Annotated in this window: 58 protein-coding genes, 1 tRNA gene, 1 other RNA gene and 2 pseudogenes (2 of these 62 running past the window's edge); 46 read left to right on the top strand and 16 right to left on the bottom strand. The window is 41.0% G+C overall.

Translation table 11 applies throughout. The annotated features are described in order from the left end of the window. The 20 genes and pseudogenes from LIN98_RS09155 to rfbB (LIN98_RS09060) all read left to right on the top strand — a co-directional run. Positions 1-993, top strand: partial view of a lytic murein transglycosylase gene (locus LIN98_RS09155; RefSeq protein WP_005567291.1) — the 3' portion only. It extends 138 nt beyond the left edge of the window; only the last 993 of its 1,131 coding nucleotides appear in the window; its start codon lies beyond the left edge, outside the window; it ends in the stop codon at positions 991-993. Positions 994-1,062: 69 nt separating this feature from the next. Then, the gene (gene rfbB / locus LIN98_RS09150; RefSeq protein WP_005569397.1) at positions 1,063-2,130 is read left to right on the top strand and encodes a dTDP-glucose 4,6-dehydratase; all 1,068 of its coding nucleotides are present in this window, start codon (positions 1,063-1,065) and stop codon (positions 2,128-2,130) included. Positions 2,131-2,207: 77 nt separating this feature from the next. Then, positions 2,208-3,080, top strand: a complete 873-nt coding sequence (gene rfbA / locus LIN98_RS09145; RefSeq protein WP_014167907.1) for a glucose-1-phosphate thymidylyltransferase RfbA — start codon at positions 2,208-2,210, stop codon at positions 3,078-3,080. Then, entirely contained in the window at positions 3,081-3,959 is an 879-nt protein-coding gene (gene rfbD, locus LIN98_RS09140; protein ID WP_005567295.1) for a dTDP-4-dehydrorhamnose reductase, read from the top strand. Between the two features lie 2 nt (positions 3,960-3,961). Next, entirely contained in the window at positions 3,962-4,501 is a 540-nt protein-coding gene (gene rfbC / locus LIN98_RS09135; protein ID WP_005567298.1) for a dTDP-4-dehydrorhamnose 3,5-epimerase, read from the top strand. Between the two features lie 33 nt (positions 4,502-4,534). Further along, positions 4,535-5,326, top strand: coding sequence for an ABC transporter permease (locus LIN98_RS09130; RefSeq protein WP_025298485.1), 792 nt, complete (start codon positions 4,535-4,537; stop codon positions 5,324-5,326). 2 nt (positions 5,327-5,328) lie between these two features. Further along, positions 5,329-6,066, top strand: coding sequence for an ABC transporter ATP-binding protein (locus LIN98_RS09125; protein ID WP_025298484.1), 738 nt, complete (start codon positions 5,329-5,331; stop codon positions 6,064-6,066). After that, positions 6,063-7,034, top strand: a complete 972-nt coding sequence (locus LIN98_RS09120) for a glycosyltransferase family 2 protein (RefSeq protein WP_005567304.1) — start codon at positions 6,063-6,065, stop codon at positions 7,032-7,034. The genes LIN98_RS09125 and LIN98_RS09120 overlap by 4 nt, the downstream gene beginning before the upstream one ends. Beyond that, the gene (locus LIN98_RS09115) at positions 7,034-8,290 is read left to right on the top strand and encodes a rhamnosyltransferase WsaF family glycosyltransferase (RefSeq protein ID WP_005567306.1); all 1,257 of its coding nucleotides are present in this window, start codon (positions 7,034-7,036) and stop codon (positions 8,288-8,290) included. The genes LIN98_RS09120 and LIN98_RS09115 overlap by 1 nt, the downstream gene beginning before the upstream one ends. Beyond that, a complete protein-coding gene (locus LIN98_RS09110; RefSeq protein ID WP_162199511.1) occupies positions 8,280-8,954 on the top strand; it encodes an NAD-dependent epimerase/dehydratase family protein in 675 nt (224 codons plus the stop codon). The genes LIN98_RS09115 and LIN98_RS09110 overlap by 11 nt, the downstream gene beginning before the upstream one ends. After that, positions 8,941-10,281: a DUF2142 domain-containing protein gene (locus tag LIN98_RS09105; RefSeq protein WP_005567308.1), complete on the top strand. Its 1,341-nt coding sequence runs from the start codon at positions 8,941-8,943 to the stop codon at positions 10,279-10,281. Before LIN98_RS09110 ends, LIN98_RS09105 begins: the two co-directional genes overlap by 14 nt. Before the next feature lie 2 nt (positions 10,282-10,283). After that, entirely contained in the window at positions 10,284-10,652 is a 369-nt protein-coding gene (locus tag LIN98_RS09100; RefSeq protein WP_014167903.1) for a GtrA family protein, read from the top strand. Between the two features lie 8 nt (positions 10,653-10,660). Then, entirely contained in the window at positions 10,661-11,365 is a 705-nt protein-coding gene (locus LIN98_RS09095; RefSeq protein ID WP_005567309.1) for a glycosyltransferase family 2 protein, read from the top strand. Continuing rightward, positions 11,365-11,745 (top strand): DUF2304 domain-containing protein, encoded by a 381-nt coding sequence (locus LIN98_RS09090; RefSeq protein WP_005579031.1) that lies wholly within the window; start codon positions 11,365-11,367, stop codon positions 11,743-11,745. Before LIN98_RS09095 ends, LIN98_RS09090 begins: the two co-directional genes overlap by 1 nt. After that, positions 11,738-12,607: a glycosyltransferase family 2 protein gene (locus LIN98_RS09085; RefSeq protein WP_005567311.1), complete on the top strand. Its 870-nt coding sequence runs from the start codon at positions 11,738-11,740 to the stop codon at positions 12,605-12,607. Before LIN98_RS09090 ends, LIN98_RS09085 begins: the two co-directional genes overlap by 8 nt. A 9-nt stretch (positions 12,608-12,616) precedes the next feature. Next, positions 12,617-13,573 carry a glycosyltransferase family 2 protein gene (locus tag LIN98_RS09080; RefSeq protein WP_005567312.1) on the top strand — a complete coding sequence of 319 codons (957 nt, stop codon included), beginning with the start codon at positions 12,617-12,619 and terminating at the stop codon, positions 13,571-13,573. Then, positions 13,536-14,954 carry a sugar transferase gene (locus LIN98_RS09075; protein ID WP_005567315.1) on the top strand — a complete coding sequence of 473 codons (1,419 nt, stop codon included), beginning with the start codon at positions 13,536-13,538 and terminating at the stop codon, positions 14,952-14,954. The genes LIN98_RS09080 and LIN98_RS09075 overlap by 38 nt, the downstream gene beginning before the upstream one ends. A gap of 540 nt (positions 14,955-15,494) precedes the next feature. After that, a complete protein-coding gene (gene xthA, locus LIN98_RS09070; RefSeq protein ID WP_025298481.1) occupies positions 15,495-16,298 on the top strand; it encodes an exodeoxyribonuclease III in 804 nt (267 codons plus the stop codon). Further along, the gene (locus LIN98_RS09065; protein WP_005567320.1) at positions 16,298-17,092 is read left to right on the top strand and encodes a TIGR01619 family protein; all 795 of its coding nucleotides are present in this window, start codon (positions 16,298-16,300) and stop codon (positions 17,090-17,092) included. The genes xthA and LIN98_RS09065 overlap by 1 nt, the downstream gene beginning before the upstream one ends. 24 nt (positions 17,093-17,116) lie before the next feature. Next, positions 17,117-18,123 (top strand): annotated as a pseudogene (rfbB, locus tag LIN98_RS09060) (dTDP-glucose 4,6-dehydratase). 161 nt (positions 18,124-18,284) lie between these two features. Here the strand turns inward: rfbB (LIN98_RS09060) and LIN98_RS09055 are convergent. Beyond that, positions 18,285-19,025, bottom strand: a complete 741-nt coding sequence (locus LIN98_RS09055; protein ID WP_005547821.1) for a hypothetical protein — start codon at positions 19,023-19,025, stop codon at positions 18,285-18,287. A 278-nt stretch (positions 19,026-19,303) separates the two neighbouring features. Further along, positions 19,304-19,957: a GTP cyclohydrolase II gene (gene ribA / locus LIN98_RS09050; protein ID WP_005547819.1), complete on the bottom strand. Its 654-nt coding sequence runs from the start codon at positions 19,955-19,957 to the stop codon at positions 19,304-19,306. A gap of 76 nt (positions 19,958-20,033) precedes the next feature. Here ribA and LIN98_RS09045 point away from each other — a divergent pair, with 76 nt between their 5' ends. Then, on the top strand, positions 20,034-20,774 hold the full coding sequence (locus tag LIN98_RS09045; RefSeq protein ID WP_005547817.1) for a phosphatase PAP2 family protein: 741 nt from the start codon (positions 20,034-20,036) through the stop codon (positions 20,772-20,774). Between the two features lie 50 nt (positions 20,775-20,824). Beyond that, positions 20,825-21,739 (top strand): N-acetylglucosamine kinase, encoded by a 915-nt coding sequence (nagK, locus tag LIN98_RS09040; protein ID WP_005567326.1) that lies wholly within the window; start codon positions 20,825-20,827, stop codon positions 21,737-21,739. A gap of 56 nt (positions 21,740-21,795) precedes the next feature. Here the strand turns inward: nagK and LIN98_RS09035 are convergent, their stop codons facing one another. Next, positions 21,796-22,380 (bottom strand): YceB family lipoprotein, encoded by a 585-nt coding sequence (locus LIN98_RS09035; protein WP_249856111.1) that lies wholly within the window; start codon positions 22,378-22,380, stop codon positions 21,796-21,798. A gap of 87 nt (positions 22,381-22,467) precedes the next feature. Between LIN98_RS09035 and LIN98_RS09030 the strand changes: the two genes are divergently transcribed. From LIN98_RS09030 to LIN98_RS10400, 3 genes are all read left to right on the top strand, one after another. Beyond that, entirely contained in the window at positions 22,468-23,103 is a 636-nt protein-coding gene (locus tag LIN98_RS09030; RefSeq protein ID WP_014167898.1) for a hypothetical protein, read from the top strand. Positions 23,104-23,168: 65 nt separating this feature from the next. Next, positions 23,169-23,909 carry a lipopolysaccharide kinase InaA family protein gene (locus LIN98_RS09025; protein ID WP_005567332.1) on the top strand — a complete coding sequence of 247 codons (741 nt, stop codon included), beginning with the start codon at positions 23,169-23,171 and terminating at the stop codon, positions 23,907-23,909. Beyond that, the gene (locus tag LIN98_RS10400) at positions 23,906-24,034 is read left to right on the top strand and encodes a lipoprotein (RefSeq protein ID WP_005542417.1); all 129 of its coding nucleotides are present in this window, start codon (positions 23,906-23,908) and stop codon (positions 24,032-24,034) included. The genes LIN98_RS09025 and LIN98_RS10400 overlap by 4 nt, the downstream gene beginning before the upstream one ends. Before the next feature lie 163 nt (positions 24,035-24,197). On the opposite strand, the gene tesB is transcribed toward LIN98_RS10400, so the two are convergent. Next, entirely contained in the window at positions 24,198-25,064 is an 867-nt protein-coding gene (tesB, locus tag LIN98_RS09020; protein WP_005567333.1) for an acyl-CoA thioesterase II, read from the bottom strand. Positions 25,065-25,205: 141 nt separating this feature from the next. Here tesB and ffs point away from each other — a divergent pair. Beyond that, an RNA gene (ffs, locus tag LIN98_RS09015) (signal recognition particle sRNA small type) lies at positions 25,206-25,304 on the top strand. Positions 25,305-25,327: 23 nt separating this feature from the next. Here ffs and cydC read toward each other — a convergent pair. The 5 genes from cydC to LIN98_RS08990 all read right to left on the bottom strand — a co-directional run bounded on the left by cydC (position 25,328) and on the right by LIN98_RS08990 (position 32,028). Next, positions 25,328-27,061, bottom strand: a complete 1,734-nt coding sequence (gene cydC, locus LIN98_RS09010) for a heme ABC transporter ATP-binding protein/permease CydC (RefSeq protein ID WP_005570330.1) — start codon at positions 27,059-27,061, stop codon at positions 25,328-25,330. Beyond that, the gene (gene cydD / locus LIN98_RS09005) at positions 27,061-28,824 is read right to left on the bottom strand and encodes a heme ABC transporter permease/ATP-binding protein CydD (RefSeq protein ID WP_005590026.1); all 1,764 of its coding nucleotides are present in this window, start codon (positions 28,822-28,824) and stop codon (positions 27,061-27,063) included. The genes cydC and cydD overlap by 1 nt, the downstream gene beginning before the upstream one ends. Before the next feature lie 105 nt (positions 28,825-28,929). After that, positions 28,930-29,883 carry a thioredoxin-disulfide reductase gene (gene trxB, locus LIN98_RS09000; RefSeq protein WP_005548017.1) on the bottom strand — a complete coding sequence of 318 codons (954 nt, stop codon included), beginning with the start codon at positions 29,881-29,883 and terminating at the stop codon, positions 28,930-28,932. 59 nt (positions 29,884-29,942) lie between these two features. Next, on the bottom strand, positions 29,943-30,800 hold the full coding sequence (locus LIN98_RS08995) for a co-chaperone YbbN (protein WP_005570334.1): 858 nt from the start codon (positions 30,798-30,800) through the stop codon (positions 29,943-29,945). Positions 30,801-31,209: 409 nt separating this feature from the next. Beyond that, positions 31,210-32,028 (bottom strand): D-hexose-6-phosphate mutarotase, encoded by an 819-nt coding sequence (locus LIN98_RS08990; protein ID WP_005567336.1) that lies wholly within the window; start codon positions 32,026-32,028, stop codon positions 31,210-31,212. 75 nt (positions 32,029-32,103) lie between these two features. Here LIN98_RS08990 and LIN98_RS08985 point away from each other — a divergent pair, with 75 nt between their 5' ends. The 5 genes from LIN98_RS08985 to rnd all read left to right on the top strand — a co-directional run bounded on the left by LIN98_RS08985 (position 32,104) and on the right by rnd (position 38,314). Beyond that, complete coding sequence (locus tag LIN98_RS08985) at positions 32,104-34,041, top strand: DNA repair helicase YoaA (RefSeq protein ID WP_012821070.1); 1,938 nt, start codon at positions 32,104-32,106, stop codon at positions 34,039-34,041. A 2-nt stretch (positions 34,042-34,043) separates the two neighbouring features. Beyond that, complete coding sequence (gene tsaB / locus LIN98_RS08980) at positions 34,044-34,766, top strand: tRNA (adenosine(37)-N6)-threonylcarbamoyltransferase complex dimerization subunit type 1 TsaB (RefSeq protein WP_005548005.1); 723 nt, start codon at positions 34,044-34,046, stop codon at positions 34,764-34,766. 31 nt (positions 34,767-34,797) lie between these two features. Continuing rightward, positions 34,798-35,355: a Slp family lipoprotein gene (locus LIN98_RS08975; protein ID WP_005543658.1), complete on the top strand. Its 558-nt coding sequence runs from the start codon at positions 34,798-34,800 to the stop codon at positions 35,353-35,355. A 42-nt stretch (positions 35,356-35,397) separates the two neighbouring features. Further along, entirely contained in the window at positions 35,398-37,074 is a 1,677-nt protein-coding gene (gene fadD, locus LIN98_RS08970) for a long-chain-fatty-acid--CoA ligase FadD (RefSeq protein WP_006710232.1), read from the top strand. Between the two features lie 82 nt (positions 37,075-37,156). Then, positions 37,157-38,314 (top strand): ribonuclease D, encoded by a 1,158-nt coding sequence (gene rnd / locus LIN98_RS08965; RefSeq protein ID WP_005547999.1) that lies wholly within the window; start codon positions 37,157-37,159, stop codon positions 38,312-38,314. Positions 38,315-38,401: 87 nt separating this feature from the next. Here rnd and LIN98_RS08960 read toward each other — a convergent pair whose 3' ends face one another. Next, positions 38,402-39,784 (bottom strand): cytochrome-c peroxidase, encoded by a 1,383-nt coding sequence (locus LIN98_RS08960; RefSeq protein ID WP_005547997.1) that lies wholly within the window; start codon positions 39,782-39,784, stop codon positions 38,402-38,404. A gap of 340 nt (positions 39,785-40,124) precedes the next feature. Here LIN98_RS08960 and LIN98_RS08955 point away from each other — a divergent pair, with 340 nt between their 5' ends. Further along, a complete protein-coding gene (locus LIN98_RS08955) occupies positions 40,125-40,334 on the top strand; it encodes a hypothetical protein (RefSeq protein WP_005556405.1) in 210 nt (69 codons plus the stop codon). Between the two features lie 56 nt (positions 40,335-40,390). Next, positions 40,391-40,813: a DUF417 family protein gene (locus LIN98_RS08950; protein ID WP_005543669.1), complete on the top strand. Its 423-nt coding sequence runs from the start codon at positions 40,391-40,393 to the stop codon at positions 40,811-40,813. Between the two features lie 72 nt (positions 40,814-40,885). Here LIN98_RS08950 and LIN98_RS08945 read toward each other — a convergent pair whose 3' ends face one another. Then, the gene (locus tag LIN98_RS08945) at positions 40,886-41,377 is read right to left on the bottom strand and encodes a DUF302 domain-containing protein (protein ID WP_005568772.1); all 492 of its coding nucleotides are present in this window, start codon (positions 41,375-41,377) and stop codon (positions 40,886-40,888) included. Between the two features lie 208 nt (positions 41,378-41,585). Between LIN98_RS08945 and LIN98_RS08940 the strand changes: the two genes are divergently transcribed. The 5 genes from LIN98_RS08940 to LIN98_RS08920 all read left to right on the top strand — a co-directional run bounded on the left by LIN98_RS08940 (position 41,586) and on the right by LIN98_RS08920 (position 45,508). Continuing rightward, positions 41,586-42,407, top strand: coding sequence for a glycoside hydrolase family 191 protein (locus tag LIN98_RS08940; RefSeq protein ID WP_012821068.1), 822 nt, complete (start codon positions 41,586-41,588; stop codon positions 42,405-42,407). A gap of 521 nt (positions 42,408-42,928) precedes the next feature. Then, the gene (locus LIN98_RS08935; protein WP_005543674.1) at positions 42,929-43,855 is read left to right on the top strand and encodes an SPFH domain-containing protein; all 927 of its coding nucleotides are present in this window, start codon (positions 42,929-42,931) and stop codon (positions 43,853-43,855) included. A gap of 23 nt (positions 43,856-43,878) precedes the next feature. Next, positions 43,879-44,325 (top strand): NfeD family protein, encoded by a 447-nt coding sequence (locus tag LIN98_RS08930; RefSeq protein ID WP_005592759.1) that lies wholly within the window; start codon positions 43,879-43,881, stop codon positions 44,323-44,325. A gap of 8 nt (positions 44,326-44,333) precedes the next feature. After that, positions 44,334-44,945: an NAD(P)H-dependent oxidoreductase gene (locus tag LIN98_RS08925; protein WP_005568765.1), complete on the top strand. Its 612-nt coding sequence runs from the start codon at positions 44,334-44,336 to the stop codon at positions 44,943-44,945. Next, positions 44,945-45,508 carry a TorD/DmsD family molecular chaperone gene (locus LIN98_RS08920; RefSeq protein ID WP_005547988.1) on the top strand — a complete coding sequence of 188 codons (564 nt, stop codon included), beginning with the start codon at positions 44,945-44,947 and terminating at the stop codon, positions 45,506-45,508. The genes LIN98_RS08925 and LIN98_RS08920 overlap by 1 nt, the downstream gene beginning before the upstream one ends. A gap of 57 nt (positions 45,509-45,565) precedes the next feature. Here the strand turns inward: LIN98_RS08920 and LIN98_RS08915 are convergent, their stop codons facing one another. Further along, the gene (locus tag LIN98_RS08915; protein ID WP_005574082.1) at positions 45,566-46,501 is read right to left on the bottom strand and encodes a Kdo(2)-lipid IV(A) acyltransferase; all 936 of its coding nucleotides are present in this window, start codon (positions 46,499-46,501) and stop codon (positions 45,566-45,568) included. A gap of 113 nt (positions 46,502-46,614) precedes the next feature. Here LIN98_RS08915 and hldE point away from each other — a divergent pair, with 113 nt between their 5' ends. Then, on the top strand, positions 46,615-48,045 hold the full coding sequence (gene hldE / locus LIN98_RS08910) for a bifunctional D-glycero-beta-D-manno-heptose-7-phosphate kinase/D-glycero-beta-D-manno-heptose 1-phosphate adenylyltransferase HldE (RefSeq protein ID WP_005568763.1): 1,431 nt from the start codon (positions 46,615-46,617) through the stop codon (positions 48,043-48,045). 43 nt (positions 48,046-48,088) lie between these two features. Here the strand turns inward: hldE and LIN98_RS08905 are convergent, their stop codons facing one another. From LIN98_RS08905 to LIN98_RS08890, 4 genes are all read right to left on the bottom strand, one after another. Further along, positions 48,089-48,469, bottom strand: coding sequence for a SufE family protein (locus LIN98_RS08905; RefSeq protein ID WP_005543509.1), 381 nt, complete (start codon positions 48,467-48,469; stop codon positions 48,089-48,091). Next, complete coding sequence (locus LIN98_RS08900; RefSeq protein ID WP_249856110.1) at positions 48,466-49,662, bottom strand: aminotransferase class V-fold PLP-dependent enzyme; 1,197 nt, start codon at positions 49,660-49,662, stop codon at positions 48,466-48,468. The genes LIN98_RS08905 and LIN98_RS08900 overlap by 4 nt, the downstream gene beginning before the upstream one ends. Positions 49,663-49,667: 5 nt before the next feature. Next, positions 49,668-50,168 carry a thermonuclease family protein gene (locus tag LIN98_RS08895; RefSeq protein WP_005547979.1) on the bottom strand — a complete coding sequence of 167 codons (501 nt, stop codon included), beginning with the start codon at positions 50,166-50,168 and terminating at the stop codon, positions 49,668-49,670. 91 nt (positions 50,169-50,259) lie between these two features. Further along, positions 50,260-50,345, bottom strand: a tRNA-Leu gene (locus LIN98_RS08890). A gap of 241 nt (positions 50,346-50,586) precedes the next feature. On the opposite strand from LIN98_RS08890, the gene LIN98_RS08885 reads away from it, so the two are divergent. The 7 genes and pseudogenes from LIN98_RS08885 to LIN98_RS08855 all read left to right on the top strand — a co-directional run. Beyond that, entirely contained in the window at positions 50,587-50,997 is a 411-nt protein-coding gene (locus LIN98_RS08885) for a CidA/LrgA family protein (protein WP_005574087.1), read from the top strand. Further along, the gene (locus LIN98_RS08880; RefSeq protein ID WP_005568760.1) at positions 50,997-51,689 is read left to right on the top strand and encodes a CidB/LrgB family autolysis modulator; all 693 of its coding nucleotides are present in this window, start codon (positions 50,997-50,999) and stop codon (positions 51,687-51,689) included. The genes LIN98_RS08885 and LIN98_RS08880 overlap by 1 nt, the downstream gene beginning before the upstream one ends. A 1-nt stretch (position 51,690) precedes the next feature. Next, a complete protein-coding gene (locus LIN98_RS08875) occupies positions 51,691-53,043 on the top strand; it encodes an anti-phage deoxyguanosine triphosphatase (protein WP_005572525.1) in 1,353 nt (450 codons plus the stop codon). Positions 53,044-53,084: 41 nt separating this feature from the next. After that, positions 53,085-55,028: an ABC transporter ATP-binding protein gene (locus LIN98_RS08870; protein ID WP_053330417.1), complete on the top strand. Its 1,944-nt coding sequence runs from the start codon at positions 53,085-53,087 to the stop codon at positions 55,026-55,028. Positions 55,029-55,288: 260 nt separating this feature from the next. Further along, the gene (locus LIN98_RS08865) at positions 55,289-56,287 is read left to right on the top strand and encodes a putative phage abortive infection protein (protein ID WP_005547969.1); all 999 of its coding nucleotides are present in this window, start codon (positions 55,289-55,291) and stop codon (positions 56,285-56,287) included. Positions 56,288-56,788: 501 nt separating this feature from the next. Beyond that, complete coding sequence (locus LIN98_RS08860; RefSeq protein ID WP_005547968.1) at positions 56,789-57,058, top strand: PTS sugar transporter subunit IIB; 270 nt, start codon at positions 56,789-56,791, stop codon at positions 57,056-57,058. 16 nt (positions 57,059-57,074) lie between these two features. Beyond that, a pseudogene (locus tag LIN98_RS08855) lies at positions 57,075-57,368 on the top strand (PTS ascorbate transporter subunit IIC); it runs 1,061 nt beyond the window's last position.

Genomic DNA, 57,368 nt, shown 5'->3' with positions numbered 1-57,368 from the left:
GTGTACAGTAAGCCCCGCACTTTGGATAACTTCAACGATTATGTGAATTTCTTAAAAGGTAAAGCAGCGGCAGAAGGCGTTTCTGCCGACGTATTGAATGCACAAAATAATATTAATTATATTCAAAAATCCGTGGATTTGGACGATCAGCAAGCGGGCAGAATTCGCAAGCGTGATCCAAATGCCCCGCCGATCATCAATCCGAACGGCACGACCAATTACTTAAATCGTGTATTAACCAAGAATAAAGTAGACACGGCAGAAGCACGTTATTGGGAACAATTGCCGCAGCTTGAAAATGCTTCAAAGAAATTCAGCGTACCGAAAAATTATCTGTTAGCCTTGTGGGGCATGGAGAGTAGCTTTGGCTATTATCAGGGCAATTACGATGTGTTATCCACCTTAGCCACTCTTGCTTTTGACGGACGCCGTGAAGCCTTATTCAGCAAAGAATTCATCGCCGCCATGAAAATGCTACAGCGCGATCATATTCAACGCTATAAAATGCTGGGTTCATGGGCAGGCGCCATGGGACAGACCCAATTCATGCCAAGCTCTTACCTCAGCTACGCCGCAGATGGCAACAATGATGGCGAGAAAAATATCTGGACCGATCATTATGATGTTTTCGCCTCCATCGCTAATTATTTACACACCGTCGGCTGGAACGAAAACCTGCCATGGGGTGTAGAAGTTGCACTAACCCAACCGTTAGACATGGCGCTTGCTGGCACAGAGGAAAATAAAAAACGTTCTTTAAGCGACTGGCAAAATATGGGTGTCACCCTAAAATACCAAACTCCACAAACACAACAAAAACTGACCGCACTTTCCGGCGCACAAGACTTATGGCTGGTAAGGCCGGATCGTGAATTAGGGCGTGCATTTTTGGTCTCTAATAATTACAGAACCTTGCTACATTGGAATAAATCCAACTATTTTGCTGTGAGTATTGGAATGTTTGCTGATAGGATTGAGCAAAGAGTCAAATAGGCTTAAACATTTAAAATTAGGTCATTTTATAAAGTTGTGAGATAATTTTTTAAACCTAGAGGGATAATTATGTTGAAAACTATTTTAGTTACAGGCGGTGCAGGTTTTATAGGTTCTGCAGTAGTTCGCTATATTATTGAGAATACGCAAGACAGCGTAGTTAACGTTGATAAATTGACCTATGCAGGAAATTTAGAATCTCTTGAAGCAGTGAAAAATAATCCACGTTATATATTTGAACAAGTGGATATTTGCGATGCAAAAGCACTTGCTCGCATATTTGAACAGCACCAGCCTGATGCAGTAATGCACTTAGCCGCAGAAAGCCACGTTGACCGTTCTATTGATGGACCTGCTACTTTTATTGAAACTAATATCGTGGGTACTTACATTTTATTAGAAGCCGCCCGTGCTTATTGGAGTAGTTTAAACGATGAGAAAAAAGCAGGATTCCGTTTCCATCATATTTCGACCGATGAAGTTTATGGCGATTTAGATGGGACGAACAATCTTTTTACTGAAACCACGCCTTATTCCCCAAGTAGTCCTTATTCTGCATCAAAAGCCTCCAGCGATCATCTTGTTCGTGCGTGGTTGCGTACTTACAGCTTGCCAACGATTGTGACCAACTGCTCAAACAACTATGGGCCGTTTCACTTTCCGGAAAAATTGATTCCATTGATAATTTTAAACGCCTTAGATGGCAAACCGCTTCCTGTGTATGGTAACGGCCAGCAAATTCGTGACTGGCTATTTGTAGAGGATCATGCTCGTGCTTTATACAAAGTTGTGACAGAAGGCAAAATTGGAGAAACCTACAATATCGGTGGTCACAATGAAAAAGCGAACATTGATGTAGTTCGCACCATCTGTGCTTTATTAGAAGAACTGGTTCCAGATAAACCTGCTGGCGTTACCAAATACGAAGATTTAATCACTTACGTTAAAGACCGCCCTGGTCATGATGTGCGTTATGCCATTGATGCAACCAAAATCAGTCGTGAATTAGGCTGGAAACCGCAAGAAACCTTTGAATCAGGCATTCGTAAAACGGTGGAGTGGTATCTAAATAACCGAAAATGGTGGAGCCGTGTGTTAGATGGTTCTTACAATCGTGAGCGTTTAGGCAGTCAATAATTTTACAAACGGTTGGATTTTAGCTCTTTTTCGCAAAAACAACACTAAATATGACTGTACTTTTTGAAGGTCTTTTTATGAAGGGTATTATTCTTGCAGGTGGTTCTGGAACTCGCCTTTATCCTATTACTCGTGGTGTATCAAAGCAGCTTTTACCTGTCTATGACAAACCAATGATTTACTACCCCCTTTCTGTGCTGATGTTAGCGGGGGTCCGTGACATTCTTATTATTACTACGCCAGAAGATAACGAAAGTTTCAAACGTTTGTTAGGTGATGGTTCTGAATTTGGTGTGAATTTACAATATGCTATTCAACCTAGCCCGGATGGCTTAGCACAAGCATTTCTCATTGGGGAAGGGTTTATCAATGGCGATAGCTGTTGTTTAGTATTAGGAGATAACATTTTCTATGGTCAGAATTTTACCCAAATGTTGCAGCAAGCTGTTGCTCGACCTTACGGTGCAACAGTGTTTGGATATTTAGTAAAAGATCCTGGGCGTTTCGGTGTGGTGGAATTTGACGAAAATTTCAAAGCTGTTTCTATTGAAGAAAAACCTGTTCAACCTAAATCTAACTATGCTGTAACAGGTTTATATTTCTACGATAATCGTGTGGTCGATTTCGCGAAACAGGTGAAACCATCTGCGCGCGGTGAGCTTGAAATCACCACATTAAATGAAATGTATCTAAAAGATGGTTCATTAAATGTGCAATTACTCGGTCGTGGTTTTGCGTGGTTAGACACAGGAACGCACGAAAGCCTACACGAAGCGGCATCTTTCGTTCGCACTGTTGAAAGCGTACAAGGTTTGCAAGTTGCATGTTTGGAAGAAATTGCCTGGCGTAATGGTTGGCTAACTTCTGAGCAAGTAGAAACATTAGCGAGACCAATGGTAAAAAATGAATACGGTCAATACTTGCTACGTTTAATCAACGAGGAGAAATAAATGGCAAAATTTCTGATTACAGGCGCAAACGGGCAAGTGGGCTACTGTTTAACCCAACAATTGCAAGGCAAACACGAAATTTTAGCCGTCGATCATGATGAGCTTGATATTACAAACCAAAATGCGGTGAAAAAAACGGTCGAAAATTTTCGTCCTGATGTAGTTATCAACGCCGCAGCACACACTGCGGTAGATCGTGCAGAAACTGAAATTGAGCTTTCCGAGGCCATTAATGTAAAAGGTCCGCAATACTTGGCGGAAACCGCGAAAAGTGTTGGTGCAGCAATTTTACATATTTCAACAGACTATGTTTTTGACGGGCGGCGTGCAGGTAAATACAAAGAAACTGATGCAGTCGATCCGCAAGGTATTTACGGCAAAACCAAACTAGCGGGCGAACAAGCCGTTGTAGAAGCAAACGATAAATTTATCGTATTGCGTACCGCTTGGGTATTCTGCGAGCACGGCAGCAATTTCGTTAAAACAATGCTGCGTTTAGCCAAAACTCGTGACACTTTAGGCGTAGTTGCTGATCAGATCGGCGGACCGACCTATGCAGGAGATATTGCCGCTGCGTTAATTCAAATTGCAGAAAAAATCATTGCAGGCGAATCTGTTGAATATGGTATTTATCACTTTACGGGGGAACCTTATGTCAGCTGGTGTGATTTTGCCAGAGCAATTTTTGATGAAGCTGTTTCGCAAAATATGTTAGAAAAAGCACCGCTTGTCAATGCAATTATCACGGCGGATTATCCAACACCAGCCAAACGCCCTGCGAATTCTTGCTTAGATTTGACCAAAATTCAACAAGCATTCGGTATCCAACCAAGTGATTGGCAAAGAGCTTTGAAAAATATTAAAGCGTATGCGGAGTAAAGATGAAAGTTATTGATACTAAAATTCCCGATGTAAAACTATTAGAACCACAAGTGTTCGGTGATGAACGCGGTTTCTTTATGGAAACTTTCCGTGATGAATGGTTTAGAAAAAATGTAGCAGATCGCATATTTGTACAAGAAAATCATTCAAAATCCATCAAAGGCGTGTTACGCGGTTTACATTATCAAACAGAAAATACACAAGGCAAATTAGTTCGTGTTATTTCTGGTGCGGTATTTGATGTGGCTGTGGATATGCGTGGAAACTCGTTAACTTTTGGGCAATGGGTAGGTGAAATCTTATCTGCCGAGAATAAGCACCAACTATGGGTGCCGGAAGGTTTTGCTCACGGTTTTTATGTGTTGACAGATGAAGCTGAATTTACTTATAAATGTACGGATTACTACAATCCAAAGGCCGAACATTCACTGATTTGGAATGATGAAACGATTGGTATTGAATGGCCGCTTTATGGTGAACCGAGTTTATCGGCTAAGGACTTAGCAGGTAAAGTATTGGCAGAAACGGTAAAATTTTAATTAGTAAATTACTCTTAGCATAGATTAATTAGTATGATTAAATTCTTATTAGATAAAACAAATAATTTTTTTTCCTACAGAGAGCTATTTAAACAACTAATTTATAGAGATATTAAATTAAAATATAGACGTAGCTATCTAGGGTATCTATGGAGCATTTTAAATCCATTAATGGTAATGTTTGTTTTATTAATTGTTTTCTCTAATTTATTTAAATTTGATATTCCGAATTTTTCCTTATATCTTTTATCTGGACAAATACTATTTAACTTTATGGTTGAAGCAACCACACTATCTGTAAGTTCCATAACAGGTAACGGTTCATTGCTAAAAAAGATATATGTACCAAAATATATTTTCACCATATCTAAAGTTGGAAGTTCATTAGTAAATCTAATTTTTTCATTTGGCGCATTGCTAATTGTAATGCTGTTTACTGACGCAAATTTCTCAATAAATATTCTTTTTATACCTTTTATTCTATTGCAAATATTTATTTTTAGTTTAGGATTAGGATTATGGTTAGCCTCTATTTCTGTTTTTTTTAGGGATATTCAGTATCTCTGGGGAGTTTTCTTAACAATGTGGATGTATCTTACGCCTATATTTTATCCTGTTTCAATTATATCAGAGAGCTATCAAGCTATTTATAAAAATCTTAACCCTATGTTTTCATACATAGAACAATTTAGACAAATTGTTTTATTTTCAAAATTTCCAGAAACAAATTTTATTTTATTAGGCATATTTTTTTCTTTGATAACATTGTTTTTAGGTACTTGGTATTTTAACAAGAAACAAGATGAATTTATATTGTACATATAGCTATGAATACAGAAATAATTAACGTTGAAAATGCTACTGTTCGCTTTAATAAAGCAATGGAAAATTATAGCGGCTTAAAAGACTACATTATAAAAATGCTAAAAGGAAAGTTAATGTTCCAAGAATTTTTATCATTAAATGATGTTTCTTTTAAAGTTAAAAAGGGTGAATCTTGGGGGTTGATTGGTACTAATGGCTCAGGAAAATCTACACTACTAAAACTTATCTGTGGAATTCTAAAACCATATAAAGGAAAACTTGAAGTTCATGGAAAGATTTCTCCTCTTATAGAGCTAGGAGCTGGATTTGATGGAGAATTAACGGCAAGAGAAAACATATATTTAAATGGGGCATTGTTAGGATATGATAAATCTTTAATGGATACTCATTTTGAAGAAATAATTGAATTTGCTGAATTAAACGAGTTTATTGATGTTCCTATTAAAAACTTTTCTTCGGGAATGTCTGCTAGATTAGGTTTTTCCATTGCTACAATAGTTAAACCTGAAATCCTTATCATTGACGAGGTGCTAGCTGTTGGTGATGCGGCATTTCAGGAAAAATGTAAAAAGAGAATGACCGAAATGTTAGAAAGTGGGACAACTTTATTATTTGTATCTCACTCTGTCGATCAGGTAAAAGAGCTTTGCCAAAAAGCTATATGGTTAGATAAAGGAAATGTCAAAGCTATTGGTGATGTTGAAGAAATTACAAATTTATACATGGGAAAAAATGCATGAAAGCCTCAATAATCATTCCACTCAAAAATGGTGGAGATATTTTTAAGCAAGTTTTATCTAGTGTTTTATTACAAAAATTAGACGCTCCATTTGAGGTTATTGTAATTGATTCTGGTTCTAAAGATGGTTCTGTTGAATATTTAAATAATATTATAAAAAACCATGATAATGTTAGATTATATCAAATTAAACCTTATGAATTTGGGCATGGAAAAACAAGAAATTATGGAGCAAGCTTATCCAAAGGTGAATTTTTAGTTTTCATCACTCAAGATGCCCTTCCTGCAAATGAATTTTGGCTAGAAGAAATGATTAAACCATTTTCCTTAGACGAAAACATTCAAGGAGTATTTGGTAAGCATCTGCCATATGAAGATTGTGATATATTTGAAAAAAACAATCTCTATACGCATTTTAATAATTTTGGTAAAGGAATTGTAGTTTATAAAATAGAAGATAAAGCACGCTATGACTCAGATGAAGGATATAGACATCTGCTTTGTTTCTATTCTGATAATTCTTCGGCAATGAGAAAATGTATTTGGGACAAGTATCCATATGATGATGTCGATTTTGCTGAAGATCAAATCTGGGCTAAACGAATAATCGAATTAGGATATTTTAAAGCATATAATGAAAATGCCATTGTATTTCACTCACATAATTATTCTTTTAAAGAAATGCTGATGAGATCTTTTGACGATCACAAAGGATTGTATAAGATTTATGGATATAAATCTGTTAAAAATATTTTTTATCTACCTATTTATATCATAAAACATACAATTAATGATATGAGATTTCTAAAAACAAAAAAATTATCTAAGAAAGAAAAATTGTATTGGTCATATTTTTCTCTAATAAAAAATACTGTTAAATATACAGGTGCATATTTTGGACCAAAAGGCACAAATAATAAATTAATTACTAAGTTATTCTCTCGTGAATTAATTCTAAGGAATAAATAATGAATAAAATTAAAAAGACATTTTCAGTCTTAAATGAGCATGGACTTTTTAGAGGTTCTTTAATTATCTTAAGAAAAATATTGAAGAAATCCCCAGATAATATTATTTTAGGTAAAACTGATATTTTAAAATTCTACAATTTTATTAATTATTCAGCAAACCCACCTAAATTAAAACAATCAATTAATATAAGCTCTCCTAAAATAATTTGGTTTATTCCTGATTTTGGGATAGGTTCTGGAGGGCACCTTAATATCTTTAGAATGATTTATAATTTAGAAAAATTAGATATTCATTCAGATATTACTGTATGTGGTTCTAGCCAGTGGGGAACAGAGGAAGTGATCAAAGACATACTATCGAAACATTTTTTTCCTTTGAATTCTAGAATTTTTATTCTAGAAGATGACTCTGATTTTGAACAATTAACAAGCTATGATATTGCTATGGCGACTTCTTGGCAAACAGCATATTATGTAAATAAATTTAATAATTGCTATAAGAAAGCATACTTTGTGCAAGATTACGAACCATATTTTACTGCCTTAGGAAGTGTTTATTCTTTTGCTGAAGAAACATATAAATTTGGATTTTTTGGAATTACCGCTGGAAACTGGTTATCTGAGAAACTTGAAAAAAAGTATTCGATGCCTTGTAAGCCATTTTCTTTTTCTTACGATAGAGAATTATACGGAATACATAAAAGAAATGAGCCGAGTAAAAAACATATTTTCTTCTATGCTAGACCACCGACAGAAAGGAGAGCTTTTGAACTAGGTTTGTTAGTTTTAGATAAGGTAACAAAGAAAAGACCTGATATTAGTATTATTTTTGCAGGATGGGATGTTTCTAGTTATGAAATCCCATTTCATCATTTAAATGCAGGTATTGTGAAACTAGATGAGTTATCTAACTTATACTCTCAATGTGACGCAGCTCTTGTTTTATCTTTTACTAATTTATCTTTACTTCCTCTAGAATTACTAGCGAGTGGTTGCCCTGTCGTGATGAACAAAGGGAATAATAATGATTGGATTGATATAGATAAAAAATTATTTATCTATTCTAATAATATAGATGAACTAGCCAATACATTAATTGATGTTGTAGATAAAAAAATAAATGTAGATTTTGATTATGTAAATCAGTTTTTGTCTAGCACATCTTGGGAAAATGAAGCAAGAAAAGTTAAATCAATTATTCATTCTATTCTAAATGAGGAAACTGATGATAATCGGAAATGGAATGCTTGCTAAAGCATTTGAGAGTTTTCATAAGCGTACTTATAATTATATTATTTTTGCCAGTGGTGTATCTAATTCTAATGAAACGTCTTTTGAAAATTTTAATAGAGAAAAAGAACTTTTATTAGAAGTATTGGAGCAGTATAAAGATAAAACAATTGTTTATTTTAGTAGCTGTAGCATTTATGATTCTAGTTTAACTAATTCATTATACGTTTATCATAAAATGTGTATGGAAAGATTGGTTCGAGAAAATTCTAAAAACTATTTAATTGCTAGGCTTCCTCAGGTTATAGGAAAAACTTATTCTCCTACAATAGTCAATTTTTTATTTAATAAAATAAAGAATAGAGAATGTTTTTCTATTTTTGGTAAAGCACATAGAAATTTTATAGATGTAGATGATGTTGTAAAAGTTACTAATTACCTGCTTAAGGAAGGGCTGTTTATTAATTCTATTGTTAATTTAGCATCTACACATCATACGTCAATGTATGAACTTATTCTTTATCTTGAAAAAATTTCTAACCAAAGAGCTTTTTATAATGTGGAAAATAAAGGAAGTAGATATTTTATAGATGTTTCTATATTACAGGATGTTTATCAAAAATTAGGTATCAAATTTGATAAAGACTATGTTGAAAAGGTAATTAATAAATATTATGCTATTAAATAAATTTTATTCTAAATTATTTATTTTATTTTATTTTATTTTGACTTTTATTATTGGCGTTATTATAACGCCTCCATATCAGTCACCAGATGAGTTTTATCACTTTCAGAGAGGTTATGCTATATCAAATGGCCAAATAATACCCTCATCTACAGAAAAATTAGATAAAGCTATGATGAAGATGTTATCGATATATGAGGGAATCCCTTATCGAAGTGAAAATAAAGTAACTCATTTTTTAGAAAATGAAGCACAAAATGTAGCTTGGGAGAAGGAATATATTCTTGATGAATCTGCAAATACCAATGTCTATTTCCCTTTGATTTATTTACCTCAGGCATTGGGGAGTTTTCTAGGAAGCACATTAGATTTATCACTATATAATATGTACTATCTAGCCAAGATTTTTACTTTATTAGTATCGATAGCTATTTTATATTTTGCTAGTGTTCAATATAGATTAAGTATTCCTGTATTATTAATCCTTTCTTTACCCATGACAATGTTTCAGATGGGGTCAACAAATCCAGATAGTATTATATTTTCTCTGTCAGTGTTTATTGGTTCCTTACTAGCCAGAGGATTAGATTCAAACTATAATTTTACTCATAAGGATTTCTGTAAATTACTATTTTCTATATTTTTATGTGTGACAGTTAAATTTAATATGCTCGTATTGTTACTACTACCATTCTTTATTTCAAAAAGAAGAGAAATTAGACATGGTTCTATGTATTCTATTTTTATAATCATTCTATCAATTTTGTGGATAGTTTTGGCTATGAAATTAACTGAGGCTCAATCTCACTTCAAAGAAGGCGCATTACATAATTTCTCTTATTATATTTTTCATATGGATGACTTATTTGAAATTTTTAAAAATACTTTAAATCTTACTTATTTAAAATCTTTGCTGAGAATGTTTTTAGGCGTTCTTGGATGGGTTGATACGAAATTTACTATAAATGAGTATCTATTTTTCGGTTCTACTTCATTATTGGCTTATATTTTTCTATTCATTCACAACTTGTATAAACTAAAATATGTTATAGTAAGTGTTCTTTTAGTAGGAGTTGTATTTTTATTTACCCATTTTATTCTCTTGATTACTTATAATGAAATTGGCACAACACAAATAGTAGGAGTTCAAGGACGCTATTTTATTCCGATCATGCTTATTATTTTTTCTTCTTTTATTTTAAAAAAATCAGAAAAGACCAGTAATAATAAAACTATTTCTAAATATTTTATAATTGTACCTTTCTTGTTCTTATTTATATCTAGTTTTATTACAATTAACACTCTTGTTTCTAGATACTATATGGGATAGTTATGAAAATCTGGCAGCTAGTTAAATTTTTTTCTGTAGGCGGTATATCAGCTTTAGTTGATATAGGATGCTTATATTTATTTAGTAAGATTTTGCTATGGAATAATGAGTTATCTATTTCATTAGCATTTATATTAGGATTGGTATTTAACTATTTTTCACATACATACTTCACTTTCCAAGAAAAAGCAAATGTTGGAAATCTAGTAAAATATCTTATTCTTTTTTTATTAAATTATATTAATACAATCGTATTAATGTATCTTCTAATAGAGCTTTTACATATTGACATCATTGTAGCAAAAGTAATTACACTTCCAATTATTGCAGTTACTACTTTTGTTATTTCTAAAGTCTGGGTTTATAAATAGGCGTTTAAATGAAAATATTGTTGATAATACCTTGTTATAATGAATCTGAGTCTATAATTTCATTATTAGATGAACTAAAAGATTATCCTGAATATGATTATATTGTTATTAATGACTGTTCTAAGGATAATACATCGAAAATTGTAAGAAATTATGGAGCTAACGTTATTGATCTTCCTATAAATTTAGGTTTATCTGGTGGTGTTCAAACTGGAATGATGTACGCAACTAAAAATGATTATGATATTTGTATACAGATTGATGGTGATGGACAACATATGCCATCAGAAATCTATAAACTAGTTGACAAAATTAAAGATGGTGTTGATATTGCAATTAGTTCAAGATTTTTAGAATCTAAAGATAGCTATTCTCAAACGTTTCTAAGAGCCTTAGGTGCAAAACATATTCAATTTTGCATTAAACTTTTCTCAGGGCTTACTCTTACAGATCCAACTAGCGGAATGAGAGCATTTACTAAAAATGTATTTCAACAGATGGCTTATGCAACTAATGAAAGACCTGAACCAGATACAATGCTATATTTTGCTCGATTGGGTTATAGGATAGAAGAAGTTCAAGTAACAATGAGGGAGCGCTTTGCTGGAGAATCTTATTTAACGCCTATTAAAGCAGCTAAGTATATGATTGAAAATACAGTATCATTTTTGTTTGTCGTATTTAAAACTTTAGGAAAAAGAGGTAAAAAGTAATGACTGCTACTTTACAAGTTTTGCTAGTTATATTTAGTGTTTTATTATTGATTTTAATTATTCGTGATGTCAGCCGCTCAAAAATTATTTTCTCAGATTTTAGTTATTGGCTTCTTTTCTCTATATTTCTAATATTAATTGCTATTTTCCCAAAAATAACAGAATGGCTCGCATTGTTAATGGGTATTAAAACCGTTGCATTCTCAGTTTTTTTAATGGTTGTTACTATGTTGATTATGTTAACATTGAGTTTATCTTTTAGAATATCTATTTTGAATCGCCGTTTTATACAATTAACTCAGAACTTAGCATTGTTAGAAAATGAGAATGCTAGACGATTAGATAAATTAGAAAAAAATTTAAAAATCATTAATGCCTAAATTTAGTTATTCTGTCATCGTATGCACCCTCAACGGTGCATCTTTTATATCTGCACAGTTAAAAAGTATTTTGACTCAATCAATTTTGCCACAAAAAATTATTGTGTCTGATGATGGTTCAACTGATGGCACATTGGATGTTGTTCAACAGACTTTTTTAGAAGCAAATTTTACTGATTATGAAATTGTTCAAGGTCCGAAAAAAGGTGTGATTGCTAATTTTTTATCGGCATTGGCTTATAGTTCAGCAGACTTTACTTTTTTAGCCGATCAAGATGATATTTGGCATCATAAAAAAGCTGTAACATTTTCAAAAATGGCACAAACACAATCGCCTGATGTACCAACACTCACTTTCAGCGATGCACGTTTGATTGATGAATATAATCAAGAAATTACATCGAGTTTTTTTGTTTATCAAGCTTTAACAGCAGATTGTTTGGTAGATGACTCTATTTTGTATAAAAATTGTGTGCAAGGCGCAGCTTGTATGATTAATCGTGCATTGCGAAACTTAGCATTGGATTCCTTACCTTATATTAATTTATCTGAACTTTATATGCACGATTGGTGGCTGGCGTTGTTGGCACGTTATTACGGCAACACGCAATTTATTGATTTACCTTTGTTAGATTATCGTCAACATAGCCGCAATCAAGTAGGCGTGTTTAATTATAAATGGCGTTTATTTCGTTTCCATGCTTATTGGAAAAACTTTCAGCAAGCTATTCGGCAAGTAAAAATGTTTGAACAATTTGTCAAACAATATGGAAAGCCACATAACTTGCTAATTCGTTCAAAACGACAATACCTTTCAGTGCCAAAATTAAAGCGAGTTTTATTATTGCTATTCGCAAAATAAGGAAGAAAAATGACCGCTCTTTCATTTGTGTTGTGTGTGCCTACCTACAACGCAGACCAGCAATGGCAAGATTGGATTGCAACCTATCAGCAACAAACCAGAAAAGCCGATGAGGTGATTGTGGTAGATTCTTCTTCCTCCGACCAAACGGTAAAATGGGCGGAGGAGGCGGGTTTTTCTGTACATAGTATTTCGCAAATGGAATTTAATCATGGTGGCACGCGCAATCAAGCTGTTAAATTTGCTAAAAGTTTTGCAGATATTGTTGTGTTTATGACACAAGATGCGATTTTAGCTTCGCCTGATTCATTGGCAAATTTATTAGCGCCTTTTGCGGATCCTGAGGTAACGACGGTGTATGGTAAACAGTTGCCACACGCTAATTCCACGCCTGTTGCCGCTCACGCACGCTATTTTAATTACCCGGCGCAATCGAAATTAAAATCAAAAGCAGATATTCCCTCTTTAGGCATTAAAACGGCTTTTATGTCGAACTCTTTTGCGGCGTATCGTCGCTCGGTGTTTGAAGAACTTGGGGGCTTTCCTGATAATACAATTTTAGCGGAAGATATGTACTTAACCGCCAAAATGGTGTTAGCAGGCTATAAAGTTGCCTATTGTGCGGAAGCAACGGTATTTCATAGCCACAACTATACCTTAAGCCAGGAATTACAACGCTATTTTGACACAGGCGTGTTTCAGCAAGAACAAGGGTGGATTCAGCAAACCTTTGGAAAAATGGCTTCAGAAGGAAAGAAGTTTGTGCTTTCTGAACTCAAATTTCTTGTAAAAAATGCACCGCACTTGTTACCCAAAGCCTTGCTATCAACCTTTGCCAAATGGATTGGCTTTCAACTGGGGTATCATTATCAAAAATTGCCTTATGCGTGGTGTAAGGCATTAAGTATGCACAAAGGATATTGGAAAGATGAGAAAAACAGAAGGCTCCGCGCCCCTCATCAATAAGATCAGTTTGATTTTCACCGATATGATTTCGTATGTTTTTGCGATTGCGGTGGGCTACTGGCTTTCACCTTTAGATGATTTTTCTCGCGATATTTTGGAACTGAAAGGTTCTATCTATCGGGCGGGTTCCTTTTTCTTGGCGATGTTAGCAAGCATTGGGATTTTGTGGGTATTTTATCGTCATTACACTTACCGTAAGCCATTTTGGGACGAATTGAAAGACACCTATTTTTCACTCTTTGTGATTGCCTTTGTTAATTTGGCGCTATTGGTGTTTGCCAAAGTACCCGATCCTATGGAAACGTGGATTTATGTCTATGGCGTGCTTTTTCTCTGTTTTCCTCTTTTTCGGATCATTTGCAAAAAAGTCCTCAAATTTAACTGTTTGTGGGATATGCCAAGCGTGATCATCGGCACGGGGCGCAATGCTTTTCGTGCATACAAGGCGATTCAAGCTGAGTCTAACCTTGGTTATAAAGTGCAAACCTTTGTTTCTCAACAAGAAAGTTGTGTGCTGGCAAAACACCTAGATTTTATATCTGAGCAGGAATTTTTAAAACATTTGCACCGTTATGAAAAAGTATTTATTGCCTTAGAACACGATCAGGCAGATTTATTGGCATATTGGGTGAAAAAACTCTCGGCGCTGAATTTTCGCAATGTATCTATTATTCCGTCGTTGCAAGGCATCCCACTTTATGGGGCGGAAATTTCGCATTTCTTTAGCTCTGAAACCATTGTGCTGCGGATCCCCAATAAGCTCGCTAAGCGCTCAACCCGTTTGATGAAACGTACTTTTGATATTGTGGTTTCCAGCCTATTGTTGATTCTGCTTGCCCCGCTTTTCTTGGTGCTATTTTTGATGATTCGTAAAGATGGTGGAAAAGCAGTGTATAGCCAAGTTCGTGTCGGGCGAAATCGTAAAGTCTTCAAATGCTATAAACTCCGTACGATGGTGGTTAATTCTCAACAAGTGCTGCGTGAATTATTGGCGAAAGATGAGGAAGCCCGCGAGCAGTGGAATAAAGAGTTTAAACTCAAGAATGACCCTAGAATCACGCCAATCGGCAAAATTTTGCGTAAAACCAGCCTTGATGAGCTGCCGCAGTTATGGAACGTCTTTAAAGGTGAAATGAGCCTTGTTGGCCCTCGCCCTGTAACGAGGCAAGAGTTGAAATACTATGGCGATGACTTAATTTACTACGAAATGGTTCGCCCTGGGCTTTCAGGCTTATGGCAAGTGAGCGGGCGTAATGACATTGGCTACGCCACCCGCGTATATTTAGATGCATGGTATGTGAAAAACTGGTCGTTGTGGAATGATATTGTGATCTTGGCAAAAACCGTCAACATTGTGTTGAGAAGAAAAGGGGCATATTAGCCCAAGCAGCTGATTGATTTTCTCTGATAAAATGCAAAACATACTAAGCTCAAACTTAGTGCGTTTTTTTATTTACTCACTGCTACATTCTTAAAGGCGAGTATTTTTCTCACTTTGATATGTTGACGATGTAGCTCATTGGTTCCGTATTTTTCAAGCGTTGCAACCAAACTATAACAGAAGAATGGGCATCGTGTTGTGTGACTTCACGAATGCCTCAATGCTCTTCTAAAATAAGTTTGATGATGTGATGTTTGAATTTGATTGAATAATGTTTACCCATAAAAAGCTGCACCTTAACTGGTTAGGTGTGGTATCCAATTTTTGGGTGGCAGATCATCAATGTCGGTATGTTAAAAATTGGTCTTTGTGGAATGATTTTGCCATTTTATGCTGAACCTTAAAAACTGTATTAGTTCGAAATGGGACTTATTAAAAGCTTGTTCATTGGATAAGCGTATCAAAAAAGCAGAATAAACTTCTGTTTTTTTGTTTGTTGCAAGTATAATGTTGCCCCAACACAAAGCAAAGGAACAAAACATGAAAATCATGTCGTTTAACATAAACGGATTAAGAGCCAGACCACATCAATTAGAAGAAATTATTAATAAATATCAACCGGATGTGCTGGGATTACAGGAAATCAAAGTGTCGGATGAGGTCTTTCCGTATGATTTGGTGGATCATCTTGGCTACCACGTCAATCATTTCGGGCAAAAGGGGCATTACGGCGTTGCGTTATTGAGTAAGCAGGTGCCATTGTCGGTGAGAAAAGGGTTTCCGACAGATGATGAGGAAGCGCAAAAGCGGATCATCATGATTGATTTAGAGACGAAATTCGGTCAACTGACTGTTATTAATGGCTATTTCCCGCAGGGGGAAAGCCGTGAACACCCGACTAAATTCCCGGCGAAACAAAAATTTTATGCAGATTTACAGCGTTATTTGGAGCAAGATCATAACGCGCAAAACCCGGTCATTATCATGGGCGATATGAATATCAGTCCTTCCGATTTAGACATTGGTATCGGCGAGGAAAATCGTAAACGTTGGTTGCGGACCGGCAAATGCTCTTTCCTGCCGGAAGAACGCGAATGGTATCAGCGTTTATATGCGTACGGCTTGGAAGATACCTTCCGCCACATGAATCCGACGGTTAATGATAAATTCTCCTGGTTTGATTATCGTTCCAAAGGGTTTGATGATAATCGCGGTTTGCGTATTGACCACATTTTGGCAAATAAAGCCTTGGTGGCACATTGTGTGGATACCGGTATTGCCTTGGATATTCGCGCCATGAATAAGCCTTCTGATCACGCACCGATTTGGGCGGAGTTTAAATAATGCCGTTGAAAAATCCCGAACAGAATTGGCAAAATTACCGCACATTAATTAACGGTAAAATCGCCAGTTGCACGGTTAATTTGGATATTTTTGAGGCATTTTCTCCACAAAAATACAATAAAGTCGTGCAGGTTTCTCTACCTTATGAGCCTGATGAAAATGCTATGCCGACCTTGGATGAACATCATCGTGTTATCACGGAATTGTTCAAAATTCTGATTCAGGTTTCGGCACTATCCGATGTGCTTTATGCCGGGCATATCATTGGTGACGGGCATTTGCAGTTGCATTTTTATTGCGATAAACCGACCGCACTTTTTGATGTGCTTGACCAATTCAAGGAACATATTGATCATACGGGCGTGCAGGATGATCCGAATTGGGACACTTATTTTGACTTTTTGCTGCCGTCGCCATTGGAAATGAAGCTTAACGTTACGGAAGAAATTCTCGATATGTTATTGCAAAACGGCAGAAATTTGGCGGATAACTATCTCATCGAACATACCTTTCAATTTGCCGATGAACAGCTGATGTATCAATTCATGGAAGAAACCAATCTCAGTGACATTTATTTCAACACCATGAGTTACAGCAATGCACCTATTATCTTTTCTGCTTCTGACGAGGAAGACAAAGAAAGTTTTTATATCGTTAAAATTGAACAGGAAATGTCTTTGGATACGGATGAAATTTTTGCTTATGTTGAACAGTTTGAGCGTTTGGCGGAAAAATTTTCCGGTGAATATGTGGGCTGGGAGAGTGACACGATTAATCAGGTGAAAGCGAATTAATCCTTTTATAACAATAAGTAATCTATGCAATTTCTCATTACCGGCGGTGCCGGTTTTATCGGTTCGGCCTTGATTCGGTGGCTGATTCAACATACTGAGCACGACATCATTAATGTTGACAAGCTTACCTACGCCGGTAATTTATGTGCTTTGTACAGCGTAGAAACCCATCCGCGTTATCATTTTGAACAGACGGATATTTGCGATGGACAAATGATGGCGCATATATTGTCGCAATATCGTCCTGATGCCGTCATCCATTTGGCAGCCGAAAGCCATGTGGATCGGTCGATTGACGCACCTGCCGCGTTTATGCAAACCAATATTATCGGCACTTACACTTTGTTGGAAGCTGCCCGTAATTATTACGAGAAATTGACTGCCGAAAAAAAGCGGAATTTCGTTTTTTACATATTTCTACCGATGAAGTGTATGGCGATGTGGCGGAAAATCACGCCTTATCCAAGGAAGATGCTGCGTATGCGCCAAGTAGTCCGTATTCCGCTTCAAAAGCCTCTGCCGATCATTTGGCTCACGCTTGGCACCGCACTTATGGCTTGCCGATAATAATCACTAATTGCGCCAATAATTACGGCCCTTATCAATATCCTGAAAAGCTGATTCCGTTTATGATCTCCAATGCATTGAATGGCAACGGGCAGCAGATTCGTGATTTGCTTTATGTGGAAGACCATGTTCGCGCCTTGTATTTGGTGCTTATGAAAGGCAATGTAGGCGAAAGCTACAATATCAGCAGCCATTGCGAAAAAACAAATTTGGCTGTGATTTGTGCCATTTGTGAGCTCTTGGAAGAATTGGCGCCCAATAAACCGATGGGCGTAAAATATTATGCTGATTTAATTGTTCATGTCACCGATCGTCCCGGCCACGATCGCCGCTACGCCCTTGATGCCACAAAAATTCAACAAGAATTAAGCTGGCAGCCACAAGAAAATTTCTTCTCCGGAATACGAAAAACCGTGCAATGGTACATAGATAACCGGAATTGCTCAGATAAAGTGCGGTCGTAAAAACGTGTTCTGAAATTAACAAACTAATAACAAAGTGATTTCCCTTATTTTCAGTACTATTTTTGTTCAAACCAACGTCTAAAAAACGTTGGTTTTTTTCACCGCACTTTTTGAGCGGAGCATTAGTTTTTATTCACAAAGTACGCCCAAAAAACAGCTGTTTATTCAGGTTGTTTCGGTATGCTTTCCATGTTGATTACTTGAACGTGACATAAGGAATTAGGATCGATTTTGTATAGATAAAAGTTACCATTAGTCGCGTGAATGCTTTTAGCTAAAATAAAGGTATCGCTATATTTTGCTAAAACGTAATAGGCTCTACCTTCAATTTCCAAGGAATCAAACACTGTTTTGAAGTGGGGGCGGCTGTAGCCGACAATGAAGGCACAGATTACAAAATAGCAATAAGTGGACAACATCACATAGCTTTTATTTCGATACAGAAACGTAATTGTGGTATTGAGCGAGATTGTGTTTATGTGTTTCCGAATGTAATGCTTAAACAGCAGGGTAACAATAAACGTTATGATGATGTAAGTGAGTATAAAAAGATAACTTATTTTCCCAACAGTCAAAATGTAACCAATAACGCCGGGGATAAGGAAAACGGTACATAAAATATAGGTTCTTAGCAGACTAAGGCAAGCATCTGTCATGTAAGGCTGGGTTTTCTTCAGTCCGAATAAACCGATTAAATAGGTGCTGAGAAGAATAATGCTAACCCAGATCACATAGCCGAAACTACGAGCTACATTGCCCGTGCCTACATCTACATACCACCATGGAAAGCCGTAAAAATAAGATTGTCCCCAACCATAGGCATAAGCAGTGGACCAGCCTAAAACAACTAAAAATGCCATAGAAATGGAAGATGAAATAAGTTTACTTAAGGTTTTAAACATAAATATCTTAATTTGTATCTATTGTTGTTAAAATCAAATGAGAAGCATTTTATTTAAAATTCGCTTAAATTCAAGTTTAAAAAGAACTGTTTGTGTAAAAATTACCCTATTGTTAGTGTGGATTTGTTAAGATGAATAGTATAAGTAAAATAAACTTACTATCGTGCCGGCCGGCTGAAAGAGGTTGTATAGCAGTGTAAAATGAAGTCAGAAAGCACAGCCCTTGTTCTGGTTTCGGTACTGTGCCTAAAAGCCTATAAGTGCGGTGAATTTTTGTGTTATTTTTTCGGCACTTCTTCCTGACAATACGGGCATTCCATTAAATGCTGTTCGCCGTTATGCACGATAAAATGCCCCATTTTTTTTGCTTTGGTGTCCAAATAGGCGGTGTTATAGCGATTCTCACCCACATTTAACGGCACCCGCGCAACTACGTTGATTCCTGCCTGTTTCATAGTTTCGATTTTGTCCGGATTATTGGTGAGCAGACGAATTTGTTTTACGCCCAATAAATCAAAAATATCCGCACATACGCCAAAATTGCGTTCATCGGCGGCAAAGCCTAAAGCCAGGTTGGCTTCAATGGTGTCCATGCCCTGATCTTGTAGGGAATACGCGCGGATTTTGTTAATTAAGCCGATGCCTCTGCCTTCTTCGCGGTGGTAAATTAATACGCCGCGCCCTTCCTGTTGAATTTGACGTAACGCCGCCGCCAGTTGGAAACCGCAGTCGCATTTTAGGCTGTGTAATGCGTCGCCGGTTAAGCATTCGGAATGAATACGCGCTAATACCGGTTCGTCCGAATTGCGGATGTCGCCTAAAACCAACGCAACGTGTTCTTTTTTGGTGTCGGGAAATTCAAAGCCCACGATTTTAAACAGACCGAATTCTGTCGGTAAATTCGCTTGGGCAACTAATTCAATTTTTGTCATAACTTGTCCTTAATTAGTCCTTATTCTTTTTCTCTCGTCGAATTCTGATGATAAAATGGCAGTCCGATTCTTATTTATGGTTATGAATATGTTAAAAAGATTGTCATTATATACGCTATTGCTTTGTCTTGTCCCTGTTTTTGTCTGGTTGTCTGCATGGCAGTGGAGCGGAAATCTGGTTTTTGAGGATTACGAACATCCTTTATATTGGCTAACGGAAACCGGCAGTGTGCCTTATGCCATTATCACTTGCGGCGTTTTTGCGCTGCTCTTTTTACCATTATTTTCTAATCGTAAACAATGGATTTTAGCTGTTGCTGTAATGGCTTTTTCGATGGTGGTGACACAGGGATTAAAATCCGGTTTAAAAAATGTATTTGCCGAACCGCGCCCTTTCGTTACTTACATCGCCGAACAAACCGGCACAGGCACCGACGCTTTTTATGCGCAAGATCGTAAAGCGCGGGCGCAAATCGTTGACCGATTCTATCAAACCCAGTCTTCGGTGCCTGAATGGATTAAAGGACATTATGCCGATGAAGTGGGCTATTCTTTTCCTTCCGGACACACCATTTTCGCCGCCAGCTGGCTGATGTTAACCGTGGGCTTTGTGCAATTACTCGGCAACAGAAAAGGGAACGCGAAATTATTACTTGGCTTTATGAGCATTTGGGCGCTATTGATGTTGGTCAGTCGCCTGCGTTTCGGTATGCATTATCCGATAGATTTATTGATTTCCGTTTTAATGGCGTGGCTGGTGCATTGGGTGATGTTCGCATTTTTAGCCAAAAAGCGGTATTTCCAAAAAGCGGAATAAGTTTGCCAAAAGTGCGGTCGTTTTTTTAGGTATTTTAACAGGAGAAACAGATGTTATACGGATTGGATATTGGCGGAACCAAAATTGAGTTGGCGGTGTTTAACTCGCAGTTGGAGAAGCAATATCGCGAACGGGTGGAAACGCCGAAAACCAGCTATGAAGATTGGCTGAATACTATTGCCGATTTGGTGAAAAAAGCCGACGAAAAATTCGGCGGTAAAGGTTCCGTCGGCTTAGGCATTCCGGGCTTTGTGAATCAAACCACCGGCATTGCGGAAATCACTAATATCCGCGTGGCGGATAACAAACCCATTTTGTGCGACTTATCCGCTATTTTAGAACGCGAAGTACGCGCCGAAAACGATGCTAACTGCTTTGCCTTGTCGGAAGCCTGGGATGCGGAAAACGCCGAATATCCTTCCGTATTAGGTCTAATTTTAGGCACCGGATTTGGCGGCGGTTTTGTGTTAAACGGCAAGATTCATTCCGGGCAAACCGGCATGGCGGGCGAATTAGGGCATTTGCAATTGAACTACCATGCGTTGAAATTACTCGGCTGGGACAAGGCACCGATTTACGACTGCGGTTGCGGCAATAAAGCCTGTTTGGACACCTATTTATCCGGTCGCGGTTTTGAAATGTTATACCGCGATTTAAAAGGCGAATCCTTATCGGCCAAAGAAATTATTCAACGTTTCTACGCCAGCGATAAAAGTGCGGTGGATTTTGTCGGCGTTTTTGTGGAGCTTGCCGCGATTTCCATCGGCAATATCATTACCGCCTTTGACCCGCATTTGATCGTACTCGGCGGCGGATTGTCCAATTTCGATTATTTATACGGCGCCTTACCGAAAGCTTTACCGCCGCATTTAATGCGCAGCGCCAAAGTGCCGGTGATTAAAAAAGCCAAATATGGCGACTCCGGCGGCGTGCGTGGCGCCGCGGCGTTGTTTTTATCCCGTTAATGTTTAACGCAATAAAAAAGGCTGAATCCTTGTTCAGCCTTTATTTTTGCCTGAAATTATGGTTTTAGCAAATTATCAAAGGTGTCCACTTCCAATCTGCCTTGTTCTACCCGAATGCCTTTAGCGGCTTGTTTAATCATCATATCCCGTGGATTTTTTTCGTCTAGGGTATAAACCGGCGTGTTGCTCAGATAGGTGGCGATATTGTTGGTGAGTAACGGCACCAGACTTTGAATTTGCCCCATGTATTGTTCAGGCGAGCCGGACCAGCGTAGTACGCGAATATCCTTCAAATAAATCGCACCTTTTGGCGCATCATAATAAGGCACAGTGTCGAAGGTGAGATTCAATTTGGCGGAAAACTGATCGGTAGGCAGTTTGAATAAGCCGTCGATAATGCCGCTCAATTCCAAGCGTTTTCCCGCGGATTGTCCGATTCTGGCACTGAAATCGTGCAGACTGTAATCCACGCTGGCAAGACCGGGGATGCCATAATTATTTTTATAATTATTGTGCCGAGCCAGCAATTGGTTGATTTCATTTTCGCCGATGGCAAGGGCAAATACGGATGTTGATAATGTTGAGGTCAGCAAAAGTGCACAAAGTAATGTCACAAATTTTGGTTTTAACCAAGCAAACATAGGTATTCTCCTAATCGTAAGGTTTAAAAAAAATAAAAAAACGGTTAAACTAGACCGCACTTTTATCAATTCAAGGAGCTTATTTTCATGCAGAAATATATCACCAGGGTGGTCTTATGCTCATCAATTTTACTGTTATCGGCGTGTGGTTCGTTATCTGAAATGAAAACCGCCGGTACGTCGGGTTCCGTCACTGAGGTGATGCAGGCAAATGCCGATGTGAAAGCGTTACTGCAAAAAGCGGAAACCTTGCCGACATTTGAATATGTCGACAACAATACGCAATATACAGCTTACTTAAATGGACAACCGGAATTGATTAAAGTTAGCAACGGTAGTGACAATAAATTATTTTTCTATAAAGGCGGGAAAGTTTCCGTCGTGCAGGAAAATGGCAAAGTTCACAACATTGACGCGGCAAACCAAGCACAAAAAGCCTTAGTCGCCGAAGCCATGAAACTGTACAAAATGTTGGGTTCAAACAATGCGGATAAAGGCGTGGTTAACGTGAAAACCGGTAACGATGCTAAATTAAATTACCTTTGTATTGCAAAAATTCAACAGGTGGCACAAACTTCACGCGTATTTCGTAGTTCTGCTAACCACGCTAACAGCAATTCCCGCTTAACTGCTGATGTGCGTTTAAACGGTAATCGGTTCCATAAAATGGATTGCCGGTTGGCCGGCAACCGGGTTGCAAAATTAAGTTTAATTAAGAAATAACCGGCAGGATTGCACAAAAAGTGCGGTTAATTTTGACCGCACTTTTCTTTTATAGGGATTCTATTATGTCAGACTCAGTGACGTTTTCTTTTGCGCAATATGTTCAGCGGCTCTTAGCAGAACATAAAGGGGAGCGGGTCTATTATTTTACCTACGGGAACAAAAATTATTGGCTGAAACAACCGGAACAATTGAAAGGCGTGTGGCATTTGCTAAAACCGCATCCGCAGCAGGCATTTCAAAACGAGCTCCGGAGTTTGCAGTATCTTGCACAACGAAAAGCACCGGTGCCGAAATTAGTCGCTTTCGGTAAAGATTATCTGGTGCTGGAAGATGGTGGCAAAAGCGTAGCAAATTGGGTTGACGATAATATCCCAACGCAAACCAAACAACAGATTCTGCTGGATTGTGCTAAAGCCTTGGCGCAGTTACATCAACAGGGATTGGTGCATGGGCGCCCGGCGATTCGGGATATTTTATGGCATGACGGCAGGGTGTTATTTATTGACTTTGAAGTGGACGCAACAAAACGGAACTTACCTCGTCAGAAAGTGCGTGATTTGATTTTGTTTATTTATAATTTATGTCGTGAGGAAAATATTTCCGATGAAACTGTCCGCACGGTTATGCGCGGTTATGAACAGGATTGTGAACCTCAAGAGTGGCAGGATATGATGTCTTCCGTATGCCATTATCGTTTTTTGTATTATTTATTATTGCCGTTTAAATATATTGCTAAAAAAGATTTAATCGGGGTGTATCGTTTATTTAGAAATGTGGAAAAAGTGAAAAGAGGCGAAGTATGAAAAAAATTATCCTGGCAGTATTTATTCTATTTAGCCTGGCAGCGTGTTCCGTAGGTGTCGGTGCAAGTGGCGGTTCCAATGGCGTTGGTGTAGGGTTCGGTGTTGGCACCGGTGTACGTTTATAAAAAAATGCCTGATAAATTTCATTATCAGGCATTTTTTCAATCTTAATATAAGGCGTTAACCCGCTGCATAAATCCGGTTTAATTCATGCTGTGTGAGTTGCATCGGAAAGTGCGGTAATTTTTTTCCTCGTTTTTATTGTTCTTCCTTTTATTGTTCTTCCTTTTATTGTTCTTCCGGAAGATAACGAATCAGCCCTTCCTGCTGCGTGGTGGCAATTAGTCTGCTGTCAGCGGAGAAGAACTGACCGCGCGCCAAACCACGGGCGGCGTAGGCGTTGTTGCTTTCAATGGCGTATAGCAGCCAGTCGTTCATATCGAAAGGACGATGGAACCAAATTGAATGGTCGATGGTGGCGACTTTCATGCCTTTTTGTAAAAAGCCTTTTTCGTGCGGATGAAGTGCAGTCAAAATGCAGTGAAAATCCGAAAAATAGGCGAGCAGGTATTGTTGAATGCGATAATCCGTCGGCGCTTTTCCGTTGGTACGCACCCAAGAAAATTGCTGTGGCGGCAGTTTGCGCCCGTGGAACGGGTTATTCAGGTATTTGGTGCGAATATCAAAGGGGCGTTCCGCCGTAAATTTATCGCGCACCGCTTCCGGAATCATTTGCGCCATTTGCTGGATCACCGAGCTTTCCGACATGAGTGCATCGGGGGCCTCCACTTTTGGCATCTCACTTTGATGCTCAAAGCCTTGCTCCAAGGTTTGGAAAGAGGCGGTGATGTGGTAAATCGGTGATTTGTGCTGAATGGCTTTGACGCGCATAGCGGTGAAATTTCTGCCTTCGCGTAGAATTTCCACATCATAAATGATCGGATATTGGCTGTCGCCCGGGGCTAAAAAATACGCATGGCAAGAATGTAAAAAGCGATCTGTCGGCGCCACCTGAATGGCGGCAGAAAGGGCTTGCGCCACGACTTGTCCGCCGAAAACCTGACGGAAGCCTAAATCCTGACTTTCGCCGCGAAAGAGTAAATCGTCGATTTTTTCCAGTTTTAACAGGTCGATAAGTTGATGAAGTGCGGTCATTATTTTCCTCGTTTGTTTAAAGTTCGGGCACTTTCCCTTTCATACGGAGATAACATTTGCAATTCGGCGGGGCTTATTGCATAATGCAAACCCTTAATCGCCAGTGTGAAATGAAATCTTGCGGTTAATTCAATGGAAACCTTTTCGGTCCCTCGCAATGAAGTCTGGTTTACCAGGTCAGGTTCGGAAGAAAGCAGCCAGAGTCAGAATTTTCGTGTGCCGAGATCAAGCCGGGAAGGTTTCCACCTTTCCAGCCTTCCCAATTAAATGCGTTGTGTCAATTGCTTGAAAAAGCCATTTTCTTTACTGATTAAATCCAGATAAGCACCTTGTTCAATTAATTGATTGTTATCAATCATGACCAACTGATCAAATTGTTCAATAGCGGTTAAGCGGTGCGTCACCATAATTAATGTTTTTCCACGGCTGTGTGCCAAAATTGCCCGCAGAATGTGGCGTTCCGTTTCACGATCCAAACCTTCCGTTGGCTCATCTAACAGTAAAATCGGTGCGTCATTTAATAGCACCCGAGCCAAGCCCAAACGGCGTTGTTCACCGCCGGATAACGGACGACCGCCGTCACCGAACCATAAATCCAAGCCTTGTTCCTGATTCACGAGTTTTTCCAAGCCCACTTGTTGTAGCACGGCAAGCATTTTTTCATCGCTCAACGGAGCATGATTGGCAAGTTGCAGGTTATTGCGCAATGTGTCGCTGAACACGTGCACCCGTTGGGTCAAGAAGCAAAATTGTTGGCGCAGGGCAGTTTCGCTATACGTTTGAATCGGTTTGCCTGCCAGCAGAATTTCACCTTGGTTGGCATCATAGTTACGAACTAATAATTGCAACAACGTGGATTTTCCGCTACCGGTTTTGCCTAAAATGGCAACTTTTTCGCCGGCTTGAATGTTGAGGGTTAAATCCACCAGCGCCGGATTAGTGCGTTGCGGGTAAGTAAAATGCAGATTTGTCATTTGCAATAACGGCTGTTGTTCATCGGGTTCCACTTCTTGCGTACCGGAAAAATCCAATAACGGCTGTTGTTCAATAATGTCCGTTACCCGCTCGGCAGAGGTAACCACTTGCCCGATGTGTAAAAATGCTGCGCCGATAGGCATCAGGATTTCAAACGAGGCAAGGGCGGCAAAGGCAAATAAGCCGATAAACGCCATGCGGTATTCATCGTTGCCTAAATCCGCTTGGGCGGCAAACCACAAGGTGACACATAACAGCAAACCGTTGGCGAACAATAAAAGTGCGGTGGAAAATCCCGATAAATTGGCTTCCCGTTGTTGGTAAGCCTGCCATTGTTGTTCCGTTTGGTTCAGTTTTTCTTTGACCTTGTCCTCGCCGTTAAACAGCAATAATTCCGCTTGCGCCTGAATAAATTCGATAAATTGCGTGCGGTAAAGGGCGCGGGATTGGGTAAGTTTGGCGCCGAATTTGTTACCCAAATGGTAAAAAATCGTCGGGATAACCAGCAAGAGCGCCAGTAATGTGAAACCGATAAACAGCGCGAGCGGGGCATTAATAAAACTCAAGCCAAAGGTAATGAACGCAATCACCACTATGGCGCTGATAAAGGGCGCAATGAGGCGAAGATATAGGCTGTCGAGGGTGTCCACATCGGCAACCAAGCGGTTTAATAAATCGCTGTTACGATAACGGTTGAGCAGCGCAGGGCTTAACGGAATGATTTTGTCAAACACCTGCACACGCAGTTTTGCCAATACGCGGAAGGTGGCGTCATGGGTGACCACTTTTTCAAGGTAGCGCGCCACGGTACGCCCGATTGCCAAACCGCGTACGCTGGCGGATGGGTAGAAAAAGTTAAATAGCGAGCCGAAACCGGCGATGGCGGTGGCGGCAAGAAACCAGCCGGAAAGGGTGAGCAACCCGATACTGGACGCCAGCCCTAAAATCATCAGCAAGCCGCCTAAAATTAACGGCAGTTTGGCGAATTTAAATAAACGAAGAAAAGGCAATAATGCGCGCATTAGTGAATATCCTGTTGTCGTTGTGCCAATAATTCGGCGAAGAAACCTTGGTGTTGTAGTTGGTCAAAATGCCCTTGTTGAATAATTTGCCCATGGCGCATGACCAAAATATTTTCGCATTGTTTCAGATCTTCAATACGGTGAGTGATCATTACCGTGGTTTGCTGTTGACTAATTTGTTGCAATGCCTGCAACACCTGATTTTCCGATTGGGCATCCAGGCTGGCGGTAGGTTCGTCCAACAACAGCAAATCACCTTTGTGCAGCAGTGCACGTGCCACTGCCAAACGTTGCGCCTGCCCCACGGAAACACCGATGCCGCCTTCTTTAATTTCTGCTTCCAGACCAAGCCGATCGGTAAACTCTTTTGCTTGTGCCAAGCGCAAGGCATGATCAATTTCCTGTTCGTCGGCTTGAATATCACCCAGCAATAAATTTTCTTTAATGGTGCCTTGTAGCAGCAGCGGGTTTTGCCCTACCCAGGCAATATGTTTACGCCATTGCATTAAATCCAAATCGCGCAATTCTTGTCCGTTAATTTTCAGGCTGCCTTGATACGGCAGAAAACCTAACATGGCGTTGATGAGCGAAGTTTTGCCGGCACCGCTTTGCCCGACGATGGCAATATGGCTGTGTGGTGGAATAGAAAAATTCAGGACTTCCGTCAGCGGTTTACCTTGCGGCGATAAGACCACCAGATTTTCACCTGAAATTTCTACCGCACTTTTTCCTTCAAATGCCGCTTTTTTATCGCCTTGGGCAGTTAAATAATCGGCTTCCAGAAAATCCACAATGGCATCTGCCGCCCCGATACCTGCGGCGCGGTCGTGATAATAGGTGCCGAGATCGCGTAATGGTTGATAAAATTCCGGTGCGAGAATCAAGCAGAAGAAACCGATAAACAGGGTGATTGGCGTGCCGTAAGTACCGAATTCGATTTGCCCTAAATAACTAAAACCGAAATATACCGCCATTAATGCTATAGAGATGGAGGTGAAAAATTCCAGCACGGCAGAGGAGAGGAACGCCATTTTCAGCACGTCCATAGTAGTTTCACGGAAGTCTTCCGTGCTTTCTTCAATGTAGCGGGTTTGTTCCAAAGTGCGGTCAAATAAACGTAAGGTTTCCAAGCCACGCAACCGATCTAAAAATTGCCCGCTTAAACGGGCGAGGGTGTCCATGTTCTTTTGGCTGCTGTCTGCTGCTGCTTTGCCCACTAAAATCATGAAAATCGGGATCAGCGGTGCGGTGCCTATTAAAATCAAACCTGCCGCCCAATTCAGTGGGAAAACCGCAATTAGAATAATGATCGGTACAATGGCGGAAAGCGCTTGTTGCGGCAAATAACGGGCGTAGAAATTGTGCAGGTTTTCTACCTGTTCCAACATGATCGTCGCCCAGCTACCCGCCGGTTTGTTGTTAATGGTGGCAGGACCGACCTGATGAATTTTATCCAGAATTTGCCGGCGAATACTATTTCGTAATAATTGACCGCACTTAAAGCCGATTTTTTCCCGTAACCATAAAATCAGAGCGCGCAATGCAAATCCCACAATCAAGCCGATAAAATAAGGTATAAGACCACTAATTGCTTTATTAACAATAATGATTTTATACAGCAATGACGCCAGTAAATAGGTTTGCGCCACGAGAATGACGGAGGAAAGGGAAGCAAGGAGGATGTTAAGGTTTAAATATTCTTTAATTGGCTTTTGCTGCGTGCGTAACCATTGTTGCAAATACTTTTGACGGGATTTGTCCATAAGTTGCGGTTTTTTACAAAAGATAGAAAAAACATAAGGCGGGCTTTAAAGCCCACCGTGTTGTAACATCATGATTTTATTGACGGAACACAACGCCCGTTTGATTTATTTTTGCGCGTCTAAATAACGCTCGGCATCCAATGCTGCCATACAACCGGTGCCGGCAGAGGTAATTGCCTGGCGATAATTGTGATCCATCACATCACCGGCGGCGAAGACACCCTCCACGGAAGTGGCGGTGGCATTACCTTCTAAGCCTGATTTCACCACGATATAGCCGTTGTTTAATTCAAGCTGACCTTGGAAAATTTCCGTGTTCGGCGCATGACCGATGGCGACGAATACGCCGTCTAACATGACGTCCTCGGTGGCATCGGACTGCACGTCTTTTAATCGTACTCCGGTCACGCCCATGTTATCACCTAATACTTCGTCTAAAGTGCGGTGGGTATGTAGAATGATTTTGCCTTCTTCTACTTTTTTGTATAGGCGATCAATAAGGATTTTTTCCGCGCGGAAGCTGTCGCGACGGTGAATCAAATGCACTTCGCTGGCAATATTGGCTAAATACAAAGCTTCTTCGACCGCCGTATTGCCACCGCCGATCACTGCAACAGGCTTATTGCGATAAAAGAATCCGTCACAGGTGGCACAGGCAGAAACGCCACGACCTTTGTAGCTTTCTTCGGTCGGTAATCCCAAATAGCGGGCGGAGGCACCGGTGGCGATAATTAACGCATCACAGCTAAAGGTTTGAGCATCACCGTATAATTTAAATGGGCGGGAGGAAAGATCAACACGGTTAATATGATCGAAGACAATTTCCGTCTCGAATTTTTCTGCGTGTTGTAGCATTCTTTGCATCAGTTCCGGACCGGTAGTTTCACCGAAATCGCCCGGCCAGTTTTCAATTTCATTGGTGGTAGTTAGTTGACCGCCTTGTTGTAAACCGGTTACTAATAACGGTTTCAAATTAGCGCGTGCCGCATAAATCGCAGCAGTATAGCCGGCAGGGCCGGAGCCTAAAATGAGTAATTGAGCGTGTTTAATTTCAGACATAAATAATCCTTTTTTAAAATAATAGTTGAAAGGGCAGGTACATTATAGAAGATTTCCCGTCAGTACAACAACGAATAGATCAATCGGCGGTATTTATTAGCCACGGGATCATTGTTACCGATAGCGGCTAAAATAGATAAAAATTCCTGTTTGATTTTACCTTCTTCCGCACTTAAATCCTGACGCAAAATCCTAAATAACAGATCCAGTGCTTCTTCATTGCGGTTGGCTTGATGTAATTGCAACGCCAGTTTTAAGGCAAGATCATTTGTCGTCCCTTGGGCAAATTCTTCTTGTAATTGCTGGATTTCCGGCGTGTCGGCGGCTTTAATCAATAATTCAATTTGCGCCTGCAAGCCCTGCCAGCGGCTGTCGCGATCCTGTAGCGGGATCTTATTTAAAATCTGTTGCGCAGGCTCGGTTTTCTTCATAGCGATATAGGTTTCCGCATAGAGCAGCGCAATTTCACTGTTTTTCTGGTCGGACAACTCCCAGGCATCTTTTAACAACGGCAATGCCTGTTCGTAATTTTCGACGGCGAGCAATTCCAACGCTTGATTAAACTTAATTTCTTCCTCTTTCGGTAAAATCGCATTCAAACGCTGTTGCAATGTGGCATTATCCAATGCCCCTTGAAACGCATCCAAGGCTTGCCCGTCTCTGAATAAATAGGTGGTCGGCAACGCCTGAACGTGGAATTGCGCCGCCACCATTTGTTCTTTTTCACAATCCACTTTGGCTAACACAAACTGCCCTTGGTATTGATTGGCGTAGTTTTCCAACGTTTTAACAAACGCCACGGAATCGGTATGGCTGGGTGCATAAAAGATAATGACTAACGGATAATTTTGGGAAAGCTGCAGAGTTTCATTAAGGTTATGTTCGTTGAGGTCACGAATATAGGGAAAGTCGGTCATGGTTGTCTCTTATTTTTTTAGTGAAATTAACGGGGCGCATTATAGCAAAGTGCGGTCGGTTTTTTTAGTGTTTTTCATTTGAACTTTTTTTAACAAAGGATACGCGTCAGGAGACGCGTGTCAGCATAATCATTCATATTTAGTCAAAAGTGCGGGTCATTTTCCCAATCATTTCTCGAGTCCAAAAAACACTTTCAATATCCACCGCACTTTTTTACATATCATACTATTAATAATCACTACGCTAGCACGTTTCCTAACCACAACCGTTCGAAACATGTAATACATTGATATTTCAAAAGTATCTTACCCCCTGTAAACGAGGGGAGCCAAGTTACTAAAGAGCCAAAATATTTCAAACGGCTATGGCTAGGAGATTCGTGTTTTCAGAAGTGACTAAGATAATTCATTATTCCACACGCAATCTCACCGCCACCGTTTCCCCTGCATCAAGATAGCGATTGATTCGTGCCGTTTCCACGCAGACCATAGTTTGATAGCCGTTTTCTGTCATGTTACCGGTAGGTTTGTGCCATGGGTTCCACAGTACCACATCGCCGGCATTGTGATGTTCCACAATGATTGTGCGTTGATTGTCATAGTCGCGAATTTCCGTCGGTTGTTGGGTGGTGTAAACACAATCCACATTTTCCGCAATATGGCGTGGTGACGGCACGCTTTCTTGTTGGCGGGTGAGGGCGTTGAAGCATTCCGTCGGCAGGTTGGCGATGTCGGTATGGGTGATATTACCGATGTTGAAATAACTGTGTAACGCCAGCTGCACTTTTTCCATTCCTGCTTCACCGTAATGGGTAAAGCGCAAGTCACAATGTTTGCCGAAAATCATTTCTACTTTCGCTAAAATCACATTGTGCGCGGAAAACAACGAAAAAACCAACCGCACTTTATCGGCATTAATTGCGTAATCGCTCAACTGCCACAGGCTGATACGGGCGAACCCGTGGGCAGGTGTGCCGGCGTTATTAAACCACGGATAACAAATAGGAATGCCGCCGCGAATTGCCGTGCTGGTTTCAAAGGGTTCGATTTCACTTAGCCACAGCACGTCCTGTTTACTGTGCGCCGGCTGCCAGCTGAATAAATGCGCCCCTTGTAAGGCGATTTTTGCCGTGCCTATGGCGTGTTGTAAATGTAAAACGGGAATTTCGTTATAGGTATATAAGCTCAGTTCGGGCGTGATTTGTTGTTGTCGTTGAATATTGATCATCATCTTGTCCTTGTTGATTCAGAAAGAGGGGAAATCTGCTATACTGTGCCGACTTTTTAACAGATGAAAAAAATAATGGCGTATTCGGAACAAATTAGCAAGGTCTTTTCCCATGATGGCGAGTTAAGTGCGTACATCAAGGGCTTTCGTCCCCGCGCGGAACAGCAGGAAATGGCGATGGCGGTGGGCAAAGCCATTGAACAGCATGGCGCGTTGGTGGTGGAAGCCGGCACCGGCACGGGCAAAACCTTTGCCTATTTGGCGCCGGCATTATTGGCGAAGAAGAAAACCATTATTTCCACCGGTTCCAAAAACTTGCAGGATCAGCTATTTAATCGCGACCTACCCGCCATTCAAAAAGCCCTAGGTTACAGCGGTAAAATCGCGTTATTAAAAGGGCGCGCCAATTATTTATGTCTGGAACGGCTGGAGCAGGTGATTGCGCAGGGCGTGCTGGGCGATCGTAGTGTGTTGCATGATTTGTCCAAAGTGCGTAAATGGCGCAATGCCACGAAAACCGGCGATTTGTCCGAATGTATCGAAATTGCCGAAGACAGCCCGATCCTGACGCAATTAACCAGCACTGCCGAAAGCTGCCTTGGCAGCGATTGCCCGAATTATGCCGATTGTTACGTGGCATTGGCGCGGAAAAAAGCGCTCAATGCGGATTTGGTGGTGGTCAATCATCATTTATTTTTTGCCGACATGGCGGTGAAAGAAAACGGCTTCGGCGAATTGATTCCCAATGCGGAAGTGATCGTGTTTGACGAAGCCCATCAGCTCCCTGATATTGCCAGTCAATATTTCGGACAATCGGTCACCTCGCGCCAGCTGTTTGATTTGTGCAAAGATATTCAAATTACTTATCGCACCGAAGTGAAAGACATGAAACAGCTTGGCGTAGCGGCGGATCAGCTGGTAAAAATTGTGCAGGATTTCCGGTTGATGTTGGGCGAAGGCAATCTGCGTGGCAATTGGCGACAAATATTGCAGCAAAGTGCGGTCAAAAAATCCTTTGGTTTTTTATTGGAAAAACTCAATTTTACGGCGGACGTGGTGAAGCTCGGCTTGGGGCGTTCGCAAACTCTGGATAGCATTTTTGAGCGCATCGCCCAGCTACAAAATTTGCTTAAGCGCCTCACGGAAACGGAAATTACCGGCTATTGCTATTGGTTTGAATGTATCGGCCGCCAGTTCGGCTTGCACATTACGCCACTGACCGTGGCGGATAAATTCGGTGAGCAAATGGCGAAGCAAAAATGCGCCTGGATTTTTACCTCGGCGACCTTGGAAGTGGGCGGGACTTTCGAGCATATCTGCCACCGTTTAGGCATTCAAAACGCGGCGCAGAAAATTCTGCCGAGCCCGTTTAATTACGCAGAACAATCCCTGCTTTGTGTGCCGCGTTATCTGCCGGCAACCAATCACAGTAGCACCTTCAGTCAATTAGGCAAAATGCTGCTGCCGATTATCGAAGCCAACCAAGGGCGTTGTTTTGTGCTTTGTACGTCCTATGCCATGATGCGCAGTTTGGCGGAATATTTCCGTGAGAACAGTAAATTGATCATTTTGTTACAGGGTGAAACGGCGAAAGGCACTTTGTTGGAACAATTCATTTCGCAATCCCATAGCGTGTTGGTGGCGACCTCCAGTTTCTGGGAAGGTGTGGATGTGCGCGGTGACGCGTTGTCCTTGGTGATTATCGATAAACTACCATTTACCGCGCCGGATGAACCCTTGTTGAAAGCACGCATTGAAGATTGCCGTTTACAAGGCGGCGAGCCTTTTAATGATATTCAGATTCCTGAAGCGGTGATTACTTTAAAACAGGGCGTCGGGCGTTTAATTCGTGACGTCACCGATCGCGGCGTGGTGATTATTTGCGATAATCGTTTGGTGATGCGCCCTTACGGTGAAACCTTTTTGCGCAGTTTGCCGAATTTTAAACGTACGCGGGATTTGCACAAAGTGGTACAATTCCTCACAACAATCAATAAAGAAGAATCAGAATAACGATGAAAAATGTCACATTACTTGCTTTAGATACTGCTACAGAAGCTTGTTCTGTTGCATTGTTACGCGGTGGAGAGAAAGCGCATTTGGAACAATTCGCACAACGTGAACATACCAAACATATTTTGCCCATGGTGGATGAAATTCTGGCGCAGGCGGGAATTAAACTCTATCAAGTGGATGCTTTGGTTTTCGGGCGCGGCCCGGGCAGTTTTACCGGTGTTCGAATCGGTGCCGGCATTGCGCAAGGGTTGGCGTTCGGCGCCAATTTGCCGGTGATTCCCGTGTCAAATTTAGCCGCCATGGCGCAAGCCGCTTATGTGCAATATCAGTCGGAAAATGTGCTGACCGCCATCGATGCGCGCATGAATGAAGTGTATTTTGCCCAATGGAAAGCGCGGAAAGTGCGGTCGGATTTCGGTACGTTTTTAGCTTGGCAGCCTATTATTGCCGAGCAGGTGTGCAGCGCGTCGAGAGTGCTTGAACAGGTGGTGCAGCACCAACACGATAATGCAGTGTTAGCCGGCACAGGTTGGACGGCATACCCGCAACTTACCGAGGCGAACCTTGGTAAAAGCACCGATATTACCCTGCCTTCCGCGTTATATATGCTGGATTTGGCGCTGCCGAAGTGGTTTGCCGGCGAGACCATCAGCCCGCTGGAAATTGAGCCGATTTACTTACGTAACGAAGTCACTTGGAAGAAATTACCGGGACGGGAATAGATCTTAATTACCTTTTAAAAGGAGAATTAAAATGAACAAAAAAATACTTTTATTTTGCACCGCACTTTCCCTTGTGTTAACCGGCTGCGTATCCGCGCCGCAGGGTTTGGAAGCCAAACAGTTCGAAATGTTAAATCTGAAAAATGTGCAGGCGCAGGATTACGATTGCCGCTGCCTGAAAGTGCGCTTGGGCGGCAAAGTGGTTTCCGCACAGGCGTTGAAAGATAAAACCAAAATTGAAGTATTGAATCAAACGGTGGCGTATTTTTCCGCGAAACCTATCGTGGATAGCTATAGCAACGGACGTTTTATCGCCTATTTAAACGGCTTTGTGGATCCGGAAAATCTGAAAGACCAGTATGTGACAGTCGGCGGAGTGCTGAGCGGCAAAGAGCAGGGCAAAATTGATCAGGCGGATTACAATTATCCCGTGGTTCAAGCCGATCAATACCGTATTTGGAAGCTGGTGAAAGAATATTATTACGACCCTGACGACATTTATGACTACGCACCGTTTTACCCTTACGGCTGGGGATTTTCGTCCCGCTTCTTTTGGGCTGAACCGCGCGTGCGCTATAATTTATATTAATTAACCCGATTAACAATAACCAAACTTCCCTAAGGAACGGCAATGGAAAAACTTTGGTTTAAAAATTATCCGGAAGGTGCGGAGCGCCAATTAGACACCTCGGAATACGATTCGATTTTAGATATGTTTGAAAAAGCGGTGCGAGAACATCCCGATCGTGCCGCTTATATTAATATGGGCAAGGTGTTGACGTTTCGCAAATTGGAAGAACGTAGCCGTGCTTTCGCTGCCTATTTGCAAAATGAATTGAAATTGGAGCGCGGCGATCGCGTGGCATTAATGATGCCGAATTTGCTGCAATATCCCATTGCGTTGTTCGGGGTGTTGCGTGCTGGGTTGGTGGTGGTCAATGTGAACCCGCTTTATACGCCGCGCGAGTTGGAGCATCAGCTGCAGGACAGCGGAGCGAAGGCCATTGTGGTGGTGTCAAATTTTGCTTCTACTTTGGAAAAAGTGGTGTTTAACACCGCCGTCAAGCACGTGATTTTAACCCGTATGGGCGATCAGCTTTCTTTCGGCAAACGCACTTTGGTGAATTTCGTGGTGAAATATGTGAAAAAGCTGGTGCCGAAATATAAACTGCCGAATGCGGTAACTTTCCGTGAAGTGCTGAGTGTGGGGAAATATCGCCAATATGTGCGCCCGCAAATGGAACGGGACGATTTGGCCCTCCTGCAATATACCGGCGGCACTACAGGCGTAGCGAAAGGGGCGATGTTATCCCACGGTAATATTATCGTGAACGTGTTCCAAGCCAAATGGATTGCTTACCCGTTTGTAGGCGATCGTGGACGCGAACGCTTGGCGATCCTCGCTTTGCCGCTTTATCATGTTTTTGCGCTAACGGTAAATTGCTTATTATTCATTGAGTTAGGTGTAACCGCTGTGTTAATCACCAATCCGCGTGATATTGAAGGCTTTGTGAAAGAAATGAGAAAGCACCGCTTTGTGGCGATTACCGGTGTGAATACCTTATTCAATGCCTTGTTAAACAACGAGAATTTCAAAGAAGTGAATTTCTCCGCATTGAAACTTTCCGTCGGCGGCGGCATGGCGATTCAACAAGCCGTAGCCACCCGCTGGCATGAATTGACCGGTTGTAACATCATTGAAGGCTATGGCATGACGGAATGTTCTCCATTGATTGCCGCCTGTCCGGTTAATGTGGTGAAACATAACGGCAGTATCGGTGTGCCGGTGCCGAATACGGACATTAAAATTATTAAAGAAGATGACACGGAAGCGGCTATCGGCGAAGCGGGCGAGTTATGGGTGAAAGGCGAGCAGGTTATGCAAGGTTATTGGCAGCGCCCGGAAGCCACTGCGGAAGTGATTAAAGACGGCTGGATGGCGACCGGCGACATTGTGGTTATGGACGAGGATTACAGTTTACGCATTGTGGATCGCAAAAATGATATGATTCTGGTATCCGGTTTTAATGTGTATCCAAATGAAATCGAAGATGTGGTGATGTTGAATAACAAGGTTTCCGAAGTGGTTGCCATCGGCGTGCCTCATGAGGTTTCCGGCGAAACCATTAAGCTTTTTGTGGTGAAAAAAGACGAAAGCCTGACCCGCGATGAACTGCGTACGCATTGCCGCGAACACCTAACGGGTTACAAAATACCGAAAGATATTGAGTTCCGCGAGGAATTGCCGAAAAGCAATGTGGGCAAAATTTTGCGTCGCGTGTTGCGTGATGAAGAACTTGCGAAGTGACCGGCGAATTAAATCGTCATTTCAATAAATATGGTTAATTAAGGAAAGAGAATGCCACACCGCATTCTCTTGTTATTTCATTATGCCTCAACTTAAAAAAGAAGTTCAAAATCCACCGCACTTTTCGGTGGTGACCGATGATGCTGAATTGGCGCGGGTATGTCAGGCGGCACGACAGCAAAGTGCGGTCGCGTTAGACACTGAATTTGTGCGGGTACGAACCCTGTATCCGAAACTCGGTTTAATTCAGATGTATTTCGGCGATCGGGTGGCGTTAATCGATCCCTTACCGATTCAGGATTTTTCGCCGTTCATTAAATTGCTTGCAGATACTAATTTGGTCAAAATTCTGCATGCTTGTAGCGAAGATTTAGACGTATTCCAGCATTATTTTCAGCAGCTGCCGCGCCCGATGTGTGATACACAAGTGATGGCGCATTTTCTCGGCTTTGCCGGCTCCACCGGTTTCGCTACCTTGGTGCAACATTATTTCCAAATTGAAATCGACAAAGGCGCCTCCCGTACCGATTGGCTGGCACGCCCGTTATCGGATACGCAGCTGCAATATGCGGCGGCGGATGTATGGTATTTGTTGCCGTTATATGAACAAATGCAACAACAGCTTACGCAAACCGAGTGGCAAAGTGTGGTGGAAAATGAATGTGAATTTTTATTGAACAAGCGGGCGCAGACAACCAAAGATCCCGATAGCGCTTATTTCGCTATTCCCAACGCATGGAAATTGAACCGATTGGAATTAATGCGCCTAAAACTGCTGGCTAAATGGCGTATGGAAGAGGCGATGAAGCGCGATCTTGCACTAAATTTTGTGGTGCGCGCAGAAAATTTATGGCAGGTGGCAAAAAGCAATCCGAAGCATATTTCTACATTGCCGGAACTGGGTTTAAGCACAGCGGAAGTGCGTATTCACGGTAAGAAATTGCTACAAATTATCGATCAGGTTAAACGTATCGTGCCCGAAGATTACCCGCCGCCGATTCAACGGCTCGCCGATGATCCGCGTTACAAAGCCATATTGAAAGCCTTGCAACAACATTTAATCCAAATTACCCCGCCGAATTTAGCGAAGGAACTTATCGCCGGCAAACGTCATTTGGAAAGTCTGATGAAATGGCATTGGTTAAAAAATAGTGAAGATGATTTGCCAGAGCTGCTGACGGGGTGGCGTAAGCCTTTTGGTGAGAAGTTGCTGGCGGCATTGAAAGCCTTTGATGAATAGCCATCACAACGAAAAGAAAAGTGCGGTGGATTTTTACAGCGTTTTAAAAACGCTTTGAAAATCCACCGCACTTTTTGTTAATCAGGCTTATTGTAATTTTTTGCCTTCAAACTCGCCGGTGAGACTTTCCAAGAAGGACGTAATGTCATCAATGTCTTGTTGCTGCGGTTTAGCATTGCTTTGATATTTCAACATGATACGAACGGCTTCTTTCAGATCTTTTGCCGACGCATCGTGCATATAAGGCGCCGTTAACGCAATATTGCGCAGTGATGGCACTTTGAAACGGTGCATATCATACGGATCTTGAGTTTGTGCGAAACGACCTTGGTCGGCATCAGTGAGCGGTGTGCCGCGATCTTTGAAATAATCGCCGTAGATACCCATGTATTCGTAAGATTGTCCGCCCATGTTCACGCCAGTGTGGCAGGTGTCGCATTTGTACTGTTTAAATAGCTCGTAACCTTTAAGTTGTTGCGCGGTTAATGTGTTTTCGCCTTTCAGATAGCGGTCAAAATCGCTGTTCGGTGTAATTAAGGTTTTTTCATATTCACCGATAGCATTGGTGAGGGTTTCTTTGCTGATTTGCGGATAGACTTGTAAGAACGCTTGTTTAAAATCTTCATCCTGCTCAAATCGTGCCACAATTTCTTCCCAGGAATGGGAACCCATTTCTACCGGATTTAATGGCGGTCCGCCGGCTTGATCGGCTAAATCCACGGCACGCCCATCCCAGAATTGTGCGAAGTTAAATGCGGCGTTGAAGACAGTCGGCGCGTTAATGCCGCCTTTTTTGCCATCAATGCCGGTGGATGTATCTAAACGGTCAACACCGCCTTTGTCCAGTTGGTGGCAGGTGTGACATTGAATCGTACCATCGCCGGATAAACGACCATCCATAAACAGTTTATGCCCAAGAGCAACTTTTGCCGCATCGGTCATGATTTCATCAGGAATCGGTTGAACTAAACGGTGGTTGTCCGTGCCTTCGGTATTTGCCGGTAAAAAGGCTTTCCGTTGTTCGCGAATCCAGTTTAGCAATGCGGTTTTTTCATCTTCATCAGGGCGGCTTCCCCAGTGAATATGAAGAAACTTGGCAATCGGCATTTCGTCATTTTCAATAACCCGTTCAAGTTTTGCCAAATCCACTTCCGATAATTTGCTTGGATCTTTTAAGCCGTTCAGTAACTCATTTAACAGGAATACGCGGTTGCCTTCTTTGATGTCATTTTGCAACATGGAGCCAACTAACGGAACATGGGCATAAAAGGGGAGTTCTGCATTTGGTGTATGACAGTACTGGCAGCCGTTGTTAAAAAAGACTTTTGCGATTTTTTGTTGCTCGGCAGAGTAACTACCTTCAGCCAATAATTTTTCCATTTGTCCTTTATCATACTGATGAACGTACCCTACAACTCCTAAATAGCCAACAATAGCGACAACCGCCGTTTTCAGTGCAAATTTTTTCATAATTGTCCTCCAACACTTAAAAGTAAAAACGAAGAAGGGATTATCGGTTAAATATAAGAGGAAACATATGATTTAAATCAATAAATTCAATTTGAAAAAACAATGGATGAAATAGATTTTAGTAATTAAATATCTATTTAGAGCATTCACTATAAATATATTTTTATATGAGAGTATCTGTTTTTTAGGTTGATTTGCAAATTTTAAAAAATTTTTTGTAAGAAAATGGAAATGTCTCCGTCTAACATTATGTGTGTGGGAGTTTATTATGACTTTTTCACTTCGTGCTTATTCAAGCAAAATATTTTTACATTTAATACTATTATTTAAGGAGTTTATCATGAAAAAAATTAATTTATTAACCGGCGTACTTGCTCTTACTATTGCATCATTAGCATCAGCTAGCACAACAAATATGAAAGAAAGTGTAATGCATTCAGACGATATTAAACAAGAGATTAGCTATAACATGGGAAATGATCTGGGAAGTATGAATTATCATAAACCGACTGTTAGAGAGTATGATAGACGTATGAAAGGGGATAAATAATTTTCGGAGGCTTATCATAGAATATGATAAGCCATTATTATACATGGAGAATTTATATGAAAGAAGTTCTTAGAAAGTTTTGCCTTTCTAATATTGATATTACCGTATTAAGATTTTCAGTTGTTTTTATTATCGCATTATTTGGTAACTATAAATGGTTTGATTTTGAGGTAGAGGCCTTAAAACCTTTAATATCTCCAACATGGCTAAGTTTTTTATATGAATTTTTGGGATTTCATGGGACTAGTTATTTGCTAGGCTTTATTGAAAGCGTTACTTATATTTTCTTAGTTGTTGGTATTTTTAAACCTAAGTTTGGCGTACTTGGTAGCTTGTTTACTATCGCTCTTGGCGTAGTAACACTTAGCCTTATACCTCAAATTGGTGTTAATGGTTTTATTATTAAAGATATTATACTTATTGGCTCCGGTCTTGTGTTGTTAAAACACGACCTAAATAAAATTCCATTTGTTAAATAGTCGGTAATAAATAAGTTCGCCTCAATTTAGGCGAACTTATTTTTGTATTTATAAAGTACTATAATAAGTAACTTATTCAGTAACACTTTCAGTTATTAACTTCACCAGTTTATTCATTTTTTCTACATTCCCTGCCGTGACATTATGTTTTTCTGCTATAATCTCATTTCTATTTAGACTTACGAATATTTCACCTTGGCTATTCTCCCATACTAAAGCTTTTAATGGTAAATCAATAGCTAGGGTTGGGGATTCAATCATCATTGGGGTACCTAGTTGCGGTTTTCCAAAAACAATTACACTTGAAAACGGCATGCTCAATCCAGCTTCTTTTGCTGCAGCTTGATGGTCAATTATCGTGAATATTTTTATGTTCTTATCATTCAAAGCTTGCCGGATTTTTGAAATAGTGTTCTCTGCAGAATATTTACTTTTAAATGTTTTTAAATATAGACTGCTATTTTTTACTGATTGGTTAGACTCACTGTCAGTATTGGAGGCAGCCTGAATGCTTCCCGTTGATAAGGCAGTAATTATTGCTAACGCTAAAACTTTTAATTTCATAAAGATCTCCTAGTTACAAGTCGGTTTTTCATTCTATACTTAATTTATATAGTTATCTGTTATTGCTGAAAGATGTAAAATCAATTTGACCTAAATCATAGGCAACTAACTAATTCTTAAGTAGATCAGTATATTATTTTAATTTTCAGATTAATTAATGTATAGGCTAATTGCTGGTAATACTTAAATTTTAAGAAAGGATCGTTAGATGAGAAACAAGATTCAATTTTTGATGCTATTTAGCATATTTTTTCTTATATCTACATTTTTTTATAGAGTGGCCTTTGCAGTTCCTTCAAAAAATGGTAACTATGGCGTATTTCTTGGTATTAATGGAAATGAAGAAGATAAATTGCAAGGATACAATATTGTTGTAATCGATCCTGCTATGTTTCAACCTTCTCAAGTGGAGAAATTACATGCTTCAGGGAAAACTGTGTATGGGTATATTAATATTGGAGCAATTGAGAAACACCGCCCGTATTATAGTCATTTTCAGTCAGTCATGCTTGGTATCTATGAAACTTGGCCGGATGAGCGATGGGTTGATGTATCCTCTCCGGTATGGCAGCGTTTTATCGTTAATGAGCTAGGAAAAAAGTATGCTGATATGGGGTTGGATGGTTTTTTTCTTGATAATGCAGATGTTTATTATCATTATCAAACAAATGAGATATTTCAAGGGCTTGTAACAATTTTGACTGGGCTTCGATATTATAATATTCCACTTATTATTAATGGAGGGGATCTTTTTGTAAAAAAATGTATTAATCAAAATACCGTTTTAATTGATGGTATTAACCAAGAAAGTGTTTTTACCACTATTGATTTTAATAAAAAAAAATATGGAATCCAGCAGAAATCGGAAACAACCTATTTTCAAAAATATCTGGCATATGTTAAGGCTCATGGATTATCTGTCTATTTACTTGAATATAATGCAAGTAAGGAACTGTCAAAAAAAATTGACAAATATGCAAATGAAAATGGCTTTCTTTGGTATAACGCGAAGGGATTAGAGCTTCGGTAACTCGTGTGAATGCAGATATAATAAGTAAAAAGTTAGCAGTCAATTTAATAATTTTGATGTCAATAACTAATTGATAGGTCGTGAAGGATTCGAACTTTCGACCTACAGATTAGAATCCCTTGTGCACAGGATTAGTAAAAAAGTACCGGATTTTACGCGATGTACTCAGCCAATACACCTGTAATCCATCCACTAACGTCACCAAGTAAATCAATGTGATCCATTTTTAAGTTGCATTTTTAGATCAACAGTAATTTTTCCAATATCGCCAACAAGAGTACATGACTGTAGCCGTTTAAAGACGGAAAAGTTTTATTATAGTGAAAACTACTATGCAGTCCGAACAGAGTCAATGCGTTTAACACATTAAATTTATTTTTTGATGTTGCGTAGGATTTTTAACTATGACAAAAAGTGCGGTTGGTTTTTAAAGTGTTTTTAGCGATGGATTGCTATATACAAACTTTCAGCTAATTGCTATCCTTTAACAGATAACTGTCTATTATCTTAAGGAGAAAATTATGTATTTTTTAGATGGCCTACCAATTGTTTCCATTATTTTTATCGTACTTGTCGGTGTTGTGCTTTATTCAACATTGAAAACGGTGCCACAAGGTTATAACTGGACGATTGAACGTTTTGGTCGTTATACCCGTACATTAATGCCGGGATTAAATTTTGTCGTTCCATTTGTTGATCGTGTTGGTCGTAAAATCAATATGATGGAACAAGTGTTAGACATCCCATCCCAAGAAGTTATTTCAAAAGATAATGCGAATGTCGCTATTGATGCGGTATGTTTCGTTCAGGTTATTGATGCGCGTAATGCCGCTTATGAAGTGAATCACTTAGAACAAGCTATTATCAATCTTACTATGACAAACATTCGTACGGTTTTAGGTTCCATGGAGTTGGATGAGATGCTATCTCAGCGCGATTCCATTAATAGTCGTTTGTTATCTATTGTAGATGAAGCGACAAATCCTTGGGGGATTAAAGTGACCCGTATTGAAATCCGAGATGTGCGTCCGCCACATGAATTGATCGCCGCGATGAATGCTCAAATGAAAGCTGAACGTAATAAACGTGCAGATATTTTGGAGGCGGAAGGTGTGCGTCAGGCTGAAATTTTACGCGCAGAAGGTGAAAAACAATCCCGTATTTTAAAAGCGGAAGGGGAACGTCAGGAAGCCTTCTTACAAGCTGAAGCCCGCGAACGTGCCGCGGAAGCGGAAGCGAAGGCGACCCAAATGGTATCCGATGCGATCGCTAATGGTGACACGAAAGCTATTAATTACTTTATTGCGCAAAAATATACTGAAGCGCTAAAAGAAATTGGTGGTTCGGATAATAGTAAAGTCGTGCTGATGCCTTTAGAAGCCGGCAACTTAATCGGTTCCATTGCCGGTATTACCGAATTATTAAAAACCGATAAAAAAGTAAATTAACAACAAGAAAGTCGAGGTTGGGTATGGAATGGTTAGCAGATTGGGGCGTTTGGCACTGGCTTATTCTTGGTTTTATCTTGCTCATTGCTGAAGTTGTCATTCCCGGTGTTTTTCTTCTATGGTGGGGATTAGCCGCCATCGTTGTTGCCGGTATCATGAAATTTATTCCCGCCTTACCGCTTTCGGCATTGGCGGTAATTTATGCGGTTATCGCCATTATTCTTAGTATTATTTGGTGGCGCTATCAACACGGTAAGGATCAAATTGATCAATCGAAATCTGTCCTCAATCAACGGGATCATGCCATGATAGGGGTGCAGGGAAAAGTCTTAACTATTGCCAAAAACGGCATTGGTAGAGGCGCTTTCGGTGATACTACGTGGAGAATCCAGGGGCGTGATTTAGCAGTGAATGATATTGTTGAAGTTGTTTCTGTTGATAGCATCACATTGAAAGTTAAGAAAATTTAAGGAAAGAAATGAAGCATTTAATTATTTCTGCACATCCTAATCAACAAAGTTTTAACCGCGCCATCGTGGAACGTATTGTAAAAGCCTCTCATGAATTAGAGGCGGAAACCACTGTTCGGGATTTGTATACATTAAATTTCAATCCCGTTTTGTCTTGGAGTGAATTAAGTGCAGGGCCTGAAGGCATTGTGCCGGCAGAAATTAAATTTGAGCAAAATTTAATTAAAGAAGCGGATTTGATTACCTTGGTCTATCCCCTTTGGTGGATGGGCTTCCCTGCTGTTTTGAAAGGTTATTTGGATCGCGTTCTTAGCTATGGATTTGCATATCAAACGGAAAATGGCGGTTCGGTGGGATTGTTGGGTGATAAAAAAATGCAACATTTTATTACCATGGGCAATAATCTTGAACGCTATCAAAGCATTGCTTTTGATAAAGCACTACAAACCTGTTTAGTTGACGGTTTGTTTAATTTCTGCGGTATTACCGATATTCACCATGATATTTTCGGAGATATTCACTTTCTGGATGAAGCTGGGTATCAGCAGATTTTGAATAATACCGCACAAAAAACACAAGAAAATCTGACCGCACTTTTGGCAAAGGATGGCTCCAAATAATGCAGGAAAGTGTGCAATTCAATAATTTTTCTTTGATTAGCCGTTTATTCGGTAATTTATTTTACCGCCAACCGACAGATCCCATTTTATCCGGCGTTTTTGCTTGGTTGCAGCAAGGTAATTTATCCCAAGTCTGGGCGTTAAACGAAGACAGCGACGGTAAAAGCGCATTAGATGCCTTGCAAAGACCCATTGATTTGACATTGTTGAATCAAGAATATCAAAAACTTTTCGGTCAGTCGGGAAGTGTGGCGACACAAATTTCTGCTTATGAGATTTCCATTGAAGATTTTAAGGGTTTTCGGCAAATGCGCAATTTGCCTGAAACGGAAAATATCGATCATTTTGCCATGTTGCTACTGACGGCTTCCTGGTTGGAAGATAACACCGATTCATTGAGCGCCCAACAGGAATTATTTGAGCATTTTCTTCTGCCTTGTGCGGCGAAGTTTTTAGTGAAAGTTGAAAAGCAGGCGACGTTGCCATTTTATCGCGCTCTGGCTTATTTAACCCGTGAAATGCTTTCTGCGATGGCTGATGAGTTGGATTCTGAAGAACTATAAAGTCTTGTTAAAGGCAGTTAAAAATAAAGGTGAGTTTTGGACTCACCTTTTTCATATCTAATCTTTATACAAATTATCTTCTTCATTCGGCTGGGTTTTAAAGCGGCGATGGATCCACATATATTGTTCCACACCGTTTAGTATTTCTTTTTCAATGATTTGATTCATCCGGGTCGCAATTTCCGTTTCCGTGTGCAGATCGGAAAAATCCACGGGAGGGGAAATTTTAACCGTGTAGCCGGAATTATCTTTGTTTCTTAACGGTGAAAAAGGAATCACTTTACTGTTCGGTGAAGACTTCAATAAATAGTAGCTGCCCGTTGTGGTTGCTGCGCCAGGAACGGCGAAAAACGGCACAAAGACCGCATTTTTTCTGCCGTAGTCATGATCCGGCGCATACCAGATAATATCACCGTGACGAATGGCTTTAATCATGCCGCGTAAATCTTTGCGATCTAGCATATCTTTGTTGGAACGCAACCTCCCTTGGGTTTGTATCCAGTCAAATAACGGATTATCATTCGGGCGATAAACGCCAATGCCCGGTTGATGGATGCCGACAATACGTGCGCCTAATTCCAGCGTTAAAAAATGTACGCCGACAAAAATAATGCCATCCTGCAAATTCGTTTTTAAATATTCCAAACCTTCAATTTTTGACCACTTTTTGATCCGATGATCAGACCAAAACCACGCCATGCCGGTTTCAATAATCGCCATGCCGGTGGAGCGTAAATTGGCTTGTAGAATGTCATTGATTTGCTGTTCGGATAAGTCGGGGAAGCAGAGTTCTAAATTGCGTTTGGCAATTTTTGCACGCCGATTGCCTATGCCGGTTTTAGCAAATAACCAACCTAATCCGTGTCCGATTTTGCATAAAATAGGATAAGGAAGCAGTAATATCAGACGGAAAATGCCGAGTGCAAGCCAAAAGCCCCAATGTTTGGGATGGAGAAATTCAGTTTTAAAAGTCGGAAGAACGGATTTTGCCATAAAGGAATTACAGGATTATTTCAATTGGTTTAGTTTAGCGGAATTTTTAGGAAATAGCATTTCCCCTGTGGTAGTATTAGCGAAATTTTTTATTCTATATAAGAGAAAATCAAATGGCTCAATATTCTGCACAATTTAATCATGCAAAAGTTTTGGTATTAGGCGATGTGATGTTGGATCGCTATTGGTTCGGTGCAACCAACCGTATTTCACCGGAAGCACCGGTGCCGGTGGTGCGTGTTCAGCAAAATGAGGAGCGTGCAGGCGGTGCGGCAAACGTGGCAATGAACATCGCTTCGTTAAATGTGCCGGTGCAATTGCTGGGCTTAACCGGTCAGGATGAAGCGGGCGCGGCGTTAACCTCATTATTACAACAACAAAAAATCGCTTGCGACTTCGTACAGCTTGCTACCCACCCGACAATTACCAAATTGCGTATTTTGTCCCGCCATCAACAATTATTACGCCTTGATTTTGAAGAAGATTTCCAGAACGTGACAAGTGCGGATTTGCTGAAAAAACTAGAAAGTGCGGTCAAAAATTACGGCGCTTTGATCTTGTCCGATTACGGCAAAGGCACATTAAATGAAGTACAAAAAATGATCCAAATTGCCCGTAACGCCAATGTGCCGGTGCTCATCGATCCGAAAGGGACGGATTTTGAACGCTATCGCGGTGCGACCTTATTAACGCCGAATATGTCCGAATTTGAAGCGGTTGTGGGTAAATGTCATTCTGAGCAGGAAATTATCGACAAAGGGTTGAAACTCATTTCGGAGATAAATTTGACCGCACTTTTAGTGACCCGTTCGGAAAAAGGTATGACGCTGTTGCGTCCGAACCAGCCTGTGTATCACCTGCCGACGGAGGCCAAAGAAGTTTTTGATGTGACAGGGGCGGGAGACACCGTGATTAGTGTGTTGGCGACAGCATTGGCGGACGGTCGCAGTTTTGAAGAAGCCTGTTACTTAGCCAATGTCGCCGCCGGTATCGTCGTGGGCAAATTGGGCACGTCAACGGTTTCAACCGTGGAACTGGAAAATGCCATTCATGGCAGAACCGGCACCGGCTTTGGCGTAATGACCGAAGCGGAACTGAAAGAGGCCGTTAAACTGGCGAAAGATCGTGGTGAAAAAATCGTCATGACTAACGGTTGTTTTGATATTTTGCATCCCGGTCATGTGTCGTATTTGGATAATGCCCGTAAATTTGGCGATCGCCTGATTGTTGCGGTGAATACGGACGATTCGGTAAAACGCCTAAAAGGCGAGGAGCGTCCGATCAATAATTTGGCTTCCCGCATGGCGGTGCTTGCCGGGCTTTCTTCTGTGGACTGGTTGGTGCCGTTCGGTGAAGATACGCCACAGCGTTTAATCGGTGAAGTGTTGCCGGATTTATTGGTGAAAGGCGGCGATTACAAGCCGGAAGAGATTGCCGGTAGCAAAGAAGTGTGGGCGAACGGCGGTGATGTAAAAGTGCTGAATTTTGAGAACGGTTTTTCCACCTCAAACGTCATCAAAAAAATTAAACACTTGGAAAAATAAGTGCAGATAAAAATAAAGCGTGGTTCTTCCACGCTTTTTTCTTTTATAGATTGTGCAAAATCCCTTCAATGTGTTTTAAGCCATTTAAACGGGTAGAGCTCAACCGCTGCGCAATGCCTAATTCCTTGAAATACGCCGTCAAATCAAATTGGTGTAAGGCTTCCGCTGGTTGATTGTCAATACGCTGCAATAAAATCCACAGCAAGCCGTTCATGATGCGTGCTTCGCTGTAAGCCTCAAAGTGAAAAGTGCGGTCATTTTTTTCGATGGATTTAAACCACACCTGCAGTTCGCAGCCCGGAATGGTTTCCATGGCTACCAAGGCTTCTTCGCTGGGTTCGGGAAGATTTTTCCCCGCCTGAATAATTAAGCGATAGCGATCTTCCCAATTCTTAGCGGTGATTAACTGTTGTTCGATATTCATCGTAATAATGCCAAGGCTTTATCTAACGCGTTGAAGAAAGTATCTACTTCCGCTTCTATGTTGTACGGCGCAAAAGACAAGCGCAAGGTGGCGGTTTGTCCTAAGCGTGCCAAATAAGGCTGGGCACAGTGCTCGCCGACCCGTAGCGCGATATTTTGTTCCGCCAGCAATGTGGCTAAATCGGACGCGTTGACGTCTCCAAAAATAAAGCTGACCACGGAACTCGGTTGCGGGGAGTTAAACAGTTTACATTGCGCATAACCGCTCAAACGACGGCGGGTGATTTCCGCCAAATGCACGGTGGTTTCTTCCATGTCGCCGATGTCCCATTGTGCCAGCCATTCCAACACCGCGTTGAAACCGATAACGGCGGCAATATTCGGCGTGCCGGCTTCCAAACGATAAGGCAATTCGGCAAAGGTAATTTGTTGTTTACTGACTTTATTGATCATTTTGCCGCCGTATTGCAACGGTTGCAGTAAATCCAGTGCGGATAACTTCCCACTGAGCACACCAAGCCCCGTCGGACCATAAATTTTATGGGCGGAAAACGCGATAAAATCCGCGTCGAGTTCTGCCAAATCGATTTTTATGTGGCTAATCGCCTGCGCGGCGTCAAGCAAGATCAACGCCGAACTGTTGGCACGAATGCGCTGAATCAGTTGTTTTACCGCTTGCTGCGTGCCGGTAACGTTCGACGCAAAATTTAACGCCACCAATTTTGTGCGTGAATTGAGTTTTTCCCGTAACGCCTCGGCATCAATCAACCAATCATCGCCAATGGGCAAAACATGAATTTTAGCGCCGCTTTTTTCGGCAATTTCATGCCAGGTCACAAAATTGGCGTGATGATCCGCTTCACTAATAATGATTTCATCGCCGGCTTGTAAATGTGGTAGTAAACCGTTTGCCACCGTGTTAATCGCCTGCGTCGTGCCGGATGTCCAAACCACCGCCCGTTCGTCTTCTGCGTTAATCAACTGCTTCACCCGCGTACGTGCCTGTTCGTAAAGTGCGGTCTGTTTTTCATCATATTGGCTACGATGGACAGAACCGGCGGATTGATAAAAATCCACCGTTGCATCAATTAAACACCGCGGTTTCAGTGTGGTCGCCGCGTTATCTAAATAGACCACAGCATCGGAATGGAGATAAGGAAAATATTGACGAAATATCACGGGATCAAAATTCATGTGGTTTACCTTCTTTGTTGACGCCATAAGTGCGGTTCGATGGGATGACGATCCTGCCATAAGCCGATACGCCGTTTTTTTGCCCGTTGTTCCGCTTCGCGATAAACGGGATCCTGAACATATTGTTTATAGGCCCACGCCATGCCCTGTTGGACCATGATTAAATTAACGTTTTGCCCTTGCGCATCATACGCGATGGCTAACTTGCGATGATAGCGATCCTCGCCGGAAATCTCCAGTTTGATCTCACGTTGATGAATCAATGACGCGAGCATTTGACGGGATTTCTTGCCGAATGGCTGATTGTGTTCGGGCGCATCAATTTCCGCCAAACGCACTTTGATTTGTTTATGATTGCCTGTTAAGCAGGTAAAACTGTCACCATCACTGATGCCGACAACGCGACAGGCTAACGTGTGGGCGTGAACGGTGAAGGGGAGCAATACCAGCAGAATGCAGAAAAATCCTTGTCGCATAATTGATAACGGCGCTAAAAGTGCGGTCATTTTTTCCGGTAAATTTTAAGGGAAGGGTTAACTTCAAGTGACAAAAAAAGCTGCGTTTTACGGCAGCTTTAATTTTTCAGAAACTTATCATTGGTGCCTAGGGTCGGACTCGAACCGACACGTTTATTCAACGGCGGATTTTGAATCCGCTGCGTCTACCAATTTCGCCACCCAGGCAGCATTGATAAGCTTCGTAAAAACGAGCGGTATTATAAGGGATTATGTTTCAGTTGCAAGCAAAAACTTTGCAATTTTGTTTAACTGTTTAAAATTCAACACATTCAATAATTTTGATCTATGTGAAATTTTTCCCTTACTTTCTTTTCTACTAGTGTAGTGGCTTTCCGGAAAAAATTCCCCTTCTTGTAAAATAAGAGTAGAATTATTTTAAATATTAAAAAAAAATTGAGTTTTCACTATGTATCGGAAAGTTTTTGACTTAGCAAGATCGTTACTCCTGTTATATTTCATGCTGTATTTGGGCGGGCTTACCGCGCATTTTGTTCCCATTGGCATTCCCTCCAGTATTTGGGGATTATTGTTGCTCTTTACGTGCTTAATTACGCGCATTATCAAAATCGAATGGGTGATGTTTTTCTCTAATTTTCTGGTTCGTTATATGGCACTGTTGTTCGTGCCGGTCAGCGTTGGGATCATTAAATATTCCGGGCTGCTTATGGATCAAATGAAAGTATTATTGTTGCCGAATATCGTCAGCACCTGCATAACCCTTGTAGTGATCGGTTTGTTTTCCGATTATTTGTTCTCACTGAAATCCTTTAGCCGTTTAAAACGCAAAGTCATCAAAAAAAGAGCAAAGGGGGAATAATGTCTTATTTGGTTTATCTTTATACTTTGCTAACCATTGTTGCGTTTGCTTTGGCAGTAAAAATTAACAAACGCTGGAAATCCGTCGTACTGAACAGTTTTGTGCTGACGGTGCTGATTTTAGTGGCGGTGTTGCTGATTTTCAAATTGCCTTATGAAAGTTATATGGAAGGTAACGCGCCACTCAATAATTTATTGGGCGTAAGTATTGTTGCGTTGGCTATTCCGTTATATGAACAACTTCGCCAAATTCGCAACTACTGGCAAATTATTTTAATCACAACGGTGGCGGCTTCTGTGTTGTCTATGTTAAGCGGGGGGATCTTTGCTTTATTGCTTGGCGCACAGCCTGATATTGTGGCTACCGTGTTGCCGAAATCCGTGACGACGCCCATTGCCATGGCGGTGTCCGAAAATCTTGGCGGCATTCCTTCCGTGGCGGCGGTGGGCGTGGTGGTTGCCGGTTTACAGGGGTCTATTTTCGGCTATTTATTATTAACCAAAATCGGCTTGAAAAATAAAGAATCCATCGGATTATCCGTGGGCGCCGTTTCTCACGCGTTAGGCACGGTAAGCTGTATGGAAAACGATAAGAAAGCCGGCAGTTACAGTTCCATTTCCTTAGTATTGTGCGGTATCATTAGTTCAATTTTGGCACCTCTTATCTTCAAATTGATCTACACATTGGTATAGCATGAAAAATCAGATTAATCCCCGTTGGCAGCAACGTTTTATTGACGATAAACCACGGGAAAAAGACCACCGTCCGCCGTTCCGTCGAGATCGCGGACGCATTCTCCATTCCGCCGCCTTTCGTTGTTTACAGGCAAAAACCCAAATTCACGCGGTGGGCGAAAATGATTTTTATCGCACTCGTTTGACCCATTCGCTGGAAGTGGCGCAAATCGGCAGCAGCCTTGTAGCGCAAATGAAATTTGCCGAAGCCTTCAATGCCGTGGCACACCAGCTTTCCGTAGAAAAAAGCGAACTGCAAAAACAGCTGATTCCGTTGTTGCCTTCTAATGATCTGATTGAAAGTTTATGTTTTGCTCACGACATCGGTCATCCGCCTTTCGGGCATGGTGGCGAAGTGGCGCTTAACTATATGATGCGTAACAACGGCGGCTTTGAGGGCAATGCACAAACCTTCCGCCTGCTCACCAAACTTGAGCCTTATACGCCGAACGCCGGCATGAATTTAGCCCGACGTACGATCCTTGGTATCGTAAAATATCCTACCATTTTGGATGTGTCCTCCGCACAGTATGCGCAGTTAGACGAAACCCAACACAGCGATCCCCGTTATGTGAAAATCGCCGATTGGCGACCGGGCAAAGGGCTGTTTCGTGATGACATTGCCATGTTCGATTGGTTGCTGGAACCGCTTTCCGAAAGCGACCGCACGTTGTTCGGCGCGCTACAAAAAGTGCGGTCAAATCCCAAAGAGATTTTAAAGACCCGCTTTAAATCCTTGGATTGCAGCATTATGGAGCTGGCAGACGACATCGCCTACGGCGTGCACGATTTGGAAGATGCTATCGTGGTGGGCGTGGTGAATGTGCAGCAATGGCAAGAAGCGCTGAACGCACTGAAAAATAGCCAATCGGAGTGGATGCGTCAACATATCGAACACATCAGCGAAAAACTGTTTTCCGATCAACATTACTTACGCAAAAATGCCATCGGCGCCTTGGTCAACTATTTCATCACCAACGTACGTTGGAAAATTCAGCCGGAATTCAGCGATCCGCTGTTGCGTTATAACGCCGAATTACCGCAAGAAGTGGTGGACGTACTCAACGTGTTCAAAAAATTCGTGTTGAAGTATGTCATCAATAATGTGGAAACCCAGCGCGTGGAATATAAAGGTCAACGCATTTTGACGGAAATGTTCCAAATTTTTGAATCGGATCCGCAACGCCTGCTCCCCACCAACACCGCCAACCGCTGGTTGAAAGCGGAAGAATCGGGCAAGAAGCGCGTCATTTGCGATTACATCGCCGGTATGTCCGATGCGTACGCGCTCAAGGTGTATCAGCAGCTTTAAAAGTGCGGTTATTTTTTTCTTTATTTTTATAGGACTTTTTTGTGGCACTCATCAGCTTAACCAACGGATATCTTTCTTTCAGTGATGCGCCTTTATTGGATCATGCGGATTTACATATTGAACCGAACGAACGCGTTTGTTTAGTGGGGCGTAATGGGGCGGGGAAATCCACCTTGCTCAAAATTATTGCCGGCGATGTGGTGATGGACGACGGCAAAGTGCAATATGAAAAAGACTTGGTGGTGTCCCGTTTGGAGCAGGATCCGCCGCGTCATGCGGAAGGCAATGTGTTTGATTATGTGGCGGAGGGCATTGAGCATCTGGCGGATTTATTGAAGGAATATCATCATATTTCCGTGCAATTGGAGCAAAATTACAGCGAGCAGGTGCTCAATCAGCTTGCGCAAATTCAAGCCAAATTAGAACATGCCAATGGCTGGCAATTTGAAAATAAAATTAACGAAGTGCTGGCAAAACTGGAACTTAATCCGAATACCAAACTCGCCGATTTATCCGGCGGTTGGTTGCGCAAAGCCGCTTTGGCGCGTGCGTTGGTGTGTAATCCTGATGTCTTGTTATTGGATGAGCCTACCAACCACCTAGACGTTGATGCTATCGAATGGCTGGAAAATTTCTTGATGGAATTCAGCGGCAGCATAGTCTTTATTTCCCACGACCGTTCCTTTATTCGCAAAATGGCGACCCGCATTGTGGATTTGGATCGCGGCAAATTGGTTTCTTATCCCGGCGATTATGATTTATATCTCACTACCAAGGAAGAAAATCTGCGGGTGGAAGCCTTACAAAACGACTTATTCGACAAACGCTTAGCGCAGGAAGAAGTGTGGATTCGCCAAGGTATCAAAGCCCGCCGCACCCGTAATGAAGGACGTGTGCGCGCCTTAAAAGCTATGCGGGAAGAACGCAGCCAACTCCGCGACGTATTAGGCACGGCAAAATTGCAATTAGACACGTCCAGCCGCTCGGGCAAAATCGTATTTGAAATGGAAAATGTCAGCTACGACATCGACGGCAAGCAACTTCTCAAGGATTTCAGTACCACCATTTTACGTGGCGACAAAATCGCCCTTGTCGGTCCGAACGGCTGCGGAAAAACCACCTTTATTAAATTGTTGCTCGGCGAGATTCAGCCCACAAGCGGTTCTATTCGCTGCGGCACAAAATTGGACATTGCCTATTTTGACCAATACCGCGCTGATCTCGACCCGGAAAAATCGGTGATAGATAACGTCGCCGACGGCAAACAGGATGTGGAAGTCAACGGCGTAAAACGTCATGTGTTGGGCTACTTGCAGGATTTCCTATTCCCGCCGAAACGTGCCATGACCCCGGTTAAAGCCCTTTCAGGCGGCGAACGTAACCGTCTGTTATTGGCGAAATTATTGTTAAAACCCAATAATTTGCTCATTCTGGATGAGCCGACTAATGACTTGGACGTAGAAACCTTGGAATTGTTGGAAGAAATTCTCACGGATTATCAAGGCACCTTGCTTATCGTCAGTCACGATCGTCAATTTATTGATAATACCGCCACCGAATGCTACATCTTTGAAGGCAACGGCGTGCTGAATAAATACGTCGGCGGCTTCTTCGACGCCAAACAGCAGCAAGCCAATTATTTTGCACAAAAAGCCGAACAAGGCACGGTTAAAAATAAAAAAATCGAGCCGAAAAAAGAAGAAAGTGCGGTGGAAAATAAAAACGTTTCCAACAAACCGAAAACCGTCAAACTTTCCTATAAAGAACAACGCGAATTGGAACAGCTGCCGCAATTGCTGGAAGATTTAGAAGAAAAAATCACCGCACTTCAAAGCGAAATCGCCGACCCGAATTTTTTCCAACAATCCCACGACATCACTGATGCCAAATTGAAAGCGCTGGCAGACACCGAAACCGAACTGGAAACGGCATTTATGCGCTGGGAAGAATTGGAGGAAAAGAAAAATCTGGCGGAAGGGAAATAACCACGTTTTTGCTCCCATGATAGCGCAAGCGTTCACGTTTGTGTTTGCATTGGTCTAAATGTGGACGCAACCGTCAAGGTATTTTTTGATGGCGCGCGTTTCCTAACGCGTGCCTGTAATATCAATAAGTTAAAAGCACACGCTATGAAGCGTGCGCTATCAAGGGGAAAGGAAATAACCACGTTTTGCATGTTAATGTGAAAAAGTGCGGTTGTTTTTTAAGATGTTTTTAGAAAATATAATTAACTTAAGGAATTAATATGAACAATTTAAAAAAGAACTGGATCATTATTACTGCTGGGGTATTAGTAATCATTGCTTTTGGTATGTATGTTTGGAATTTCCGGAACTATGATATTTCCGATAATAGTGCAAAGTGGAATGATTTTGGAAGCTATATTGGTGGGATATTTTCTGCATTAGCATTTTTAGGTGTTGTATATCAGTTGCATACAACAAAACAAGAACAAAAAAAGCAAGAGTTTGAACGAACTTTCTTTATGATGTTGGAACAGCATAATTTGAAGTTGAATACTATTGGGCAAGAGGTAATAGATGAAATCTACGATAAAATTATATCAAATTATGGAAGTATGGATTCACTAAGAAATAAAATTGAGATTCAAGAAAAATCTAAAATTTATTCTGAAGTTAATAGTTACTTTTTACTTCTATATAGGATTTTGAAATTCATTTATGAAAATGGTGAGTTAAATAATAAAAATAATTATTCAAGTTTATTGAGAAGTTTTATATCTAATAAATTATTAGTTGTATTGTCTTATCATCTATCTAATAGAGATGACTCTTATAGGAATTATATTGAATATATTAATAGGTTCTCATTTTTGGAGCACGTAAATTTTATAGATCTAGAACTTGAATTTATACATCAAGTGAGTAGGGTAGAGAAAGAAGCTTTATACGATTTAGTTTTTAAGGGAGAAAGTTATCTATTTGATGCTCTTAAGAGTGGTGAATTAATTCCTGATGATATTGATAGCTATGATCGTGAAATGTTTTTAAAGGAAATTATCCAAAGTAAACAGGAAAATTGTCCTATAATATATAAAAAGTTTATGGGGTTAAATTTGGGATATGTCAAGGAAGGGAAATCTGTAAAAGCTGAATTAAAGTATGAGGATAATATTATTTTTCATATATTAAAAAACTTTTCTTTATCTGCTTTTGGAAAAAATAAAGAGTATGGGGAATTAATTGTGAGATATAAAAATATAGTAAACCCAGATAAGGAATAAATATGTACTTTATCCCCTATGATAGCGCAAGCGTCCGCGCTAGTGCTTATCCGGTCCAAGCGTGGAGGATTGAATCATTGTTCTGTTCTTAAAAAACGCTTTCAAAACAGACCGCACTTTTTCTATTCCTTCCAAATAATCCGGTTAATACACAAAACGGTTGCTGAGACGGTTCCTGAGCTTTTCGAAGGGTTAGTCGAAGCATGAGTTTTATGTTGCTCGAGAGCCGGAATTACTCATGGTTCGACAAGCTCACCAACCGTAATTCCAGTCCACCAGGATAGCTCCCATGATAGCGCAAGCATCCGCGCTTTTGCTTGTGTCGGTCCAAGCGTGGACGCTTGAACCATCAGATGTCATTCCTGTTCTTATACCTTCGGAAGCCTTTCTCAAAATGTCGTCCTGATCACAGTTTTCAAACCTGTGCATTGATCCCCCTGCTGTTCCGTCATAGACTGCATCTCAGTTGCTGAATCAATTAACCTCAAAAAGGAGAAAATTATGAAAATTATGGCTGTTTGCGGTTCCGGTTTAGGGAGCAGTTTTATGATGGAAATGAATGCCAAAAAGGCGCTTGCTAAATTGGGGATTGATGCCGAGGTGAATCATACGGATTTGGCGTCGGTGACGGTGAATGATGCGGATGTGTTTATTATGGCGAGCGATATTGCCGAGAGCAGTTCCATTCCGGTGGAGAAAATCGTGGTGGTGAAAAATATCGTGAGTGTCGGTGAATTTGAAGAAAAATTGGCGGCGTATTTTAATCGGTAGTTAAAGGAGCATAGTGATGGATTCTATACTTTTCTTTATTTTAGACATTTTAAAAGTGCCTTCCATTCTGGTCGGTCTCATTGCGTTGGTCGGCTTGTTGGTGCAAAAGAAATCCTTCCCCGATGTGGTGAAGGGAACGATTAAAACCATTTAGGCTTTATCGTGCTGGGTGGCGGTGCCGGCGTGTTGGTGGGTTCGTTGACGCCGTTGGGCGGGATGTTTGAACATGGCTTTAACGTGCAGGGGATTATCCCGAATAATGAAGCCATTGTGTCCATGGCGGTAGAAAAATACGGCACGGCGACGGCAC

Source organism: Aggregatibacter actinomycetemcomitans, assembly GCF_023518055.1.
GTDB classification, from domain to species: Bacteria; Pseudomonadota; Gammaproteobacteria; order Enterobacterales; family Pasteurellaceae; genus Aggregatibacter; species Aggregatibacter actinomycetemcomitans.
This window is presented reverse-complemented; position numbering and strand designations above follow the sequence as displayed.

Bases quoted from the DNA above. Each gene is read 5' to 3' on its own strand.
- LIN98_RS08940 (WP_012821068.1), top strand. From the start codon at position 41,586: ATGAGAAACAAGATTCAATTTTTGATGCTATTTAGCATATTTTTTCTT.
- LIN98_RS09045 (WP_005547817.1), top strand. From the start codon at position 20,034: ATGGTTATGAATATGTTAAAAAGATTGTCATTATATACGCTATTGCTT.
- ribA (WP_005547819.1), bottom strand. From the start codon at position 19,957: ATGACAAAAATTGAATTAGTTGCCCAAGCGAATTTACCGACAGAATTC.
- LIN98_RS08975 (WP_005543658.1), top strand. From the start codon at position 34,798: ATGAACAAAAAAATACTTTTATTTTGCACCGCACTTTCCCTTGTGTTA.
- LIN98_RS09030 (WP_014167898.1), top strand. From the start codon at position 22,468: ATGCAGAAATATATCACCAGGGTGGTCTTATGCTCATCAATTTTACTG.
- LIN98_RS08925 (WP_005568765.1), top strand. From the start codon at position 44,334: ATGAAGCATTTAATTATTTCTGCACATCCTAATCAACAAAGTTTTAAC.
- rfbB (WP_005569397.1), top strand. From the start codon at position 1,063: ATGTTGAAAACTATTTTAGTTACAGGCGGTGCAGGTTTTATAGGTTCT.
- hldE (WP_005568763.1), top strand. From the start codon at position 46,615: ATGGCTCAATATTCTGCACAATTTAATCATGCAAAAGTTTTGGTATTA.
- LIN98_RS08955 (WP_005556405.1), top strand. From the start codon at position 40,125: ATGAAAAAAATTAATTTATTAACCGGCGTACTTGCTCTTACTATTGCA.
- LIN98_RS08905 (WP_005543509.1), bottom strand. From the start codon at position 48,469: ATGAATATCGAACAACAGTTAATCACCGCTAAGAATTGGGAAGATCGC.
- xthA (WP_025298481.1), top strand. From the start codon at position 15,495: ATGAAAATCATGTCGTTTAACATAAACGGATTAAGAGCCAGACCACAT.
- LIN98_RS08930 (WP_005592759.1), top strand. From the start codon at position 43,879: ATGGAATGGTTAGCAGATTGGGGCGTTTGGCACTGGCTTATTCTTGGT.
- LIN98_RS08895 (WP_005547979.1), bottom strand. From the start codon at position 50,168: ATGACCGCACTTTTAGCGCCGTTATCAATTATGCGACAAGGATTTTTC.
- fadD (WP_006710232.1), top strand. From the start codon at position 35,398: ATGGAAAAACTTTGGTTTAAAAATTATCCGGAAGGTGCGGAGCGCCAA.
- LIN98_RS08875 (WP_005572525.1), top strand. From the start codon at position 51,691: ATGAAAAATCAGATTAATCCCCGTTGGCAGCAACGTTTTATTGACGAT.
- LIN98_RS09115 (WP_005567306.1), top strand. From the start codon at position 7,034: ATGAATAAAATTAAAAAGACATTTTCAGTCTTAAATGAGCATGGACTT.
- rnd (WP_005547999.1), top strand. From the start codon at position 37,157: ATGCCTCAACTTAAAAAAGAAGTTCAAAATCCACCGCACTTTTCGGTG.
- cydD (WP_005590026.1), bottom strand. From the start codon at position 28,824: ATGGACAAATCCCGTCAAAAGTATTTGCAACAATGGTTACGCACGCAG.
- rfbC (WP_005567298.1), top strand. From the start codon at position 3,962: ATGAAAGTTATTGATACTAAAATTCCCGATGTAAAACTATTAGAACCA.
- LIN98_RS08865 (WP_005547969.1), top strand. From the start codon at position 55,289: ATGAACAATTTAAAAAAGAACTGGATCATTATTACTGCTGGGGTATTA.
- LIN98_RS09085 (WP_005567311.1), top strand. From the start codon at position 11,738: ATGCCTAAATTTAGTTATTCTGTCATCGTATGCACCCTCAACGGTGCA.
- LIN98_RS09090 (WP_005579031.1), top strand. From the start codon at position 11,365: ATGACTGCTACTTTACAAGTTTTGCTAGTTATATTTAGTGTTTTATTA.
- LIN98_RS09095 (WP_005567309.1), top strand. From the start codon at position 10,661: ATGAAAATATTGTTGATAATACCTTGTTATAATGAATCTGAGTCTATA.
- LIN98_RS09110 (WP_162199511.1), top strand. From the start codon at position 8,280: ATGCTTGCTAAAGCATTTGAGAGTTTTCATAAGCGTACTTATAATTAT.
- tsaB (WP_005548005.1), top strand. From the start codon at position 34,044: ATGAAAAATGTCACATTACTTGCTTTAGATACTGCTACAGAAGCTTGT.
- LIN98_RS08880 (WP_005568760.1), top strand. From the start codon at position 50,997: ATGTCTTATTTGGTTTATCTTTATACTTTGCTAACCATTGTTGCGTTT.
- LIN98_RS08945 (WP_005568772.1), bottom strand. From the start codon at position 41,377: ATGAAATTAAAAGTTTTAGCGTTAGCAATAATTACTGCCTTATCAACG.
- LIN98_RS08900 (WP_249856110.1), bottom strand. From the start codon at position 49,662: ATGAATTTTGATCCCGTGATATTTCGTCAATATTTTCCTTATCTCCAT.
- nagK (WP_005567326.1), top strand. From the start codon at position 20,825: ATGTTATACGGATTGGATATTGGCGGAACCAAAATTGAGTTGGCGGTG.
- LIN98_RS09025 (WP_005567332.1), top strand. From the start codon at position 23,169: ATGTCAGACTCAGTGACGTTTTCTTTTGCGCAATATGTTCAGCGGCTC.
- LIN98_RS09100 (WP_014167903.1), top strand. From the start codon at position 10,284: ATGAAAATCTGGCAGCTAGTTAAATTTTTTTCTGTAGGCGGTATATCA.
- LIN98_RS09105 (WP_005567308.1), top strand. From the start codon at position 8,941: ATGCTATTAAATAAATTTTATTCTAAATTATTTATTTTATTTTATTTT.
- LIN98_RS08915 (WP_005574082.1), bottom strand. From the start codon at position 46,501: ATGGCAAAATCCGTTCTTCCGACTTTTAAAACTGAATTTCTCCATCCC.
- LIN98_RS08920 (WP_005547988.1), top strand. From the start codon at position 44,945: ATGCAGGAAAGTGTGCAATTCAATAATTTTTCTTTGATTAGCCGTTTA.
- LIN98_RS08935 (WP_005543674.1), top strand. From the start codon at position 42,929: ATGTATTTTTTAGATGGCCTACCAATTGTTTCCATTATTTTTATCGTA.
- LIN98_RS08990 (WP_005567336.1), bottom strand. From the start codon at position 32,028: ATGATCAATATTCAACGACAACAACAAATCACGCCCGAACTGAGCTTA.
- LIN98_RS08960 (WP_005547997.1), bottom strand. From the start codon at position 39,784: ATGAAAAAATTTGCACTGAAAACGGCGGTTGTCGCTATTGTTGGCTAT.
- LIN98_RS09035 (WP_249856111.1), bottom strand. From the start codon at position 22,380: ATGTTTGCTTGGTTAAAACCAAAATTTGTGACATTACTTTGTGCACTT.
- LIN98_RS09075 (WP_005567315.1), top strand. From the start codon at position 13,536: ATGAGAAAAACAGAAGGCTCCGCGCCCCTCATCAATAAGATCAGTTTG.
- rfbD (WP_005567295.1), top strand. From the start codon at position 3,081: ATGGCAAAATTTCTGATTACAGGCGCAAACGGGCAAGTGGGCTACTGT.
- LIN98_RS09065 (WP_005567320.1), top strand. From the start codon at position 16,298: ATGCCGTTGAAAAATCCCGAACAGAATTGGCAAAATTACCGCACATTA.
- LIN98_RS09080 (WP_005567312.1), top strand. From the start codon at position 12,617: ATGACCGCTCTTTCATTTGTGTTGTGTGTGCCTACCTACAACGCAGAC.
- cydC (WP_005570330.1), bottom strand. From the start codon at position 27,061: ATGCGCGCATTATTGCCTTTTCTTCGTTTATTTAAATTCGCCAAACTG.
- LIN98_RS09120 (WP_005567304.1), top strand. From the start codon at position 6,063: ATGAAAGCCTCAATAATCATTCCACTCAAAAATGGTGGAGATATTTTT.
- tesB (WP_005567333.1), bottom strand. From the start codon at position 25,064: ATGACCGCACTTCATCAACTTATCGACCTGTTAAAACTGGAAAAAATC.
- LIN98_RS09055 (WP_005547821.1), bottom strand. From the start codon at position 19,025: ATGTTTAAAACCTTAAGTAAACTTATTTCATCTTCCATTTCTATGGCA.
- LIN98_RS08860 (WP_005547968.1), top strand. From the start codon at position 56,789: ATGAAAATTATGGCTGTTTGCGGTTCCGGTTTAGGGAGCAGTTTTATG.
- trxB (WP_005548017.1), bottom strand. From the start codon at position 29,883: ATGTCTGAAATTAAACACGCTCAATTACTCATTTTAGGCTCCGGCCCT.
- rfbA (WP_014167907.1), top strand. From the start codon at position 2,208: ATGAAGGGTATTATTCTTGCAGGTGGTTCTGGAACTCGCCTTTATCCT.
- LIN98_RS10400 (WP_005542417.1), top strand. From the start codon at position 23,906: ATGAAAAAAATTATCCTGGCAGTATTTATTCTATTTAGCCTGGCAGCG.
- LIN98_RS08995 (WP_005570334.1), bottom strand. From the start codon at position 30,800: ATGACCGACTTTCCCTATATTCGTGACCTCAACGAACATAACCTTAAT.
- LIN98_RS08885 (WP_005574087.1), top strand. From the start codon at position 50,587: ATGTATCGGAAAGTTTTTGACTTAGCAAGATCGTTACTCCTGTTATAT.
- LIN98_RS08950 (WP_005543669.1), top strand. From the start codon at position 40,391: ATGAAAGAAGTTCTTAGAAAGTTTTGCCTTTCTAATATTGATATTACC.
- LIN98_RS09125 (WP_025298484.1), top strand. From the start codon at position 5,329: ATGAATACAGAAATAATTAACGTTGAAAATGCTACTGTTCGCTTTAAT.
- LIN98_RS08985 (WP_012821070.1), top strand. From the start codon at position 32,104: ATGGCGTATTCGGAACAAATTAGCAAGGTCTTTTCCCATGATGGCGAG.
- LIN98_RS09130 (WP_025298485.1), top strand. From the start codon at position 4,535: ATGATTAAATTCTTATTAGATAAAACAAATAATTTTTTTTCCTACAGA.